This window comes from Cryobacterium sp. PH31-L1 (genome assembly GCF_030063145.1).
Classification (GTDB): Bacteria; Actinomycetota; Actinomycetes; order Actinomycetales; family Microbacteriaceae; genus Cryobacterium.
The window spans coordinates 1-46,067 of sequence record NZ_JASISM010000012.1 but is presented as its reverse complement, the minus strand read 5'-3'; the positions used below and the strand labels follow the sequence as shown (position 1 = coordinate 46,067).

General features: G+C 61.6%; 48 protein-coding genes. 27 read left to right on the top strand and 21 right to left on the bottom strand.

Features of this window, described 5'->3' with window-relative positions:
* Nucleotides 1-553 precede the first annotated feature (553 nt).
* From QMF22_RS16545 to QMF22_RS16470, 16 genes are all read left to right on the top strand, one after another.
* Nucleotides 554-1,741 carry a hypothetical protein gene (locus QMF22_RS16545; protein ID WP_283455659.1) on the top strand — a complete coding sequence of 396 codons (1,188 nt, stop codon included), beginning with the start codon at nucleotides 554-556 and terminating at the stop codon, nucleotides 1,739-1,741.
* 19 nt (nucleotides 1,742-1,760) lie between these two features.
* Nucleotides 1,761-2,090 (top strand): pilin, encoded by a 330-nt coding sequence (locus QMF22_RS16540; protein WP_233198210.1) that lies wholly within the window; start codon nucleotides 1,761-1,763, stop codon nucleotides 2,088-2,090.
* An 8-nt stretch (nucleotides 2,091-2,098) separates the two neighbouring features.
* On the top strand, nucleotides 2,099-2,794 hold the full coding sequence (locus QMF22_RS16535) for a hypothetical protein (RefSeq protein ID WP_283455656.1): 696 nt from the start codon (nucleotides 2,099-2,101) through the stop codon (nucleotides 2,792-2,794).
* Nucleotides 2,788-4,251: a hypothetical protein gene (locus QMF22_RS16530; RefSeq protein WP_283455654.1), complete on the top strand. Its 1,464-nt coding sequence runs from the start codon at nucleotides 2,788-2,790 to the stop codon at nucleotides 4,249-4,251. Before QMF22_RS16535 ends, QMF22_RS16530 begins: the two co-directional genes overlap by 7 nt.
* On the top strand, nucleotides 4,248-5,918 hold the full coding sequence (locus tag QMF22_RS16525; protein ID WP_283455653.1) for a hypothetical protein: 1,671 nt from the start codon (nucleotides 4,248-4,250) through the stop codon (nucleotides 5,916-5,918). Before QMF22_RS16530 ends, QMF22_RS16525 begins: the two co-directional genes overlap by 4 nt.
* On the top strand, nucleotides 5,915-7,390 hold the full coding sequence (locus QMF22_RS16520; RefSeq protein ID WP_283455651.1) for a putative type IV secretion/conjugal transfer ATPase: 1,476 nt from the start codon (nucleotides 5,915-5,917) through the stop codon (nucleotides 7,388-7,390). The genes QMF22_RS16525 and QMF22_RS16520 overlap by 4 nt, the downstream gene beginning before the upstream one ends.
* Before the next feature lie 4 nt (nucleotides 7,391-7,394).
* Nucleotides 7,395-8,456 carry a hypothetical protein gene (locus tag QMF22_RS16515; RefSeq protein ID WP_283455650.1) on the top strand — a complete coding sequence of 354 codons (1,062 nt, stop codon included), beginning with the start codon at nucleotides 7,395-7,397 and terminating at the stop codon, nucleotides 8,454-8,456.
* A gap of 256 nt (nucleotides 8,457-8,712) precedes the next feature.
* Complete coding sequence (locus tag QMF22_RS16510) at nucleotides 8,713-8,955, top strand: glutaredoxin family protein (RefSeq protein ID WP_283455648.1); 243 nt, start codon at nucleotides 8,713-8,715, stop codon at nucleotides 8,953-8,955.
* A gap of 426 nt (nucleotides 8,956-9,381) precedes the next feature.
* Entirely contained in the window at nucleotides 9,382-10,041 is a 660-nt protein-coding gene (locus QMF22_RS16505; protein WP_283455645.1) for a hypothetical protein, read from the top strand.
* A gap of 164 nt (nucleotides 10,042-10,205) precedes the next feature.
* Nucleotides 10,206-10,568 carry a hypothetical protein gene (locus tag QMF22_RS16500; protein WP_283455643.1) on the top strand — a complete coding sequence of 121 codons (363 nt, stop codon included), beginning with the start codon at nucleotides 10,206-10,208 and terminating at the stop codon, nucleotides 10,566-10,568.
* 685 nt (nucleotides 10,569-11,253) lie between these two features.
* Nucleotides 11,254-11,691 (top strand): DUF3846 domain-containing protein, encoded by a 438-nt coding sequence (locus QMF22_RS16495; RefSeq protein ID WP_283455642.1) that lies wholly within the window; start codon nucleotides 11,254-11,256, stop codon nucleotides 11,689-11,691.
* Between the two features lie 476 nt (nucleotides 11,692-12,167).
* Nucleotides 12,168-13,001: a hypothetical protein gene (locus tag QMF22_RS16490; RefSeq protein ID WP_283455640.1), complete on the top strand. Its 834-nt coding sequence runs from the start codon at nucleotides 12,168-12,170 to the stop codon at nucleotides 12,999-13,001.
* 317 nt (nucleotides 13,002-13,318) lie between these two features.
* A complete protein-coding gene (locus tag QMF22_RS16485) occupies nucleotides 13,319-14,836 on the top strand; it encodes a type I restriction-modification system subunit M (RefSeq protein ID WP_283455638.1) in 1,518 nt (505 codons plus the stop codon).
* On the top strand, nucleotides 14,829-16,034 hold the full coding sequence (locus tag QMF22_RS16480; RefSeq protein WP_283455636.1) for a restriction endonuclease subunit S: 1,206 nt from the start codon (nucleotides 14,829-14,831) through the stop codon (nucleotides 16,032-16,034). The genes QMF22_RS16485 and QMF22_RS16480 overlap by 8 nt, the downstream gene beginning before the upstream one ends.
* Entirely contained in the window at nucleotides 16,031-19,027 is a 2,997-nt protein-coding gene (locus tag QMF22_RS16475; RefSeq protein ID WP_283455634.1) for a type I restriction endonuclease subunit R, read from the top strand. Before QMF22_RS16480 ends, QMF22_RS16475 begins: the two co-directional genes overlap by 4 nt.
* Nucleotides 19,028-19,158: 131 nt before the next feature.
* Entirely contained in the window at nucleotides 19,159-20,289 is a 1,131-nt protein-coding gene (locus QMF22_RS16470; protein WP_283455632.1) for an ImmA/IrrE family metallo-endopeptidase, read from the top strand.
* Nucleotides 20,290-20,766: 477 nt separating this feature from the next.
* Here QMF22_RS16470 and QMF22_RS16465 read toward each other — a convergent pair whose 3' ends face one another.
* Together QMF22_RS16465 and QMF22_RS16460 are read right to left on the bottom strand one after the other, a co-directional pair.
* Nucleotides 20,767-21,609, bottom strand: coding sequence for a DUF6602 domain-containing protein (locus QMF22_RS16465; RefSeq protein ID WP_283455631.1), 843 nt, complete (start codon nucleotides 21,607-21,609; stop codon nucleotides 20,767-20,769).
* 1,116 nt (nucleotides 21,610-22,725) lie between these two features.
* Nucleotides 22,726-22,863 carry a hypothetical protein gene (locus tag QMF22_RS16460; protein WP_283455629.1) on the bottom strand — a complete coding sequence of 46 codons (138 nt, stop codon included), beginning with the start codon at nucleotides 22,861-22,863 and terminating at the stop codon, nucleotides 22,726-22,728.
* A 636-nt stretch (nucleotides 22,864-23,499) separates the two neighbouring features.
* Between QMF22_RS16460 and QMF22_RS16455 the strand changes: the two genes are divergently transcribed.
* Nucleotides 23,500-24,081, top strand: coding sequence for a recombinase family protein (locus tag QMF22_RS16455; protein WP_283455627.1), 582 nt, complete (start codon nucleotides 23,500-23,502; stop codon nucleotides 24,079-24,081).
* 283 nt (nucleotides 24,082-24,364) lie between these two features.
* Here the strand turns inward: QMF22_RS16455 and QMF22_RS16450 are convergent, their stop codons facing one another.
* The 3 genes from QMF22_RS16450 to QMF22_RS16440 all read right to left on the bottom strand — a co-directional run bounded on the left by QMF22_RS16450 (nucleotide 24,365) and on the right by QMF22_RS16440 (nucleotide 25,600).
* Nucleotides 24,365-24,487, bottom strand: coding sequence for a hypothetical protein (locus QMF22_RS16450; protein ID WP_283455625.1), 123 nt, complete (start codon nucleotides 24,485-24,487; stop codon nucleotides 24,365-24,367).
* A gap of 67 nt (nucleotides 24,488-24,554) precedes the next feature.
* Nucleotides 24,555-25,274 carry a response regulator transcription factor gene (locus tag QMF22_RS16445; RefSeq protein ID WP_283455623.1) on the bottom strand — a complete coding sequence of 240 codons (720 nt, stop codon included), beginning with the start codon at nucleotides 25,272-25,274 and terminating at the stop codon, nucleotides 24,555-24,557.
* Entirely contained in the window at nucleotides 25,271-25,600 is a 330-nt protein-coding gene (locus QMF22_RS16440) for a hypothetical protein (RefSeq protein ID WP_283455622.1), read from the bottom strand. The genes QMF22_RS16445 and QMF22_RS16440 overlap by 4 nt, the downstream gene beginning before the upstream one ends.
* A 648-nt stretch (nucleotides 25,601-26,248) precedes the next feature.
* On the opposite strand from QMF22_RS16440, the gene QMF22_RS16435 reads away from it, so the two are divergent.
* Nucleotides 26,249-26,710 carry a BLUF domain-containing protein gene (locus tag QMF22_RS16435; protein WP_283455620.1) on the top strand — a complete coding sequence of 154 codons (462 nt, stop codon included), beginning with the start codon at nucleotides 26,249-26,251 and terminating at the stop codon, nucleotides 26,708-26,710.
* Nucleotides 26,711-27,154: 444 nt separating this feature from the next.
* Here QMF22_RS16435 and QMF22_RS16430 read toward each other — a convergent pair whose 3' ends face one another.
* From QMF22_RS16430 to QMF22_RS16420, 3 genes are all read right to left on the bottom strand, one after another.
* Nucleotides 27,155-27,523 carry a hypothetical protein gene (locus QMF22_RS16430; RefSeq protein ID WP_283455619.1) on the bottom strand — a complete coding sequence of 123 codons (369 nt, stop codon included), beginning with the start codon at nucleotides 27,521-27,523 and terminating at the stop codon, nucleotides 27,155-27,157.
* A gap of 133 nt (nucleotides 27,524-27,656) precedes the next feature.
* Entirely contained in the window at nucleotides 27,657-28,415 is a 759-nt protein-coding gene (locus QMF22_RS16425; RefSeq protein WP_283455618.1) for an alpha/beta fold hydrolase, read from the bottom strand.
* Between the two features lies 1 nt (nucleotide 28,416).
* Nucleotides 28,417-29,367 carry a diacylglycerol/lipid kinase family protein gene (locus tag QMF22_RS16420; RefSeq protein ID WP_283455616.1) on the bottom strand — a complete coding sequence of 317 codons (951 nt, stop codon included), beginning with the start codon at nucleotides 29,365-29,367 and terminating at the stop codon, nucleotides 28,417-28,419.
* 190 nt (nucleotides 29,368-29,557) lie between these two features.
* On the opposite strand from QMF22_RS16420, the gene QMF22_RS16415 reads away from it, so the two are divergent.
* The 3 genes from QMF22_RS16415 to QMF22_RS16405 all read left to right on the top strand — a co-directional run bounded on the left by QMF22_RS16415 (nucleotide 29,558) and on the right by QMF22_RS16405 (nucleotide 33,623).
* Complete coding sequence (locus tag QMF22_RS16415; protein WP_349357110.1) at nucleotides 29,558-30,229, top strand: esterase/lipase family protein; 672 nt, start codon at nucleotides 29,558-29,560, stop codon at nucleotides 30,227-30,229.
* 211 nt (nucleotides 30,230-30,440) lie between these two features.
* Nucleotides 30,441-32,480 carry a glycogen debranching protein GlgX gene (gene glgX, locus QMF22_RS16410; RefSeq protein WP_283455614.1) on the top strand — a complete coding sequence of 680 codons (2,040 nt, stop codon included), beginning with the start codon at nucleotides 30,441-30,443 and terminating at the stop codon, nucleotides 32,478-32,480.
* A gap of 51 nt (nucleotides 32,481-32,531) precedes the next feature.
* Nucleotides 32,532-33,623, top strand: a complete 1,092-nt coding sequence (locus QMF22_RS16405; protein ID WP_283455612.1) for a carboxylate-amine ligase — start codon at nucleotides 32,532-32,534, stop codon at nucleotides 33,621-33,623.
* A gap of 289 nt (nucleotides 33,624-33,912) precedes the next feature.
* Here the strand turns inward: QMF22_RS16405 and QMF22_RS16400 are convergent, their stop codons facing one another.
* The 13 genes from QMF22_RS16400 to QMF22_RS16340 form a co-directional block, all read right to left on the bottom strand.
* Nucleotides 33,913-34,323, bottom strand: coding sequence for a YsnF/AvaK domain-containing protein (locus QMF22_RS16400; RefSeq protein ID WP_283455610.1), 411 nt, complete (start codon nucleotides 34,321-34,323; stop codon nucleotides 33,913-33,915).
* A complete protein-coding gene (locus QMF22_RS16395) occupies nucleotides 34,320-34,583 on the bottom strand; it encodes a GlsB/YeaQ/YmgE family stress response membrane protein (RefSeq protein ID WP_283455609.1) in 264 nt (87 codons plus the stop codon). Before QMF22_RS16395 ends, QMF22_RS16400 begins: the two co-directional genes overlap by 4 nt.
* A 262-nt stretch (nucleotides 34,584-34,845) precedes the next feature.
* Nucleotides 34,846-35,613, bottom strand: coding sequence for a mechanosensitive ion channel family protein (locus QMF22_RS16390; RefSeq protein WP_283455607.1), 768 nt, complete (start codon nucleotides 35,611-35,613; stop codon nucleotides 34,846-34,848).
* A 128-nt stretch (nucleotides 35,614-35,741) separates the two neighbouring features.
* The gene (locus QMF22_RS16385) at nucleotides 35,742-36,536 is read right to left on the bottom strand and encodes a DUF2382 domain-containing protein (RefSeq protein WP_283455605.1); all 795 of its coding nucleotides are present in this window, start codon (nucleotides 36,534-36,536) and stop codon (nucleotides 35,742-35,744) included.
* Between the two features lie 89 nt (nucleotides 36,537-36,625).
* A complete protein-coding gene (locus tag QMF22_RS16380; RefSeq protein WP_283455603.1) occupies nucleotides 36,626-37,270 on the bottom strand; it encodes a hypothetical protein in 645 nt (214 codons plus the stop codon).
* A gap of 129 nt (nucleotides 37,271-37,399) precedes the next feature.
* On the bottom strand, nucleotides 37,400-37,954 hold the full coding sequence (locus QMF22_RS16375) for a hypothetical protein (protein ID WP_283455601.1): 555 nt from the start codon (nucleotides 37,952-37,954) through the stop codon (nucleotides 37,400-37,402).
* A 380-nt stretch (nucleotides 37,955-38,334) separates the two neighbouring features.
* A complete protein-coding gene (locus QMF22_RS16370) occupies nucleotides 38,335-38,598 on the bottom strand; it encodes a GlsB/YeaQ/YmgE family stress response membrane protein (protein WP_283455598.1) in 264 nt (87 codons plus the stop codon).
* Nucleotides 38,599-38,670: 72 nt separating this feature from the next.
* Nucleotides 38,671-39,078 carry a hypothetical protein gene (locus tag QMF22_RS16365; protein WP_283455596.1) on the bottom strand — a complete coding sequence of 136 codons (408 nt, stop codon included), beginning with the start codon at nucleotides 39,076-39,078 and terminating at the stop codon, nucleotides 38,671-38,673.
* An 89-nt stretch (nucleotides 39,079-39,167) separates the two neighbouring features.
* On the bottom strand, nucleotides 39,168-39,773 hold the full coding sequence (locus QMF22_RS16360; protein ID WP_283455594.1) for a hypothetical protein: 606 nt from the start codon (nucleotides 39,771-39,773) through the stop codon (nucleotides 39,168-39,170).
* Nucleotides 39,770-40,351, bottom strand: a complete 582-nt coding sequence (locus QMF22_RS16355) for an Asp23/Gls24 family envelope stress response protein (RefSeq protein ID WP_283455592.1) — start codon at nucleotides 40,349-40,351, stop codon at nucleotides 39,770-39,772. Before QMF22_RS16355 ends, QMF22_RS16360 begins: the two co-directional genes overlap by 4 nt.
* The gene (locus QMF22_RS16350) at nucleotides 40,348-40,731 is read right to left on the bottom strand and encodes a hypothetical protein (RefSeq protein WP_283455591.1); all 384 of its coding nucleotides are present in this window, start codon (nucleotides 40,729-40,731) and stop codon (nucleotides 40,348-40,350) included. The genes QMF22_RS16355 and QMF22_RS16350 overlap by 4 nt, the downstream gene beginning before the upstream one ends.
* On the bottom strand, nucleotides 40,728-40,919 hold the full coding sequence (locus QMF22_RS16345; RefSeq protein WP_283455589.1) for a DUF2273 domain-containing protein: 192 nt from the start codon (nucleotides 40,917-40,919) through the stop codon (nucleotides 40,728-40,730). Before QMF22_RS16345 ends, QMF22_RS16350 begins: the two co-directional genes overlap by 4 nt.
* The gene (locus tag QMF22_RS16340; RefSeq protein ID WP_283455587.1) at nucleotides 40,916-41,404 is read right to left on the bottom strand and encodes an Asp23/Gls24 family envelope stress response protein; all 489 of its coding nucleotides are present in this window, start codon (nucleotides 41,402-41,404) and stop codon (nucleotides 40,916-40,918) included. The genes QMF22_RS16345 and QMF22_RS16340 overlap by 4 nt, the downstream gene beginning before the upstream one ends.
* 137 nt (nucleotides 41,405-41,541) lie before the next feature.
* Between QMF22_RS16340 and QMF22_RS16335 the strand changes: the two genes are divergently transcribed.
* The 6 genes from QMF22_RS16335 to QMF22_RS16310 form a co-directional block, all read left to right on the top strand.
* Nucleotides 41,542-42,117, top strand: a complete 576-nt coding sequence (locus QMF22_RS16335) for an RNA polymerase sigma factor (RefSeq protein ID WP_283455585.1) — start codon at nucleotides 41,542-41,544, stop codon at nucleotides 42,115-42,117.
* Nucleotides 42,108-42,707 carry an Asp23/Gls24 family envelope stress response protein gene (locus QMF22_RS16330; protein WP_283455582.1) on the top strand — a complete coding sequence of 200 codons (600 nt, stop codon included), beginning with the start codon at nucleotides 42,108-42,110 and terminating at the stop codon, nucleotides 42,705-42,707. The genes QMF22_RS16335 and QMF22_RS16330 overlap by 10 nt, the downstream gene beginning before the upstream one ends.
* Entirely contained in the window at nucleotides 42,707-43,045 is a 339-nt protein-coding gene (locus QMF22_RS16325; protein ID WP_283455580.1) for a hypothetical protein, read from the top strand. Before QMF22_RS16330 ends, QMF22_RS16325 begins: the two co-directional genes overlap by 1 nt.
* Before the next feature lie 289 nt (nucleotides 43,046-43,334).
* The gene (locus QMF22_RS16320; protein WP_283455578.1) at nucleotides 43,335-44,474 is read left to right on the top strand and encodes an iron-containing redox enzyme family protein; all 1,140 of its coding nucleotides are present in this window, start codon (nucleotides 43,335-43,337) and stop codon (nucleotides 44,472-44,474) included.
* Complete coding sequence (locus QMF22_RS16315) at nucleotides 44,467-44,730, top strand: CDGSH iron-sulfur domain-containing protein (protein WP_283455576.1); 264 nt, start codon at nucleotides 44,467-44,469, stop codon at nucleotides 44,728-44,730. Before QMF22_RS16320 ends, QMF22_RS16315 begins: the two co-directional genes overlap by 8 nt.
* 240 nt (nucleotides 44,731-44,970) lie before the next feature.
* Nucleotides 44,971-46,067: transposase (locus tag QMF22_RS16310; RefSeq protein ID WP_283455574.1), on the top strand; the 1,097-nt coding region annotated here is incomplete at its 3' end.

The window sequence follows — 46,067 nt, the reverse complement described above, 5'->3', positions numbered from 1 at the left end:
GGGAGAGCCGAAAGTGCCCAGAATCTCAGGCGAAATAAGGGAGCCTGCGACCGCGTCTGAGAATCTGGGAACGCAGGCGCGAAGCGAGCTACGATGACCGGCCGGAAAGGTCAAACAAGCCCTTCAAAAACAGGCCGCGAACGCGGCTCAAAATTTGGGGGTTGCAGCGGCGCCAGCCGCTTCCATTCAGGTCCTTGCATCGTCCTGCCGCCACTACCCGCCAACCCAGCCTGAGGCCTACCCAGGTCCCGAACTGGTTGTTGCCGCCGGGACTTTTCGAGGGCATTTTGTGTCTTCTTGGCGGTGTGTCGCCTCCAATGTCAGAGGTGAGCATTACTCTCGACGTAGACGGCAACGACGCCGCACAGAAAGGAAAAAGTGACGGTGCGCACCCGGTCCGCTCGAACGGATACGACAGCCCCGCTGGCAGCAATAGGCCCGGCTGTTGCCACAATCCGTCGGCGCTCGGCCAACCCCGTCACTGATGCCAATCGCTGTGTTGTTGTGGTGATTGACGAGCACCGTATCGAGTCCTAGAGAGGGAGATTTTCTTGTGTCCACTCAGAATCAGGCAACAACGACACAGACCACGAACCAGCACACCGACCCACCCGTCAGCACCGCCTTTCGCGGCGCCTCACGCGCCCAGGGCTACATCGAAGCAGATGCCCCCACCCACGAACGCCCTGCAGTCACGGCCCCAGAGCTCCGGGCCGTCGACGAGACTGGTGCGCCGGCCGCCGCGACGCCGCAGCAGCCGGCGGGACGCCCCTCGGAACCGGCTCTGGCCGACCTGTTCGGCGGCGCCGACCACAACCTCGGACTACTCTCCACCGCCCCACCAGCGCAGGGCGCGCAGCGCGGCCTGCGCGGCATCCTCTCCCGCCTCGGGCTGTCGATCACGCCAGGGCCCGCGGAGCTGGCGGAGCGCGAGCAGGCCGAGGCGCTGCGCCGGGATGAGGAAACGATCCGGCAGGCAACCTGGACCCGCGCGGTGAGCGTGTTGGTTGCCAACCAGAAAGGCGGCGTCGGGAAGACACCGTCGGCGATCATCGCCGGCGGAGTCCTCGCCGCCGCCCGCGGCGGATCAGTGTGCATCCTCGAGGTCTCCGACGACCCCGGCGCCCTCTCGTTCCGGGCTGAAGGGAACCCGGCCCGCGGCATGGGCGAACTCGTCCGCGACGTCGACACCATCAGCAGCGCCGGCCAGCTCGCCGGCTACACCGCGCCTCAAACCTCGTTCGCCTCCGTGATCGGCACCGTCCGTCGCAGGCCGCGCCTCACCCGCGACGACGTGACGGCTGTCGCGGCAGTCGTCGACCAGTACTACGGCATCCGAGTCATGGACAGCGGCAACCAACCTTCCTCGTCCGCGTTCCAGGGCGCCGTCGACACGGCGGACGCGTTGGTGATTCCGGTGTTCAACGCCGGAGACGCGGTGCTGGAGGCGGTCGCGCTGCTGGACGTGATGCGTTCGGCCGGCGGCAAGGCCGCAAGCCTGGCCGACCACGCGACAATCCTGCGGTTGACCGATGGGCGGCCGGAGAACCGGCAGGTCGTCGACCGGGTCGATCAGATCATCGCCGACGCCGGCGTCGAGCAGGTGTTCACCATCCCGTATGACCCGCACATTGCTGAGCGCGGGCAGATCACCCTCGGGCATCTCGCCCCGCCGACGCGACGCGCGTTCGCCGCCGCGGCGGCAGGCGTCGTTCGTACTTTGCAAGCCACCGTCCGATAGCCGCGAAAGGCGAAGCGCCATGCTCACAGAATCCCTGCAGACCCTCGTGGGCACCATCGTGCGCACGATTGACAACCCACTCGATGGCATCCTGCCGGACTTCACCATCTTCGGGACGGAATTTACCCTGCTTTGGCAGAAGCTCCTCGCCGGGGTGTGGGGGATCGGCATCATCCTGGCGATCGTGTTCCTGATCATCGGCATCATCAAGATGGCCAGCGCCTCCAGCGGCGGCAACCCGAACGAGTACAAGACAGCTCGCAATCAGGCTATGTGGGCTGGTATCTCCCTTGGCGTGCTGGCCGCCCTCGCCGTGATCGTCGGCGCTATCCTTGCCGTCTTCGGATAGGAGCTCTCGTGCATGCGACCGCACCACCCACCCGCCGCACCTGGCCCTGGATCGTCGGCGCCGCCATCCTCGTTGGCGCCCTCATCATCGCCGGCGCCGTCTACTACGGCAGCCAGGCCGGCACCGCCACACCCACGGCTGAACCGACAATCCCGGTGACAAGCAGCACACCGTCGCCGAGTACGCCACCGGTCGAAGCGGAGCCGACCGGATGCCTCGGCGGCGAGGCACGCGACGCCGCCATGGTGCTCGCTGCACAGAAGGCGGCGCCGCAAACGACCAACGGCGCAGTCGACTTCGCAGCGTCTTTTGTGCGGTGGATTCAACGCTTTCCCTATCCATCCGCCGACGACGCTGCCGCTGTCGGTGGCAGCGCGATGGCGCGCGACTCTGTAATGAGCGATCTGCCCGGGTATCTGTCTGGTCAGCCCGATCTGTCGGGCGGCGTCGTTGGACCTGGTGTCGCGTATTACATGAGCACCATTCCCGGTGTTTGGAACGTGGAATCGGCGGCCGGTGATCGAGTTGAAGTGTCGATTGGCACTGCTTTTGTCATCGATGGAGCGCTCAGTCCCACACTGAACTCGGCCATCACGGTTGTGACGGTGTGGGAAGACGGGAATTGGAAAATCTTCGATGCGGACGGTAACCGTTCGCCGGAGAGTTTGTACTCGGTGGGGCAGCCATTCACGGAGGGATGCTGATGCTCGCGCAGGCACTCATGCTCGCGACCGATGACGGTTGGTGGAACCCTGTTCAACCTATCGCCGATGCCTTCAACACTGCAGTGGGTGTCGCGTCGTATTGGTCCGACCCGTGGGGCAACTCCTTCAAGATGCTTCGCGACACGGCGACGGGCATGAGCCGCGACATCATGCCGGCGCTGACCAGTGCGACGCTGCCGGATTTGACGTCGGATTGGTTCATTAGCGCCTACAAGATCAGCTTCGCCACGGCGATCTTCGTGGCCGTGTTGTTGTTGATCCCGCAGTCGGTGCGCACGGCGCGCGGCGCCCAGGCGGGCCGCGACCTGGTTGAGTCCGTGGGTCTCTATTTTGGGACGTTCCTGCTCGGGGCCATGTTTGGGCCGATGTTCGGGATCATGCTGATCAATTTCTTCCACTCCCTGACGGACGTTTTTGTCGCAGCGGGCCTGACCGGCACGGCGACGACTGTCACCGGGCAGTTCAGCTCCATGATTGAGCAGGCTGACCCGGTCGGTATCACCGGCGGGATCGTCATGGGCGTCATCTTGATGATCTGCATGATCTTCGCCCTTTTCTTGGTGCTGCTGATGTTGTTGGTGCAGCTGGTGACGCTGTACTTCACCGGGGTGCTGCTGCCGCTCGGGCTGGTGTGGATCATCGACAAGAACAAACGCTCCTTCGGCTTGAAGATCGCCGCGCTGTGGATTGGCATTCTTGCCGCACACCCGTTGCTGTTCCTGCTGCTGGGTCTGGCGTTTTCCATGACGGCGAACCAGCTCAGCGCGTTCGGCAACAACTTCGGTCTGCAATCGATGGTGTCGCTCCTAGTAGCCATCATCGGTCTGCTGATGGCCGCGCTCTCGCCGCTTCTGCTGATGAAGTTCGCGCCGATTATTCCGATGGCCTTCGGTGGCACGACCGGTCCGTCCGTGGACGTTGGGAAGCACATCGGGGCGCAGACCATGACTGAAGCTACCGAACGCTACGGCCAACCCTCCAGCCAGGATCGGTCCAGCTCAACAACCACCAAAGAGTCCACGGACTCGACGACCGAGCGCGTTTCGGAGTCCTCGACAGCTCCGGGGAGCCTGTCGGAGGTCATCGGTAATCGCGCTGCTGCTGCCGCAGCCGGCACTGGCGCGGCCGGTGAAGGGGCGACGATCGGCGCCGGCCGCGCAGCGACCGCGACGGCGGGAGCTGCCGGGGCCAGTGTGGCCGCTGGCGGAGGCGCGGCCGCGGCTGAGACCGGGCTTGCCGCCGTTGGGACGGCGGAGTCGGCGACCGGCGCGGGCGCGGTTGTCGGCGTTCCGACGTTGATCGCGGCGGCGGGGATCGCCGCTGCGCACAAGGGTGTCGAGGTCGTCGGGAAGGGCGTGGATTTGGCGCAGACGGCGGGGGAGCAGGTGACGGAGTCGATGGATGACACCCCGACTCTGGGAGGAGATCGCCCATGATGACGGACCTGCGTAACCGGACGGTCATCCGTTATCTGGGTGGGGAGAGTGGACACCGCTCTTTTTTCGGCGGGACGCACTCTCGCGCCCGGATCATCTTCCTGGCCTGCTCGCTCGTGTTCGGGATGGTGTTCACCCCGCTGATCGGCTGGCCCGCCCTCGCCGCGGCCGCAGTCAGTTGCGGGGTGACGTTCCTGGTCACCGCGAAAACGCACCGCGGATCGATCGTCGACCGGCGGCGCAAGCGCGCCCGGTGGAAGAAGCGCAGTCACGATGGCACGACCCGGTTCGTGCCCTACGAGGTCGGGGCGTGGGACCAGCTCCAGCAGGCTCTTGCCGAGGCCCGCGCCGCCACGGGCGCGGCGGCCCGGGCGGCTGCTGCGGAGGCGGGCCGGGCGGTAGTGGCGATGCGGGCGAACCCGGACGGGTCGGACGGGCTCGGCTGGCTGCAATACGGCCGGGGCGAGCCCGGCATTGCCTGGCATGCCCCCGTTGGGGAGCAGAGCTACCTGTCGGTGACGTTCACCGTCAGCGGGCAGCTGCGCGGGATCGAATCGGCCAGCGTGATGGCGCGCGCGGCCCACGGCTGGGGTGCGTTCCTCGCCGCCCGCGCCGTGCCCTCCGTTCTCGTGCAAGACGTGCAGATCACCACTCGGGTGCTGCCGGCCGATACGGCGTTGCAGGAATTCTGGGTGCTGAACAACCTCGACCCGGCTGCGCCGGTCGACGCGGTCGCCTCCTACGAAGAAGTACTACGCCTAACCGGGAACGATGCGATGGTGCAACGCCACTTCGTTACCGTGAACTGGCCGCTCACCCCCGCCTTCATCGACGCCGCTCGCAAATACGGCGATGGGCGGGACGGGTGGCGGGCGTTGATGCGGCAGGAGATCGCCTCGACTCAGCGTGGTTTGGCGGAGTCGAAGATTGGCCGGGTGGAGGTGCTGACGGCGCGGCAGGTGGCGGCGGTGGTGCGGCATCAGCAGAACCCGTCGCGGCCGATCGACTTCGTCGCCGACGTGCACCCGAACCGGGTCGGCGAACCCGCCGAGGAGGAATTCTCCGCGCACATCGTCGACAGCATCGACCCGCTCACCGGGCTGCCGGTGCGGTGGTGGCACCGCACCGCCGCGATCCGCGCCGAAGCGCTCGCCACCGCCGCCCGCACCCAACTGTGGGTGCTGGACCTGCTGATCGGGAAGGACATCCAGTTCATCCGCTCGGTCAGCTTCCATCTACACCTGGTGCCGGCGTCGGAGGCGAAAGTCGCTGCCCGGCAAGATCTGGTCCGCGACACGGCCGAAGCCCTCTCCCGGAGGGAGGCCGGGCAGCTCGACACGGACGATACCGACGTGCACATGACGGCCGCCAGGCGCCGCCGGCAAGACCTCATCTCCGGCTCGCAGCACCACGGCGCCGTCTGGATCGGGTTCGTGACCATCTCCGTCCGCTCCCGCGAAGAACTGGCGCGGGCATCCAGGCAGCTCGAGGAAACCTGCTCGACCGGCCTGGGCATTGAAAGCCTGGACTGGCTCGACTCGTACCAGGCCGCCGCATCTGGCACGACGTGGCCCATGGGCCGCGGCCTGGCCGCATCCACGCCATCGTTCTCCGCCCGCGTCTACAGCCGCCTGGCCGGCAAATCCGACAAGGAGGCCCTCACATGACCACACCCAACGACACCAATTCATCCCGCGCGAAGCTGTGGGCACTGCCCGTGCTGCGCCGCTTCGCACCGCCCGTCGAAGTCCCCGGCGACAAGGCTGGCGGGACCGACGCGGCCGGTAGCCGTGGTGCGGTGGAGATTGTGCCGTGGGCACTGCCCGGCACGCCGCTGCGCACCCAGGCGGCGGCGGCTCGGCGCGGCTTTTACGCGCCGGCGCTGGCTGGCGCGCCAACGACGACGCGGCAGGCCGAGATCCTCAACACTGCGCTGATCGGCCCGCCGACCGGCACCCGCGGTGTCGTCAACGGGCGGGACGTGCTCTCCCGTACGACGATCTCCCACGACCCCGTGACGGCGTATAACTCGGAGCCGCGGGAGGTGTCGAGTCCGAACGTGATCGTGATGGGCGACGTCGGCGCCGGCAAAAGCTCCCACACCAAATGCAACTACGTCGTCCGGCCCCTGCTGCTGCAGGGCCGGCGTGGGGTGGTGTTTGACAAGAAGGATCAGAACGGGGAGGGCGAGTACTCCAACGTGGTGCGGCATTACGGGTTTGAACCGATCCGGTTCACCACCGATGGCACCGGCACTACCCTGAACCTGCTCGATCCGATGATCGCCCGCGGCACCGGCGTCGACGGTCAAATTCGGTTGCTGAACATCGTCACCCGCATAGCTCGCGGAGACCAGCCCCTCAACGGCTGGGAAGAAGAAGCCCTCCGCGCAGCCCTCCGCCGCACCGTCGGCCAAACACACGGGCGGGCCCCGGTGCTCGCCGACGTGCTGCCGAACCTCGGCCTCGTCGTCGACGATGACGACTACCGCACCCTGTCGGCCACCGCCCGCGACGACCTGCATAAGGCCGGCCTGTCCGTGAAGTGGACGTTGAACGGGCTGCTCGACGAATACGCCGGCCTCCTCGACGGCGAAACCTCAGCAGCCGTGGACCTCAGCGGCAAGCTGACATCGTTTGATATTTCGCAGCTGCCCGATGACGGCCCGGCGGTGCCGGTGGTCATGGCGATCGGGAACATGTGGATGCTCGGCCGGCTGCGAAGCGAACGCACCTCCGCGACGACCGTTGTTTATGAGGAGGGCTGGCACATGATCGGTGGACCGTCGGCGCAGCTGATCAAAGCCAACCAAAAACTCTCCCGGGGCCTGGGCATCTCGAACGTGTTCGTCATGCACAAAGGCACCGACATTCCCAAAGACTCACCCGGCATGGCCATCATCCAGGAAGCACAAACCGTCATCGTCTACCGGCAGTCCCGCCCCGAAGACGCCCTCTGGTGCCAGCAAACCTTCGGGTTCGCCCCGGAGACGGCACGCACCATCGAGAACCTCGCCGATGGACATTACATCTTCAAATATGGGTCGCACCCGGAAGCGCACGTGGAGCACATCCGCTCCGAGTGGGAGCGGCAACTGACCAACACCGACGAGGGCCTGTCCGTCGGCACCATCTTCTAACACCATGGGCCTGGTCAAACTGCTCGCCACCAGCCTCACCGGCCTGCTCCTGACCGTCGGCGGCACCGTCGCCCTCTCCTCCGGCACCGGCACCACCTGCGGCATGACCGCGGTCAACCGAGCGGATGCCGCCCAGCACGACGCCGTCTCCGGGTATAGCGGAGACCAGCTCGCCAACGCCGCCGACATCATCAACGCCGGCGTCCAGCTCGGCCTCACCGCGCAGGCGCAAACTCTCGGCGTGATGACGGCGATGGGGGAGTCCAGCCTGATCAACCTCGACCACGGCGACACCGCCGGCCCGGACAGCCGCAGCCTGTTCCAACAACGCGCCACCTGGGGATCCCTTGCGGAGCGGATGGACCCCACCATCTCAGCCCGGCTGTTCTTCCAACGCCTCATCGCGCTCACGGGGTGGGAGACGATGACGCCATCGGCGGCAGCATCCGCTGTGCAGATCAACGCCGACCCGGAACACTACGCACCGTTCTTCGCGCCGGCGACCGACGTCGTCACCGCACTGACCGCCAGTTCCGCCGGCGCGTGCGGGGTCGGCGGGGATGCAGTCGCTCTGGCGCAACAGCTCGTCACCGCCGCCGACAACGGGCAGCTGCGCGGCCTCGTCCCCGACCATCTGAAGGAGATCCGGTGGATCGCCAGCGGGCAGACCGTCCCGGACTGCGGCATCGACACCCGCATCCTGCAGGTGATGGTCCTGACCGTCAACCAGTTTCACCAGGTCGGCGTCAGCGACATCAACCGCAAATGCACCGGGCAACTCCTCGGCGCCGGCACCCAGTCCTCGCACTGGATCAACGGCGGCGGCGGAGCCGTCGACTTCTACTCCCTCGGCGGACGCAGCCTCACCGGCGCCGACGGCCAGTCCCTGCGCCTGATCGGACTGCTCGACCCGGTCATGCCCACCGGGGCACGGATCGGACAGGCAGACTGCCGGCGTGAGGCCGGCATCCGCTTGGCGGTGGTGCACTTCACCCAGTTCGACGACACCTGCAACCACCTGCACCTCGACGTCGCGTTCACCGCTGATCCGATGACCGTTGGATAACCGCAAAGCTCCACCCACCGTAGGGGTGGTGTCTGTTCGTTCGAGGAGACTGCTGGCCCGGGCGGGCGCTGACCAACGTGCGCACGGTGTGCCGACCGGTGGGACAACTGGGCTCGGCGTTCCCTCCGGTCGCTTATTTCCTCACCCACTGGCCCCACCACTCGGTCCCGCACTAATGGTCGCTCCCTCCCGGGCACAGCGAACCTCCGCTACCGAACAGCACCACCCCCAAGACGTGAGTGAAAGGAGCCCCGCGATGAACGAAACAGTCGGCGTCATCGTCTACACGAAACCAAACTGCCAACCCTGCCGGATGACCAAACTCGCCCTCGACAAGCAGGGCATCAACTACACCGTCGTCGACCTCACCGAAACACCCGCCGCACTCACCTACGTGCAAGACGAACTCGGCTACAGCAGGGCACCCATCGTCGTCATCGACGACCACAACCACTGGGCCGGCTTCCGACCCGACCTCATCGCCAAAATAGGCCACTAACCGCCCCGCCGATCAACGAGGCCCGCGGCAGCAGGGCCACGCATCTCGCAAAGAAGCGACCAAGAGCGCGCCGCGAGGAGTGACCAGCGTGGCGATCACCACACGGGGCGGGAGGCCGGCAACCTCGGCGTGCTCAGCCCCACGAAGCGGTGGCCGCACTTCGGAGCTACCGCCTCGGACCAGACGCAACCCCGTGGGGCCCCCGGGGGAGACCCTGCGGGTCCTCGGACCGCTACGCGGACGCCTTGTCGTTTTTTTGTCTGTCTGGCCGGTCATCGTAGTTCGCTTCCGTGCCTACGTGCCCACCTGCTCGGGCGCGGTCGCAAGCTCCCTTATTTCCCCCGACCAGCCGTGCACTCCGGCACTCCCGCTCTCTATCGATTCTCTTGCCAGCCAGGCAAAAAAATCAGTTGAGCGGAGAGAATCATGCCCCAGTTCCCCGTCACCACCCGTCCCGAACGCACCAGCGACGACATAGCAGCCGACCGCAAAGCAGCCAACGCATTCTTTGCCCGATACGCGGCATCCGGCACTTACAGACAGCGCGACCGGGACGCCCTCCTCCGGTTCTACAGCTACGACTGGAATCTCATCTGCTGCGTCATCGAAGCCACCGAATGGTCCCGAAGCCACGCAGACGATAGCGCAGCGCACCGCGCCGCACGACGAGCTGAACGCGCCGCCCAAGCAGCCCTGAACGACATTCCCGCGCGCGACGATTCCCGCCTACGTCCCTATGTGCACGCCGCGACCATGAAGCGCCTGACGACCCCCGGTGTGACGCCCCGCCCGGTGAGTGAACGCCTCACTGCCCGAGGCCAAGCCGACCTCTTCTGGGCCCGGTGCCAGAATCCCAGCGACAAGTTTCGTGCCGCCGTCCTCCACGACGCCGACCAGCCCTTCAACCAGTGGTTGCTCCTGCACCCCGGCTATGGGCCCCTGCAGGATGCGCCCGAAGGATACGCAGGGACACTTCGACTGCCCAAGTCGCAACGATTCGTGCCCGGCTCGATCCGGCCGGCAGGAATCAGCTACGACCGTGCACTGGATATCGCCCTCGCCGCCCTCGACAACACCAGCCACTAATCCCGGGTGAGACCGCCGCCAGGCGGAGGTCTCACCCGGTGAGGGGGAACATCCCCCTCACACTCCCCCAACCGCGCGACGTTATCCACAGACCGGCCTGATCGGCGGCGTCCGCCAGCGTCCGCGCTTTAGCGTCAAGGCCTATCAGTTGCGAAAGGACCCTCATGCGTTTTCTCAAACTTGCCGTCACCACCTACGGACATGACCGCTCCCGGCCGATCATCGGCGCCGACGACATTTGGATCAACCTCGACCAGGTCGTCTTGATCGAGGAACAGCTCGACAGCAACACCTTCGCCGACGCTGTGCGCGAGGGAATCGCGCCGGAGGAGCACTATCCCTGCGTGGAGCTGACCACGTCGAACGGAAGCACACACCTCGTGTCGCTCGGCGTGTGCGCAGATCAGTCCAGCGGTTTCGTCGCCCTGACCCGATTCATACCCCTGCTCCTGGGCGGCAGCGATGAAGGCACGCAGCTCGCAGAGCTCCTGGCAGACACACCGTCGATCAGGGCGTTCCGACAGTAGGAGCCGGTGATGGTGTCCTCATCGAATTTCCGACGTTAGGGGCTATCGTCACGGACGAACGCGGAGACTTGGTGCGACAAGCTCATCTGGTGAAGTCCGTTGAATCCATGACCGAGGCCGGCGCGGAAATCCGCGAACGTTCCTCGATCGCCGTCGTTCATAGACGTCTGTGACCCGAGCATGGCGCACCAGCGCTCGACGGCACGAGTGCTCTCGTCGACTGACAGGCCGGGGATGATGCGGGCGACCTCTTCGGACCGGCGCTTTCGCCGTTCGTCGTCCTGAAAGTCGCTGTCGCTCTTGTCGCGGAGCTCATCCGGCCAGAATAACGGCACTCGCCGCACCGCCCTCCAGCCCGGCCGCAGCCCATACGAGTGCCCTTCGACGGCGGTGGAGCCGCTCCGCGGTGCTGTTCTGTGCTGACGAACATTTTTAGTCCATTCCGGCCGGTCATCGTAGCTCGCGTCGCGCCTCCGTTCCCAGATTCTCAGACGTGGTCGCAGGCTCCCTTATTTCGCCTGAGATTCTGGGCACTACGGCTCTCCCGCTCGCTATCGATTTCTCTCGCCGGAAGGCACAAAAAACAGTTGTTCAAGGGAGAAACCAAGTGACACACACCGGCAAGCACAAGCCAACTCGGGCCGGCAACTCGCCATCCGCAACCCCAAAAGCGAAGGAGATAACCATGACCAGCACGGCGAACACGACCGAGGGCCTCCACGGCTTGCGCATCACTCTCGACGAAATGGAAAGCATCTGCGTCGACCGCATGCACACCGTCACCTCACTGCAGCAAAGCATCGCCTGCGACACCTTCGACGTCGTTCGGCTCGACCACGATATCGACCTGTTCGTCGACGATGAAGGAGCCATCAATGGCTCCCCGCTAAATCTGGCCCTGACGATCATTGCCCACGCCCTCGGCACCCCGGCTGTGCTGTTCGGGAATGCGATTGCGCTTGGGTGTGACCCCAACACCGGCGACAGCCTCAGCCTCACCGCTGAGCAGGTGGTCCGTCTCACTGCCGCAATCGCCAGCAAGCCCTCACCTGAACTCATCGACCGCCTCGCGGAAAGCCTCGCCCCTCTACCTGAAATCGTGGAACTCCTCCGCAGCCTGTAACGCGGGACGGCTGGCCTGACACCAATCAGGCCAGCTGTCAGAGAACCACAGGGGCGAGTGGTAAGGGGGCTGGCGTCCTACTAACGGAAACTGCACTTTGCAGCTCCCTATTTTTGGACGGATGCCGGATCCGGAGCCGGCAATGTCCCCGTGCGGGCCTGAAAGGTGGCCGCGCCGTATATTCGATAGGACCGGTCGAGTCGTGCTTTGCTCGACTCCGTTTTCCGAATGATTGGGATCGAATGGTGCTTCAACGGCTTCCGCGGACGGCTGCCCTCGATGGAGTTGACTTGTTTCGTCGTCTCGATATAACCGCCGGGGACACTCAGCTGAGTGACCCTCGTCGGCTTGACGCTGTCGTCGAGCGGTTGCGCTCAGATATTGCAGCCACGCTCAGCGCACCGACCTCAGTTAGAGGTTGGCGAGCTCAGGCTATGTTTGCTTCCTTAGTAGCAGCTCTCGACGGATGCGAACTGATGACATTCGTCGATACCGGCGAAATTTACTATGACGGTGAACACCTAAAGCCGGCCGACTACTTCCTTGCCCTTCGCAACGGGAGACGGATTGTTGTCGATGTCAAGGATCCGGGAATCGATACGGCGGCAAAGACGACAAAGCCGCTCAAGATTAGCGACGCGGAACGTAGTCGACTCCAGCGGTTTGCCGATCTCTACGGCGCGGAACTTTTTATCGCCGCGTACGTATCAGTAGCTTCGATGTGGCTACTCCTACCGATTGACTCCTTCACCCATCAATCGACGAACTCACACACGATTACATTGGGCGATGCGGTCGCGGCCAACGAAATGAGTATTCTCGGCGACCTCTCAATGGGTGTAATGGCGCCTCTTCGAATCGACGTCTGGGCCGAACTTGATCAGCCGAGAACCATTGGCAAAGATGGACACGCAGAGTTCACGCCCGGCAAGATCATTCTTTCCAGCGGCGCAGGGCCTGTTGTGACGACGGAGGATAAGAACATCATCATGTTCTTTATCCAGTACGGGCACTGGAATCTGCGGCAAGACGTAGAAACAATTGGGGATCAACTAGTTCGACTATCTATGCTCGTTGAGCCGCTTCAGGACGACGTCGACCAAGATTTCCACATCATTGGTTGGCTGTCGCAGATGTATTCGCGCCTCTTTGAAGGGCGCACACAGAACGACTTAGGTGTGACTGCGCTCGACATAGCTGTTGAGCCAGGTGCGCTCGTATCTTTAATTCCGCATGACTTCCATTCCGATGATCTCCCGCTTTGGAAGTTTGAAGTCCGGCCACCGCAAATTGGCGAGGGGCGTTCATAAGCCCGGGCTTTCGTCTTGTGCAAGGAATCGAACCTGAGCGTGTCGAGGGCCACGCGACGCCTAACCCTCAACCCATCCAACCTCGCTGGAAGCTGCGGCCTCACCGCCGGCGGGCGGCACATTCCGCCGTCGAGGTCAGGCTGAGTGCGCGAAATCGGGCACGCCTCAGAGTTCTAATTGCCCCACACTCGAAACGATGGCGAGGAGCCTCGCCCCGATAGTGGCGGTATTGCGTGTTCGACGCCATCAACGCATGCCAGAGTAGAGATTCACGGGGTGATTCGACTGAGTGATTCCGCCTGCAAGGAGAACTACAGATGACATTGGTCTCGACCCAGCCTGCTCACCTCACCCAGCGCCAACTTGAGGGAGCCCTCTGGGATGCGGCGAATGCCCTACGCGGCCCCGTCGATCCGGCCGACTTTAAAAGCTACGTCTTTCCCGTCCTCTTCTTCAAATGGATCAGCGACACCTGGGACTATAACCACGCCCGTGCGCTCGTCGAGTTCGGCTCCGACCTCGACGACGAGATCGAATCCGACTTCCACATCTTTCAGATTCCAACTGGATGCCATTGGCACGACGTGTACAACACCGTCGAAAACGTCGGCGACATGCTGGCCGGCACTTTACTATCCGTCCAGGAAGCCAACCCTGGGTCTCTTGATGGAGTATTCGGTGATGTGAACTGGGCAAACACTGAACGGCTCCCCGAGACTGCGCTCGTGGCACTTCTTCGAGCGTTTGACCAACTGCAACTCGACGCCGCTACAGTCACCGGCGATATGCTCGGCAGCGCCTACGAATACTTGCTCCGGGAGTTCGCTGAAGCCTCCGGCAAGAAGGCCGGAGAATTCTTCACACCTCGCCATGTCGTGCACCTCATCGTGAAGTTGCTTTCTCCGAAGCCGGGGGAGTCCATCGCCGACCCCGCCTGCGGCTCGGGAGGCATGCTCGTCGAGACGGTCGCAGCCGTGGATGCGGCCGGGGGCGACTCCCGCACTCTCCGCCTCTACGGTCAAGAAATCAACCTCACCACCTCCGCTATCGCCAAGATGAATCTCTATCTGCACGGTGTCGAGGACTTCACGATCGTTCGTGGCGATACCTTTCGGGAGCCCAAGCTGCTCGACGGTGACGAGCTGCGCCATTTCGACCTTGTCATCGCCAACCCGCCGTTCTCACTCAAGAACTGGGGAGCGGATGTCTGGGCCGGCGACCGCTTCGGCCGCGCGATCGGCGAGGTGCCTCCAGCCACTAACGCCGACTTCGCTTGGATCCAGCACATGGTCAAGACGATGAAGCCCGACACCGGACGCGTCGGCGTCGTGATGCCGCACGGCGTGCTGTTCCGTGGTGGTAAGGAGGCGCGCATTCGGGAGGAGCTGCTGCGCTCCGATCAGCTCGAGGCCGTGATTGGTCTGCCGAGCAACCTGTTCTACTCGACCTCGATCCCGGTGTGCATTCTCGTGTTCCGCGCGCACAAGCCGGCCGAGCGCGTCGGTCGCGTGTTGTTTGTGGATGCCTCCGCTCGCTTCACGCCGAGCAAGAACCAGAACGTGATGTCGGATTCCGACATCGAGACCATCGCCGCCGCGTACCAGGCGGGCGACGACATTGACGGGGTAGGCGGCCTCCACTTGCGCCTCGTCGACCACGATGAGATCAAGCACAACGGTTACGACCTCAACATCGGCCGCTACATCAAGTCCGAAACCGTCGCAGAGGCCAACGTTGAGGAGGCGATCATCCTGATGCGCGAGGCCCAGCAGCGGCTGGCGGATGCGCAGGCCGCGCTCGACGAGCGCTTGCGGGCGGCAGGCTTCGATGCGTGAGGGGTGGGAGCGGCGAGCGATCGGGGAGGTTACGTCGGTCCTTCGACGCGGCATAACACCAAGGTACGTCAAGCCCGATGATTCCGATGCACTTGTTGTCGTGAACCAGAAGTGCATCAACTCGAATTACGTCGACTTGAAGCACGCGAAGCTCACGGAGCGAGTACGCGCCTTGAGCGACGATCGATACCTCAAGCGTGGCGACACCCTTGTCTGTTCCACGGGACGTGGGACGCTCGGGCGATCTGCACTCTGGCTGGGTGAGTTGGAATCAACGGCCGACAGCCACGTCACGATAGTTCGTCCTGGCGACGACATTCTGCCGGAGTACCTTGCCTACGTTCTCAGTACCGCCGAGGACGAATTGGTTTCTCGTGGGACTGGTTCGACGAATATGACTGAGCTGAGTGCTGGGGCGATAGCGGATATACCCCTCTGGGTGCCACCAATCGCCGAACAGCGCCGCATCGTCGACCTCATCGGCGCGGTTGATGAGATCATCGGAGCTGCCCGCGAGCACGAAGTAATTTCGGCGCGGGTGCTTACCCAACTCAGAGAGACCATGCTGACGCCTTCAGCGGGGTGGAAGCAGACGAAGATCGGCAACGAGCTCCTGCGGGTTCGTCGGCCCGTCGAAGTGGAGACCACTGCCGAGTATGCAGAGATTGGTACGCGTTCGTATGGGCGCGGTGTCTTTCTAAAAGAACCTGTAAAAGGTGCGGCTTTGGGGAGCAAGAAAGTCTTCTACGTTGCGCCTGGTGATCTCGTTTTCAACATCGTATTCGCGTGGGAGGGTTCCGTGGCATTGCTCGGAGAGGAGTCGCAAGGGCGGATCGCGTCACATCGATTTCCAACGTTTCAAGGGTCACAAGTCTGGTCCGTGGAGTACTTCAATCACTTCTTTGGAACTGCGCATGGCCGCGATCTCCTCGTTCAGCACTCTCCCGGCGGCGCGGGAAGAAACAAGACGCTCAGCGTGCCAAGGCTGTTGGAGGCTGCCGTCCAAGTACCAGCCGACGCGGAGTCGGCCGATTCAATTCTTGCAACTCTCCGAGCGGCAGCGGCTTGTGCCCAGACGTCGGCTCGGCATACGGTTTCAGCCGGTAACCTCCGGTCGCACCTCCTCTCGGCACTCCTTGCCGGCACTCACGAAATCCCCGCCTCCTACGATCGACTCCTCAAGGGCGTCTCCGCATGAGCGGTTTCAACGAAGCATCCGTCGTCCAAATGCCAATCGTCGACCTACTCGTCGCGGGTGGCTGGAAGTACATGCCGGCCGATCAGCTCAGGCGAGCGAACGCATCTGTCATCATTGAAGCCCGTGCTCGGGCGGCGATCGAACGCCTGAACCCGTCGCTCGCTGGCAGGCCCGACCGCGTCGACGAGGTGCTTCGGCACCTGCGCATGACCGTGATCGACGGCGCCGACCTCGGGTTGGTGCGGGCTAATCAGGCACTGCTGGCCTGGCTGCGCGGGCGCAACACCGTGCAACTGACCGATCCGGTGCGGGATGTTCCCGTGGCGTTGCTCGATTTTGCGCATCCGGGCAACAACGAGTTTCTGGTAACTGACGAGGTCGTCTATGGCAAGATCGGGGACAGCGCCCGGTTCGACATCGTGCTGTGGGTGAACGGGCTTCCGCTCGTGGTGGGCGAGACCAAGACCCGGTTCGATGCGAAGAAGACCTGGGTGCTCGGCGCACACGACATCCGCGAGCACTACGAGGTGGAGCGGCGGCCGTTCTTCGTGCCGAACCTGCTGTCCTTTGCGACCGAGGGCAAGGAATTTCGCTATGGGGCCGTGCGGGCGCCGCTAAACCGGTGGGAGCGCTGGGGGGCAACCGAATCTGCCGCGACCCTCGACGGTTGGAAGCGGGTAAAGCTCAGCGTCGAGTCGCTACTTGCCCCGAAGACGGTGTTGCAGCTCATTCGCGACTTTGTGCTCTACGAGACCATCGTCACGAATGGGGTGCCGCAGCTGGTGAAGATTTTACCGCGTTACTTTCAATTCGAGGCCGTCGAGTCCATCGCGCGCCGCGCGAATGAGCCAGGGCCGCAGAAGGGGCTGGTGTATCAGACCCAGGGCTCGGGCAAGACGCTGGCGATGAGCTACGCGGCGGCCAAGCTCATTCGCGACTCGCGTTTGAAGAACCCGACGATCATCGCGATTGCCGACCGGGTGCAGTTGGTGCGCCAGACCTTTGACCAGTTCCATGCTGCCGGCATGCCTCGCCTCACCGAGGCGACGAGCGCCGCGCACCTACGCAAGCTGCTGATGTCGGATGAGCGTGGCATCATCTTCACGACCGTTCACAAGTTCGCCGGAGCCGGGCACCTGAACGACCGCGAGAACATCATCGTGCTCGTTGATGAGGCGCACCGTACCCAGGAAGGCACGTTCGGCCAGCAGATGCGCGCGTCGCTGCCAAACGCCTCCTTTTTCGCGTTCACGGGCACGCCGATCGCCGACCTCACCCGCAATACCTTTGCGCTGTTCGGCGACGACCGTGACCCGGGCAAGGCGCTGAACACATACGATTCGGACCGGTCGATTGCCGATGGAACCACGGTGCCGATGCGTGTGTCGGCCCGGATGGTGAACTTTCATATCGACCAGAAACGACTCGATGAGGCGTTCGAGGAGCTGGCCGCCGACGAAGAACTCGATGAGACCGAGAAGGAATTCATCGCGGCGCGGCTCAGCCGGGTATCAACACTCATCGCGAACCCCGAGCGCATCCGCGCTGTCTGCAAGGACATCGTTGAACACTTCTATTCAACGGTCGACCCGCTCGGCATGAAAGCCCAGATCGTGGTCTACAACCGCGCAATGTGCGCCGCTTATCACGAGGTCTTGTCGGAAATGCTCGCTGAACGGGGCGAGGATCGGGCATCCGTCGTTATGTCGGTGGCGGCGAAAGACGAGCCTGCCTTTGCCGCGCACGAGCTGACCGATGTGCAAGAGGAAGCGCTGCTGAACCGTTTTCGCAACACGTCCGACCCACTGAAGTTTCTCATCGTCACCTCAAAGCTCGGAACGGGATTCAACGCGCCCATCGAGGGGGTGCTCTACCTGGACAGGCCGCTGAAGCTCCACACGCTGTTTCAGACGATCACGCGCACCAACCGGCCGTGGTCGCATCCAGAGACGGCGCAGCCAAAGGCGTACGGGCTGATCGTTGACTACATCGGGCTCGGCGACGGATTCGCTCGCGCGATGAAGCCGAACGACCCCGACGTTCCGCAGGCCGAAATTGATGACACGGGCTTGGTCGATCAGTTCGAGTGGGAGCTGGACGCGCTACTCGACCGGTTCGCTGGCATCGATCGCTTGACGATGAACTTTGCCACTCTGGAAGCCGCTATCGAACGCGTGCCGCACGGGCCTGTCCGCGACCGGTTCGCCGACCAGTTCGCACTCGTTGCGGGCATCTGGGAGGCTCTGGCGCCGGATACCCGGCTCGAGCCACGCCGGCACGACTATCTCTGGGTCGCCAAGGTCTATGCGGCCATCACCCCGAGTGACGGTGACAGCGCCCTGCTCTGGGCGCGGCTCGGCGCCAAGACCCTCGCGCTGGTGCACGAGCACATCTCGAACGTGCAGGTGCGCAACCCGCTGTTCGACGTGGTCATCGCCGATGAACGGACGGTGCAGCGACTCATCAACGAGGGACTGCTCGATGGTGCCGAGGCGCCGGAGGTCATTTCCAAGTCGGCAGAGCAAATCATGGACTCGATCGCGGTACGGATCGCGAAACGACGCGCGGGCCATGACCATCCGGTTTATAAAGCCTTGGCGGAGAGGTTGGAGCGGCTAAGGCTGGCTGAACTCGCCCGGAGTGAAGATTCGCTGGAGTTCTTGCGTGAGATCTTCACCGTTGCCCGAGACTTTAAGATCGCCGAGAAAGCGGATGATGACGGTTCGCTGGCACTGCTACCAGATCCGCGAAAAGGGGCGCTCACTCAGATCTTTGAAGAGTTCAAACCGCGTGATGCAACCGTCATCATCGCGGATGTCGTGCGTTCTGTCGACCAAATTGTGATCGATGTTGGGTTCGACGGTTGGGTGCGCACTCTCGAAGGGGAGAGGGATGTGCGCGTGGAGTTGCGAAAGAAGCTGCGCAGATTCAAGCTGCCCGTTAAGGGCGAGCTCTTTGACCGAGCCTATGAATACATTGCCGAAAATTACTAGTGACAACTTCGTGTGAAGTGCTGAGCCGAGACTATTTCTGACCTGGTGACCAGTGCTCGAGCAACCGAGACAGCGAGGGACCCCTCCCCAGCGATACCGCCGTGATGGCGATTGGCCATACACTGATATTCATGGTGATGATCCCAATCAATGCGAATGTGTTGCGTTGGGCGATTAATGAGGCGCGCATAAGCCCGGAAGTCCTAACCGAACGTTGCCACTTTGCTCCCGGCACTATTGACAATTGGATGGCCGGGGTATCGGCGCCAAACACCGGACAGCTCCGCACGATATCCAGCAGGCTGGGTAGGTCGTTTCAGTTCTTCCTGCTCCCGGAACCACCAACAACAGTTGCCGTCGACGCACGTTTTCGCGGCTCCAGGCACGAAAACACTCCGGAGCCTGAAAAGGAATCCGCAGCGCTCAGAGCTGCTAGGCGAGCTCAAACGCTAGTTCGGTGGGTAGAAGATGGGAGTCTAACGTCACCGAGAATTCTCCCACGTGATGCTAATGAGGCCGCTGCGGCCTACGCCGGGCGGCTCGGAGCGCATCTGCAATGGGCGCTGCCTGAACAGAAGCGAGCTTCATCGAAATCTGCGGTTTTCAAACTCCTACGAAAGCGAGCCGAAGACTTAGGCATCGTAGTCATGATGCAGAGTGCAGGTAAGAAGAGCTTTCGAGGTTTCTCGTTGGACAAGTTGCCTGCGGTGATATTTATTAACAAAGACTATGGCGGAGGGGCACTTAGGTCATTCACGCTCCTTCACGAGCTTGCCCATCTAGGTGCCGGCACCGCAGGCCGAACTTGTTACTACGACGACACGGACGAAGAACGATGGTGCAATAAGGTCGCGACGGAGTTCCTCTTGCCGCAAGAAGCCTTTGCAAAATACGTGGGAGATAGACACGATGGCCTCGTAACGGCCAACGATACCGATATTATTCGACTTGCCTCCAACTATTTTAAGGCGAGTTGGCTTGCGATTGCTATTCGGCTCACCGAGGTCGGTCGTGCCGATCAGAATCTCATCGACCATATCCGAGATAACGCGATTCTGGAGAAAGACCCATCAACGCCAGTCCCTGGTATTGATCGCACTACACCGGTCTTGCGCAGCGAAGAGTTTGGTTCCGCATATATTCGCACTGTCCAGAGGGCTGTGCGCGAATCGCGCTTGAGTGAGTTGGAGGCTAGCAAGCTTCTTCGGGTGAACGCGAAACAGCTGAACAGCCTCTGGCAAGCATCAACAGAGGCTAGGTGAGTGCGGCCTGTATATAGTGGACGCGTCTAGCCTCCTCGTACTCGAGGACGCCTGCGCAGGCCAAGAAGGCCGCGCACTGACGGTATTGGACGACATGTACAGGCTTTCGCGCGCCGGGGAACTGGGTTTTCCTCCCTGCGTGCCGAAAACCTGCAGGGATTTCAACGACCGAAACATTGCGGCCACTTGGGCGGTGCCAACTCATGACACTCTCGTAGTCAGATCGGTCCCACACAGCTTGCAATCTGATGTGCTTCAACTTTGCCCCAAAATACTCGACGCGGACAGCGACGATGAGGAACAGCCTCAGGTCGAGCTCCTTGCGTACGCTCTGCACTTCCAGCCATTGAGTGGGCCCGTGACCATTGTGACCGAGGACGTGAACCCGCATCCATTTCGTGAATCAATAGCCTTCGGAGCTTCACACCTTGGCATGGCAGTATTGACCATCGCACAATTTATGGCGGTGCGACGCCTCTAAGCCACGTGTTTTATCTGCTCAGTCTCGCGGGTTAGAGCGTCCAAATAGCTCTCCCACCACGCGGTACCGAGGCTGCCACGTTCCCCTAGAGCCGCCAAAACTCTCACGCTAAATAGCAGGAGGGCGCGGCCCGGCTCGAATACGCTGCGTGAACTACCGATGCTCGATCGCACCATGGCTACAGGGTATGAAACCCCATCGACCAGCGTTGCACTTTGGTGGTCCTCGACCGTTTGCCATGTCATTGAGATTCGGTTGCGATCAACGTCCTTCCGGTGGAGGAGGACACATTCACCGACCATCTCAACCGCTGCAATTGCGTACAAAATGCCTGGATTCACAACGCAGACCAAATCTGGCCGCTGACCAGGCAGAAGCGTCTTGAACCACGACAAGGTCGTGTGCGGCGAAGCGGAGGTTGAGAACGCGAACACGGCAACGAGCGGGGGTTTCGTGTCGGCCTGTGCCCTGTGCGCCGCCCGCACTGATTCAGTATTCTTGCCGATCTTCTCAACTTCGGAAGCGTCGAGAGTGGTCTTCACCTCTACGGTCATGACCACTGTATCCGCGGGAAAAACGAATTGTGACGTTTGCGAAAAGAGCTGGGGGTGCTTGTGAACCTCGTGGACTATTAGGTCACATTGGCGTGATTGCTTGCCTTCCCGGTCGAGAATAATGCCGCTCCCAATGCCGAGGTTGGGAGGAAGTAGTCGAGCGAGAAAATCGGCCACTGTCAGTTCGTTCGCTCGACCTTTCTCACCGTTGTGTTCGATCAGACGATTGAACGATTCCGCCTGAATTTGTAGCCAATGTCCTATGCCAGCCCAATACTGCTCCAACGCACCCAATGCTGTAACTCCCTCTCGTAACGCCGAATCGTAGAGACCACCAACCGTTTGTGGCTACGGATTGATCTTGGGCTCCGTTGCGTAGAGCCCGCACAAGACGTCGGTCAATGTCATCGATGGCACGGTGCATGCGGTCGTGATGCCAGAGCTGAATTCATCAATGAGCGCATCCCTTGGCAGACCGGTCGCTCCGCCAATCTTGTTTCTTGCTGAGGCCAAGATGTCGGCGGAGACAGCGAACCGTTGCGCGGCGGTAAGTTGATCGTTCCACTCCGCGCAGCTCGTTTCAGAGTAGGACTGCCCCCAGGTCTGTGTGTACTTACTGACCGACTTGGGGAGCGGCGCGGACGACGCGTCATCGCCGCGATTGTTGCTGCCGCACGAGGAGAATCCTGCGAACAGGGCGACGACAGCACTGATGATGAAAAGCCAGGCCAGCAGCTTGCGATGCGACTTTTCTGGGGAGTCGAAAGGTCCCCCGGGTGAATACCGGGCGGGCGTCTCGGGTCTGGTGACGGGGTCGTCATGATGCGTCCTTCGGGCGTCGACGGAGGAACCCGATAGAACTGATGACGGTTGATCTAGTAACGCTAATGGGCTCCCAGCCGCGCCCGACGAGTTCATTGAGTTCGCGGTTCGCGTGCGCCTCGGTGCTCTCGCCCTTTAATCGCACGCTCTTCGTGGGCAGGTCGCTGTACCAGAAATCAAACGCCATGAAACCCCCCAAGGAATGAAACTTGTTCTTCACCTTATCGTGAACCCCGAGAGCCCTGGCAAGTGTATGAATCAGACAACTATCGATGCAGAACCGCGAACTTTGACACACCTCATTCACGTAATCAATCAACTCACAAGCGACGCCGCAATTGGCAGAACGGGGAAAATTCTGCGCTATCTCTGCGATCGTGGACTTTCAATTCGTCCCATTTCATGACGGCTCAAAGCAGCCGCCCTCCCTCCAAATGCTATCGATTCGCACCAATGCTAGCCTTTAGGAGCATGGCGCCGTCGGGTCAATCTCAACGGGTATCCACGTGCCAATCGTGCAATACGAAAAACAATGGATCCGCACGCGCCGGGTGTGGGTGTGGCGGACTTCTGTCTGCACTACGCGAGCCACGTTCCCCAGATGATCGCGGCCAGGCCACAGAAAAGGCCGAGAGCAACAAGGGCGACGTCGGCCTTCGTGGCGGCGTTGAGCTCACGCACAATCCGCTCGGCCAGAAATTCGCGACCGTCGTTCACAAATTGGTACGACCACAGTTCAAGTCCCTCTCGTGGTCAGACAACCAGCGCGCGTTGGCAACTCCTCGCAGCATGCTGGCAGCATCGTGGTCCTGTTCTTCTGCAGCCATCTCTTGCGCGGTCCGATGTCTTTTCCGAATAGCGTCGCGGTCGGCGCGCTCACGATCCGTTCGGTCGACGCCATGAGATGCGTGCCAGCGCGCACCGAGCACGCCTATCGCGGACAGTGCAAACGGCGGCCACCATCAGTACGGTGATGAAAACCTGCTGGAGAACCATCTACTGAGTATTCCGCAACCACATCTGGTTGCCCGCCCTGTGTTCGACGATGCGGCTGGCGGCGATCGGCTGAGTACGATGCGGGATGCAGCGCTCGGTCCCGGCGCGGGAGTCGATGCCGAATTGGACCGGTATGTCCGGGTGTCTTACAACCCGTGGGCTGCGAGACGCTTTGACGAGACAGAAGCACCGTGGACACATGTTCTGAAGATCGCAGACCACGCCCCAGACGTTGACAGGGATCTCGCCAGCGTCGTGAGAGGCAACGGAGGAGTCGGCGTGTCTCGCAACGTGTGTTTTTACCTCCCCATAGTATTTGGGTAGGCAAAGACGGTTGCGAGACACCTGGAGGCATCAGTGGCGAAGTTGATTGGTTACGCGAGGGTCTCGACCAAGAGTCAGACGACGGATAGGCAAGTCAGCGATCTGATCGCTGCCGGCGTTCGTCGCGACGATGTCTATGTTGATCACGGTGTCAGTGGCGGACGGGCACGGCGACCGGAGTTTGACACGGCCCTAGACGCCCTTGAGGGTGGCGACACTCTCGTTGTCACCACGCTTGACCGTTTGGGCCGGTCGACAGCGAACATGCTGGACCTCGCGGGAGCGCTGCGCACCCGCGGAGTCGCGCTTCGTGTGTTGAACCTGGGCGGGGGAGACGTGGACACGAGCACACCGATGGGCGGCATGGTATTCACGGTCATGGCCGCGTTGGCCGAGATGGAACTGGCGATCAAACGCGAACGCATCGTCGACAGCGTCACCAAGCGTCGCGCGGCCGGCAAAGATCTCGGCGGCCGCCGCCCGCAGTTCACCGAAAGCCAAATTCTCAATGCCCGGCGACTGGTCAACGCCGGCGAATCCGCCACTCAGGTCGCTCGCGATCTGAACATGTCGCGCGCAACTCTGTATCGAAGAATCTCCGAACTCGGCGCGTGAGTCATAAGTAAATTCGCGGGTGAAGCAAACGGAATTTGTTAGATGACTTCCTCGTCGTGACGACGCACTGAAAGTCGTCTCCGGGACGGTGGTTTTCTGCCCCCGCTCACCGGGCATTTTCTCAGGCGGGTCATACGGGAATGGGGCGCTTAGGGAACGATTCGGAGCGTTTTCGATGCTCCGTGACGCTTTGGGTGTCTCGGTTATCGTCCGTCTTACGGGCGATGTGTGGACAACAATTCTGAGGTAGATAGTCTGCTGATGGTGATCGCTCGCGTGCCCGTCATGGGAACTCCAGGGTAGCCGAGGGATATGGCGTGGCTGTGGTCTGAGCGCGTACCCAGAGCCCCACCGGCACGGCGACGAGCACCATCGCGAGCAGTCCCACCAGCAGAAAACGTTGCACCGCAGCGCGTACCTCGGAGCGTTCGGCAGCCTGATTTTCTTCCGGCCGTGAGGGCCTCAGGGGGCGATTAGGCGTGCTGGGCCGGGACCAAACCGAGTCTGGACGCAATCACGACGGCTTCGAGCTGCGAGTGCGCGCCCAGTTTGCCCAGGATCGCCTTGACATGGCCGCGACAGGTGTTCTCGGAGATGCCCAGCACCTTGGCGTTGGCTCGCACATCGGAGCCCTCGCCCATCAGCCGCAGTACCTCGAGCTCACGCTTGGTCAAATTGGGAAAGGAGATCTCTTCGACGCGTTGGCGGCGCCTTGCGCTGAGCCGCCCGACCAGCGAAGGATGCACGGTGAAGCCGCCGAGGCGCGCATGCCGGACTGTGTCGAGCACCGTGGCGAGCGTGCCGTCCTTGGGCAGGAAAGCGCAAACGCCGATCGCTGCGGCGTGTTCGAGGGCTTCCAGCGCCGGGTCGCCGGTGAGGATTATTATGCGGATGTGGGGCGCGCGGGCCAGGATGGCGATGGCCGCGACGAATCCGCTGCCGTCGGGCAGGTGGTAGTCCATGATGACGACGTCGGGGGACAGCGCCAGGCAGGCTTGGATGCCGCTGGCCACGCTGTTGGCGAACCCGACGCTGCAAAGGTCGGGTTCGCGATCAAGAGAACCGGTGAGTAGCTCAGCGAAGGTCGTGTGGTCGTCGACGACGAGGATGCGAATTTGTTCCATCGTGTTAGGCAGCTCCGTCCGTGCTGCCCCCTGGAAGCTGGGCTCGATCGAGGAAAGTTGTCCGGTCATGTCCGGCAACCTTTTCGTGCGACGGCGGTGGCCAGGAGGTCCGGGTTCGCGATCCGCTGCTCGGTGAAGGCGGGGTCGACGCCGGCGCCGATGTGGCCGGTAACGGTCAACGTGCTTCCGGTGATCACCGACTTCTCGGTCACGTACGCGTCCTGGACGGTCGTATCGCCGGCGACCGCGGCCGCGAAGCTGATCGAGACGACGTCCCCCGGCAGGATGTCCGGCGTCACCTTCAGGCTGGTCCCGTTGCCCCAGCACACCCCACCGGGGTGGTTCACCTCGAAGGCGACGTCGCCGCCTGAGACGATGCCTGTTGCAGATCCCACGGTCCCGACGCCAGGCCGGTTGACTGCCCCGTCGCCGTCTCCCCTGCGTGCCCCGCGTACCCCTGAATCGAGACGAAGTCCCGGTTCGGGAATACCAGGAGGTTGTCCGGGAAGGTGGGAATCGCTGCGGAGGCGGAGCCTGCACTCACCACACCGATGGCCGCCACCAGGCCGCACGCGAGCACCGCGCTCAAAGCGCGGCCGCACCGGTTCATGGTCGTGGACGTCCCTCGGGACGCGTGCGCGGGAATGCCTCGCGCGCCGGGGACCACCGCCGCCCCAGAACTCTGCTGTCGAATCATGATCTTCCTCCAACATCCCGGAAGCGTTCAGATGAACGCTCCACCACTAGCTCAGCGCGGAATCGCGTCGACCTACTCAGGTTCCCGCTTGGCGGGGTGTGCGTCTACGCGATCTTTGCTGTGGGACAGCGACCCTGGTCGTACGACCACGTGACCTGTGACCGGTCACGTCCCGCTTAGTGGTGGAGTTCGTCGACATCGTGCGGGGCAGTTGTTTGATTATGCCGTGGCGAGTTCGGGAATGGGAACTACCTTCTCGATCTGGGGCGTGACCGTCTTTTCAGGAGGTTCGAGCCTGATTTGCCCCTCGCTTGGGGTCTGTCCGGTCGCCTCGCCGAGGAGGAGTATGGGGATCATTACACGTCCGGAGGACTACGTGCTTTCTATTGCTTATGTCAGCGCTGCGGCGTTCCCCTTGTCGGACGAGGACATCGCCGCGATTCTTACGCAAGCGCGAGCGAACAACGTTGAGGCGCATCTCACCGGAGCGCTCATCTACCACGAGGGTAAATTCGTTCAAATTCTGGAGGGACCTGCTAACGAGGTTCGCGCTCGGTTCGCCAGCATTAGCGCAGACCCCCGACACCGCAGCATTCACACGGTGAGTGAAGAGCGGATAATCTCCCGCCAATTTCCCGAGTGGACGATGGGCTTTCGGCCCCTCTCAACTACTGCGGTGAGGCAATTGGCCGGATACGACGATATTTTCGACGGAAGTACCGGCAAGGTCCGATTGGGTCATGCCAACCACCAGGCAGAAAGCTTTCTTGAATGGCTCGGAGAGTACTGGTTCACGCCTGCCGCGTAAACATTCACTTGCTTAGTGATCTTGTCAGGAGTGTCTCTTTTATCGGTGTTTTCGGCGTTTTTTATTGTTGGAGATTCGATTGTCGGGATTTGTCGTCGAGCCGTGCGGTGAAGGTGGTTTCTGGGTCGGTGTCAGCGCGTTGTCTTATCTCGAATCGGCGTAAGCGTTGGTAGGGGGCGTTGAGCTGTTTGCCCGCGTGGGTGCGGACGATGCCGAGGGTGTGGCGGCGTTGCCGAAGCTGCGGTCCACTGGGCAGAGGGACAGTAGGTCTTCTGGGTGGGTAATTCGAATATTTTGTTGGCGACGTGGCGTTTGAGGCAGCGGGCGATGTCGCGGTCGGCAAGGCCTTCACCGGTGCGTCGGGCGATAAAGGTCATAGTCCGAAGTTCCTTGTTGCGTTTGCGTAGCAGCACGATATGGTGCCGGGCAGCGTTAGCGTGCTCTTCACCGCCGCGCGAGGGACTGAAATGCTGCCGGATGCCGGTCTGAATGCGACGTCGCGGAGGGCGGCGAACTCGGCCTTGGTAGAGATGCGTGCTGGTTGTCGCTGGCATTGGCGAGCAGGTGCTCGGCAACAGACGGTCCGATACCGGTTCCGGCCATGAGAGCCGGGTTCTGACGGCTGGCGAGTTGGTCAAGTTGTCGGTCGATACGGGCGACATTCGCAGTCAGTGCCTGATGGCGTAGCGCACGGCGTTTCGCTGATGCCCGTACGATCAGCTCCGGGGTGGTGTCCGGGGGTCGTGTGCGCAGGGAGTCGGTCACCAGGCCGAACACGTCGGCGAGTTCGAAATCGTGTTCGGAGGAAACCATGAGCAGATGTTAGGACTCATCCTGATTCCTTATCAGGGGTTGAGAAAGATGGTGTAAACCGCTATCGCCCAGCCGAACCTAGGTGATACTCCGATAGTTCTAACGCACCTCTCGCTTCTGACGGCCTCCCTGGCTAGCGCACGCTTGTCTCGAAGGTCAAGATCGCGGCGGCTGTGGCTGCTGCGTTCGAGTGGGCGACGTTGTGCCGATGCTTGGGTACAGTGATGAGGCGTCCGCCGGGCACTTGCCGGCTTAGCCAACTGCACCACTTTGGTTTCGCTATTGGGTCCCGTTCGCCGCGGATGACGAGAAGTGGGTGCGTCAGGTCTTTGATTCTGACGTGGGTTGGGTAGTTTCGCATTGCTTGGGCGGCTGTGAGGAACCAGGGGACGCCACAGCGAAGATAGTTGCGCATAACCATCAGTTGAGTCGCGGGGCGCTCTCGCGGACCGTCTCGAAGGAGCCCCCATCCTTGTGCGGTCAGCGTGCGTCGGTTGGCATCGACGACGGGGCCGATGAGTACGACGTGCGAGACAAGGTTGGGATGTTGGCGGGCGAGCTCGACGGCGAACTGTGCCCCCATGGAATGTCCAACCGTTATCACCGGCCCCACCGCCCGTGAGAGTAGTTTTTCGGCGATGACTGTGGCGTAATCCTCGACGGTCAGCGGGCGATCTGGTTTCTGCGTCGAACCGAAGCCGGGCAGATCGAACGATAGAACCTGACCGGTCTGCGAGAGTATGCCGGCCAGTCCCGTGAATTCCCGATGGGAGAGGCCGATTCCGTGGAGGAGGAGATAGGTATGAGCGGATCCCGTGCCGACGTAGGGGATCCGAAAAGTATGGGTGTCGAGCTGAGAGGTGGTTCGTTCTAGAAACGCGTTATCGATCACTTTAGTGTGCGGGTGTGGGGGTCATGATGCGGAGCGCTTGGGGTTCCATCCAGGCTTTAAATGCTGCGGCCTTTCCGAAGCCGTCGCCGTCGAGTTCGATTTCATCGGGTCGAGTCAAACGGGCCCGGAGGGTTGACCCTGTTTCGTAGTGCAGATCGTGATCGTTTCTATGCTCTCCCGCGATAGCTCGTCCAGCCTTGGTGCGACGAACGACACCGTTGGTCCAGGCGACCTTGAACCAGACCCGTACCCAGCCCACCACTCCCGTGGGCCGCGTCATCATGAGATCGAATAGTCCGTCGTCGACAATTGCATCGGGCATCAGCAGGATGTTTGCGGGCAGCGACCCGCAATTTCCGATGATGAGCGTGTGGACTGTTCGACGGGTGAGTGGCCCGTTGTCGAGTTGGAACCGGAGGTGAAGTTCCGCGGGGTCTCGTAGCGATGCGACGATGGCCTTCACGTATGCCGCCCAGCCGGCTTTGGCTTTAAGGTCCTCGTCGGTGTTTGCGATCATCTTGGCGTCGAGGCCAAGGCCGGCCATGACAACAAAGGCGTGCTCGTCTCGGGTGTGATCCTCTCGCTCGATGCTGATCATTCCCAGATCGACCTTGCGCTCGACTCCGGTAAAGGCCGTGCGAATGCTTTCAGGTGAGGCGTCCAACGTCAGTTTCAGGTTACGCGCGAGCAAGTTTCCCGTACCGGACGGCAGCAAGGCCAGAGGCACATCGTGGCCTCGAAGCGCCTCGGCAACCGCCCGAACAGTTCCGTCCCCACCCGCCGCAATAATGAGGTCCACGTTCTGCAATAAGGCTTTCTTGGTCGCACCTTGACCGGCGTCATCTGCAGTCGTCTCAAACCAGCGTGTTTCTGCCCATCCCGCGGCAGTGGCCTCCTGCGTAACCGCGTCACGAAGTTCGGCGAGATCCACCTTGACCGGGTTGTAGATCACAGCAGCAGCGCGCGGAGGATGATCGGTCATGGCGACATACTACGGGGATATACGACGACGAAGTTTATCAATTCGTGTCGATCAGGGCGTCGCCGTCAGCTGAGCGAACTTACGCTAATGTCACGCACATGGGGGCGGCCGCATGGGCTGCCGTCGGACTTCCTGTGCTTGCCTGATAGAAGGAGTGGTCGTGACGCTGCAGTGGCTTCGCAACATGTCGTGGTGGGTGGCGGACTATGCGTATGCACTTAACTGGCAGGCCCGCGCGTTCGTCAACACGACAAGCCCGAGAACATTTTACTCGGGCGATCGGACGCCCATCGTCGTTATCCCAGGCATTTATGAGTCGTGGAAATTCCTGCAACCCCTCATCACGAGCATGCACGATCGCGGTCATCCCGTGCACGTCGTTCAGCCTCTTCACCTCAACCGTCGACCCATCGTCGAGGCCGCAAAACATGTGACTGCGTATCTAGTAGAGAACAACCTCACCGGAGCAATCGTTGTCGCCCACAGCAAGGGCGGCCTTATCGGAAAGTACGTGATGGTGCAGCCTGCCGCGGAGCACCGGGTGCGGGGGATGCTTGCCATTGCCGTCCCCTTTGGAGGTTCGCTCTACGCCCGATATATGCTTCCACCGAGCCTTCGGATTTTCTCGCCAAGAAATACCACAATTCTTGCGCTCGATCGCGAAGTAACGGTTAACGCTCGAATTGTTTCGGTGTTTGGACAATTCGATCCGCACATCCCTGGGGGGAGCTGGTTGCCCGGCGCCAAGAACGTGCGCTTAGACACCGGCGGTCACTTTCGAATACTTGCTCATCCGCGGGTTATCGCCGAGCTCACCCTGTTGGCCCAGTAGTCTCCGGTGAGACACGGTCGGAGAATTCAGCGAAGGGTCAAACCGCAGTTCGCTGGTGTCCCACAGTCAGTTTTGGTGATCGGATCTCTGCGGATGAAGATTGCACCTGACTCCGTCCGGAATCTTTTCTGACTATCAGCAGGAATCAGGGTAGGTTCTCGTCGCGGTCGCGTCTTCGTTGATTGCATCGTCTTCGAGCGCAAGGACCCTCATGGCACACTCCGCAACCAGCCGCCCTTATCCGTTGGGAGTCACACTCGTGGAGGGGGTAGCGAACGTGGCGATCTACTCTGAGACGGCATCCGCTATTGAGCTGTGCGTTTTTCGTGACGGTACGGAGATGCGCACGGCCCTGTCCGAGCGCACCGGACATGTCTTCCACGGCCATGTGCCGGATCTCGGTGTCGGTTCTCGCTATGCGCTGCGCGTGCAGGGCGAGTGGGCTCCAGAGCGTGGACTGCGCCACAACTCCTATAAGCTCCTCCTCGATCCGCACGCAACTGCGATCGAGGGCGAATACACCTGGGGCCAGGCGGTGTTCGGCCACGATATGAATGAACCAGAAAAGATGGACGAAACGGATGCCGCCGGGTCCACGCCGCTGTGCGTCGTGACCGATACGACTTTCGACTGGGAGGGGGAAGAAGCACCGCGCACCCCACTGAGCTCTATGGTGATTTACGAGACCCATGTGAAGGGCTTCACTCAGACCCACCCCGAGATACCCGAGGACATTCGTGGAACCTACGCCGGACTCGCGCATCCTTCGGCGATCAAGCACCTCACTGATCTCGGTGTCACGGCCGTGGAACTCATCCCCATACAGCAGTTCGTGCAGGACAGCCACCTTGAGGAAAAGGGCTTGCGCAACTATTGGGGCTATAACACCATCGGCTTCTTCGCCCCGCATGGTGCGTACAGCTCGACCGGTGACGGGGGAGGGCAAGTCGTTGAGTTCAAGAACATGGTGAAAGCACTACACGCGGCCGGGCTTGAGGTGATCCTCGATGTGGTCTACAACCACACGGCGGAGGGCAACCACCTGGGACCGACCCTGTCGTTCAAAGGTATCGATAACGCGGCCTACTACCGGCTGGTGGAAGGGGACGAAGGTTCCTACTTCGACACCACCGGCACCGGTAACAGTGTGAATGTGGGGCACCCTGCGGCACTGGGCCTGATCATGGACTCGCTGCGATATTGGGTCACTGAGATGCACGTGGATGGTTTTCGTTTCGACCTGGCCACGACCCTCACGCGTCAGGACGGGGCCGCAGAGATCCACAGTGCTTTTCTCACCCTGATCGCGCAGGATCCGGTGCTCGCGCCGGTGAAAATGATTGCCGAGCCGTGGGACACTGCCGGTTATCAGGTCGGTGGTTTCCCTGCCGGCTGGTCTGAATGGAATGGCAAGTTCCGAGACGACGTGCGTGACTATTGGAACGGAACAGATTCTGTGCTTGGCACTCTCGCCCAGCGCATTCTTGGTAGTCCTGACGTGTACGAGGCCTCCCGCCGGTCACCGCTGTCGAGCGTGAACTTCGTCACTGCCCACGACGGCTTCACCCTTCATGACCTCACCTCGTACAACTCCAAGCACAATGCCGCCAACGGTGAAGACAACAACGACGGCGAGAGCGACAATAAGTCCTCCAATAATGGGGCAGAAGGGCCGACCGACGACGAGGCGGTCAACGAGCGCCGGGATCGGCAGCGCCGCAATCTGCTTGCATCATTGTTGCTTTCAGCCGGGGTGCCGATGCTTCTCGGCGGGGACGAACTCGGACGCACACAAGGCGGTAACAACAACGCCTACGCCCAGGACAACAACATTTCGTGGTACGACTGGGAGAGCACCGACCAGAAACTACTCGATTTCACAACACGGCTGATCGCCCTGAGGGCATCCAACCCGGCGCTGCGACCCGAATGGTTTCGCCAGGCGCCGGAATCCGGTGAAAAAGATACCGTCGAGATCACCCGGTCAGACGCTGCCCGGTTCAGCGACGGGGATTGGGACAACCCCGACGCCCGTTCCGTCGTGTTCGTCCTCGCCTACACGGGAGCCGACACTTTCGCCCTGCTGTTGAACGCTGCGGAGAATGGAGTGGAGTTTACAATTCCGACGGCTCCGGGAACTGTCTGGGAACTGGCCTGTTCCAGCGACCCCGAGCAGCACGTCGCGCCGCCGGTGACCACCCTCATCGTGCGCGACTGCTCATTCACTCTGCTGCGCTCTCGCGCAACCTGACCAGCGGATTAATCGAACGCTTCAGATAAGAACCTAGAACGAGGAGGCAAGATGTCGACCTTCGGACTTGAAGAAGAATTCTTTCTCCTAGACCCGAAAACATTGCAGCCCGCCAACATAGGCAGCCAAGTGCTCAACGACCTTTCCACTCAGGCGTTCGGTGGTGGAGGTCGGGCAACGGCAGAATTTCTGGAATCTCAGGTGGAGTTCACTACGGGAATTTTCACCTCCTTGGCCGAGGCGGAGGGTGATCTGCGCGCGTTTCGTATCAGGCTCGCGACCCTCGCGCGGAGTCAGAACTCGATCGCAGCCGGTACTGGCACGCCGTTTGATACCTCTACGTTGCCGGTTCTGACAGACAAAGCGCGTTACCGCGTCATTGAGTCTGAACTGCGCGGGGCCGTGGGCGACCACCAGATCAGCGGTACCCATGTTCACATCGGTGTTCCCGACCGGGACGCGGGCGTGGAGGCGCTCAATCGTATGCGAGTTTGGCTGCCGACTCTGCTGGCATTGACCGGAAACTCCCCTTTTTGGCGCGGCTCGGACACGGGCTTCGATTCATGGCGGGCGGTTCTCCTGCGGCGCTGGCCAACAAACGGATGCCCTCCGGTGTTCAACGATGCGACCGACTATGGTCGACGCATCCGTGAGCTCGTCGGTGTCGGTGCAACTCCCGACACCGCAGCGATTGGGTGGAGTGCGCGTCTGTCCGAATCCCACCCCACGCTTGAAGTGCGCGTCGCCGATGCTCAGCTTGATTCGGGAGCGACAGCGCTCTTCGTTGCTTTGACTCGAGGCCTCGTTGAGACAGCTTTGGCGGAGGCCGAAGCCGGTACAGCGCCGCTGAACGTTTCGCCGGAACTATTGGATGCCGCGTTATGGCACGCTGCACGCGACGGTATCCGAGGCGAACTCCTCGACCCAATCACCCGCGAGAGGCAGAGCGCCCGGGCGGTTGTGCAAACTATGCTTCGCCACATTGAGGCTGCTTTGGCCGAGACGGGTGACGGGCCACGAGTGGCAGACTTGTTGGAGGGGTTGTGGCAACGGGGCTCCGGGGCTGACCGGCAGCGCCGGGCGTACCGACACGGCGGACCATCCGCGCTCGGGGTGTTGCTGAATTCCTCAGTCACGACCTGAACTAGCACCGGACGCCAGCACGTCGCTGCCAGCAACGATGCCCATGTCCGTTCCGGCGTTATGGGTGTGCCGCGTCCTGCGCGGCGTCCCAGCGGACGTTTGGAAAGAACGTGCGGCAGTCCAGCTCGCGGCCTCTTCCTCCTGTGCGACGTCAGACTTGACGGCGTGTAAATTTCGTTCATTACGTTGTAGATCACGGCAGCGGTCATTGAGAGCGGAGTGTTTTCGTGCTCCGTTTCGGTCATTGGTCTAACCAGAAGTTCTTCAGAAGGTGCGCGTGATGCGGATGTCACATATCCGTGGCGTACGTAACGTCGATGCGCTCGCGGCCGAGTCCTTCTGCGACTTCCTGCAATTCGGTAAGGATGTGCGTGTGCAGGCGTACCCGTTCAACCGGAACGATTTTCTTTGTAATGACGGCCTGTTCTTCGCTGAGGATCATGATGATGTCGTCACGAGGGGGCTCCTGCAAGATTGTCGGCGCGGCGAGCCCCAGATCTGCTTCCGAGATCTGTTGTCGAACGATGCGGAGTTCTTCGCGCCTGATATCGACGGTGAACGTTCGCTGCTCGGTAACTATGAACCGCTCGATCCTGACGCGTTCGAACGGAACGACCCGGGTGGAGAAGCGGAGTCGTTGTTCGTGGAGGGTGATCTCCTCAGCAGTCGAGTGATCTCTCATGGGCACCTGGTCATTCATGAGTGACGCCGTTTGACGAGTGCACCGTAGATCAGCAGGACGATGATCGATCCGGCGATAGCCAGAAGCCACGTCTGAAGAGAGAAAAAGTCTTGGAGGGGAATGTTGAAGAGCGCGCTACCGAGGAACCCGCCAAGCAGGGCGCCGACGACGCCCAGGAGGAGAGTGATGAACCAGCCGCCGGCCTGCTTGCCGGGGAGGATGAGTTTGGCGATGGCGCCGGCGAGGAATCCGAGGAGGAGGAATCCGAAAAAGCCCATGACTATCTTCTTTCATTCGCTAAAGGTGTTGACGTGCAGATCGTGTGCAGGGCTGAGGTGCTCGTCCTGAGGGTTAGTGACGTCGTTTCGGGCTGGCTGGGGTGCCTGGTCCGGCTTTGCGGTTGCGAAGTAGTCGTTTCAAGACTGGCAGGATGACGGGAAGGTAGCGGAGGTAGCGAAACACGGTGTCCTCTTGCTTGGGAGTGGCGGCTGGTGGGGTGGGGTTGACCCCGCCCATGATGGGCGGGGTCAACTGGTGGTGTTATCGGGCTCGTCGTGCGGCAGGTGAGGTGGTGGTGGCGTTCTCGGCGCGCTGCTTCGCTTGTTTGGCTTGGTCGGCGATACTGGGTGCGTTTTTTGCCTGCTCTTGAATTTTGGGGGCCTCTTCCTCGGCCTTGCTGAGGTAGGACTCCCATCGTGCCTGCATGGGCTTGATCAGTCCTCCGCCGGCTCCGACGATGATAACGCCGGCGATGATAGCTAGGACGGCGATGAGGATTGGTGTGGTGACGGTGGTAGCAACTTCGATTTGGTTCAGTGCTGCTGTGATACCAATGAACAAGATGAACACGGCGGCGATATTGGCCAGTGCCTTCCCGTAAGAGAGCCCGCCGAGGGTGTTTTGGATCAGGCCCTTCGCGCCCGCGGCGACCGCTGCGGCGATGACGATGATGATGATTGCCACGATGATCTTTGGCAGGAAGGCGATGATGCCCGCGAGTAGGTCGCTGACTGGGTTCGGACCGAATACACCAAATGCGAACTGAAGGACGAACAGCACGAGCGTGTAATAGAGAATCTTGGCGATGATGTCGGAGGGATCCAGCTTCGAATTAGCGAGAGCTTTCTTGATCCCGCCGCGCTCGACGACCCGGTCGAAGCCTACTTTCTCCAGTAGCTTTTCCAACGCTTTGGAGAGCACTTTGGCGACGATGAGGCCGACGATGAGGATAAGCAGAAACAGCAACGCTAAGGGGACAAAGGCGATCACGGCCGCCAGTCCGTTTTGGAATACGGCAGGAAAATTCATGGGAAGAACCTTTCAATAAGTTGAGATCTAAGTTCGGGGTAAGGCGGCGTCGGTCGTGTTTGGCCGACGCCGCCGGAAGTCATGCCAGCCAGCCGGGTAGGGCTGGCCGGCTGGCATGACAGTATGGGTTACCTCGTTGAGGCGGAATTGGGATCGGTGTCCGGGTCGACGAGTTCAATTTCCTCGCGGGAAACTTCGGCGTTGACCTGCTGTTGCTCGGTGATGGTTTCTGTGCCGAGCGCGACTCGTTCCACGGGAACGGTTTCCTTGCTGGTGATCACGCGCTCACCGGAGAGGACGATCTCGTGCTCTTCTTCGCTGAGTTCGGGTCCGGCGGTTGCATCGCCCCGATTCGAGTCGGTGATGGGTTCGCGCTGCAGGGTGACTTCTTCATGGCTGACCGGGACGGTGGTCGTGACGTTTTCGGTGACGATGTGCTTGCGAAGCCGTGCACGACCAGTTTCAACTGTCTCGGTTCCGACCTGCAGGCGCTCCTCCGAGCGAGTCATCGCCGTATCGGTGGTCGGACCGGAGGTGTCGTAGCCTGTGGTCGCGTCCGTGTTGGCGTCGGCGTCTTGGTCGTAGACGCCAGGGTCCGTGACATCGGGACGCTTTTCGTTGCCGTAGTAGCGGTAGAGGGAGGATTCTTCCTCTTCGCTCAGAGCGCCGTCATCGTCGATGCGGGGGGCGTCTTTCACCATCGACTTCTCGTACGCGACGCGCACGATTCCCTCGTCGAAGGTCGCGTCGTCCAGCGGTGCGAAGGTCTCCGATCCACCAAACAGACCCGTTTTGACGGTGACCCAGGTCGGAGCTTGAGTATCGGAGTCGACATACACCTGCCCGACGGTTCCGATCTTGTCGTCGCCGATGCCATACACGTCGGCGCCGATGAGGTCGTTGACATTGTTCGTGTTGATCATTCGTTTCTCATTTCTGGGAGGGGTGGGGTGAGTGCGGATGTGTAGTGCGGGTTTGTGGTGCGGTGGTGAAGTTGCGGTGGGCAGCGTTGTCAGCGTGCGACGCCAGCGCTGTCCACTCGGCGGTGGTAGCGCATGCCAGCGAGGCCGCCGAGGATGGCGCCGAGGAGACTGATGGCCAAGGCGATTATGGTCGTGGTGATGCTGGCGGCGGTGACGTCATTGCCGTTGAGGGGGATGCGGGGCACGCTGGTGAGGCCGGAGAGGACATCGGCCTGGTTGCCCGCGATGAAGCCGACGATGGTGAGGACGATGGCGATGATGATCGTCCATAACCACACTGCGACGCCTTGCTTGAGTCCGTCGAAGCGTGCCATCCTCCCGGCGACGTAACCGCCGCAGTAGTAAGCCACGAGCACTATGGCCGCGAAGACGATTGCGGCGACCACTCCGATGGTGCCAGCGTTGTCCGCCGCGTCGTTCGTGACTTGGCCGGGGTCGAGATTGGTACTAAACCCGATGACTGTGCCAATCGCAGCCAGCAGGGCGGTGAGGAGTACCGCAGTTCCGGTGGCGGTGAGCCAGCCGAAGAATGCCGATCCGAACTTCATCCCCCCGAATTGTGCTTTTTCTCGTTCGAGTACGCGGTCCCAGGCCGGGGTGTTGTTGCCGGCGGCACGGGCGACGACGGGGTTCGGCGCGTGGCGGTCGTGGGCGGGGTCGTTAGTGTTTGACATGGGCAGCTCCAATGGTGGGCGTCCACGATGGCGGTGTGTTGTCGCGGCGTGGACGGGGTCTGGGTTCACGAGGTGATGGTTGTGAGATGGTGCAGAGTTCAGCCACCGGGAAGTGGTTGAGCGGGTGTGCTATTTGCGAAAGTTTCTGATGGTCGTCTGCAGCAGCCCTTTCACGGGGCGTTGTTGTTCGCCTTGCTGCGCGGCGAGGACGATCACCACGAGGGTGAGGGCGGGTGTCACCCACTGCAAGACGCGTTGCTGACGCTGCGCAGACGCGAGCTGGTCGGAGGCACCGTCTGCAGGATCGGTAACGCCTTCGGTGGGTTCGTCTTGGTGGTTTTTCATCGTCCGGCCGAGGATCCCGGAGTATGCGGTTGTTGCACCGGCGAGCACGGTGATGATCGTTTTCCAGGTCGTGTTCGTGCGGCTTTCCTGTTGCGCAGCCAGGCGGGTCTTGTTGGCGCTGATCAGTCCGATACCGCCGATGCCGTGGGCAAGAAGCGCGGCCAGCTGCACGGGCGCCCATTTGGCCCAGCCAAGAGATGACAGCCGGAGCCGATCTTGCGGGGAGGCGGCACGAGCGGTGGCACCGTTCAATCCGACGGCGCCCATTAACGATCCGCCGAACCAGGCGGCAAGGCCGATGTCGTGCAGGCTTCTAACAACTGTATTGCGACCACTCATGGGTCCTCCTTGGTAGTGATTTTGTGTGGTGTGTGAATGAGATATCTGACTATGCGATTCGCGCCCGCATTTCGCGGGGGACGAGATCACCGGTTGGGCTTGAACGAGTGAGGGATCTTTCATCGTCGAGTCCGATACTCGCGATTACGGTGATGGAGTTGCGGGTGGTACGCGAGGCGGCTGAGCGTGAGTCCGGGGTCAGCGTGCCGGGGTAGGACGTATCCATTTCGTCTATTGAAGACGTGTTCTTGGTCCTGAAGCTCAACGCCGACGGAGCTATGTGATCCTTCGCAGTTGGCTAAAGTCCGCCCGGGCAGGACGGCATTTACTGCAGGGTGGGCCGTGCTCGTGGGGCGGTGCGTTCTGATGCTGGCTGGCGTTTAGGCGCGACGTCGGCCTGCGATGAAGCCGTAGATGACCAGGACGATGAGAGATCCGATGATGGCGAGGACCCAGGTTTGAAGGCTGAAAAAGTCTTCGAGGGGGGCGTTGAAGAGGAGGCCGCCGAGCCATCCGCCGAGGAACGCTCCCACGACTCCGAGGATGAGGGTGATGAACCATCCGCCGGCCTGTTTGCCGGGGAGGATGAGTTTGGCAATGGCGCCGGCGAGGAGGCCGAGGAGAAGAAAACCGAAGAAGCCCATGATGAAGTTCCTTTGTATAGAAGGGGTGGTGTAAGGACAGGGGGTGGTGCGGATGTGGGTACAGGTGGTTCTTTAATGGATTCCGTCGCGGGTGCGAGTGATCCAGTCGACAATCCAGGGGATAGCGTCGCCGGCGTTGTCGACTGCCGCGAAGGCGACGGCGAAGAGGGGGTAGATGGACGTGGTGAGGCAGGAGATTGTTGCGACGATGGTGAGGATCCAAGACCAGGCCCCGTTTCGGCTCAGGCCGGTGAGGGCCAAAAGTCCGAGGACGAGGGCGTACCCGCCGATGGTTGCAAATGCGATCTGCGCTACCGGCAGTTGGATAAAGGGAATGAATGCGAGTCCGGTTCCGATGAGTGAGAGGACGGGGGCGAGGACGAAGATTGTTATTGCTAGGCAGCAGATGATTCCTGTGCCGAGCGCGAACCAGACTGCGCGTGGTCGTCGCTGAGATACGGTTCTGAGCCAGAACGTCACCTGATCACCGTTCGTCTACGTAGGGAGGGTGCTGCGGCGTGGACCCGCCCGGGCATGGGTCGTTCCAGGCGGGTGCAGGGCGGCGCTCGTTATCGGAGCCGAATGGGTTTGCTGGTAGCGGCTCGGAATCCTCCGCCGATCTGGACTGCTGCGGGGACGTCTCGGCCAAGTAAGACGTTGAGGGAGGCGAGAGTATCCTCGACGTCCTCGACGATCTGTTTGGGGGACACCCCGCGGCGGGCGGTGGTCGAGATCTTCAGCACGGGAGTGCCGTTGACCTCGTAGATACTGACGCGCGAGGAGACGAGTTCGGTGTGCTCATTGAGGGCTGACTGCATCAGTTGTTCGGCGACTTTGGAATCGACGGTGATGTGTCCTTGCCCTGTTGGCGTATTGGTGAACAGAGTTCCGGTGTGGCCGTGGCCCTGCCGGAATATAAACACCAGCAGCAGGATGATCAGAAGCACCAGAGCCGCGATCAGGGCGATGAACCACCAGCTGTGTGGAAGTCCAGGGATGGGAGCGGCGACAAACCAGCTGGTGACGTTGTCGAGTACCGTCGGGGCGGTGTTTTTGTAGGCGTCTCTGACCTGCGGGATTGTGGCCACGAGGATCACGCCCACACCCACGGCGGCAAGTATGAGGCCGACGATGAAGGACAAGGTGCGGTTCAGGAACCTGTTGGTGTTGTTCATGATCCGCCGTTTCGTTGCTCGTCGATGACGACGCGCGGCCGTACTTTCGGGATGAGGGCGTACGAGTCCAGCTGTTCCTGCACCGCTGCGGTCACGGAGTTTATGTCCATAGCCGCGCCGATCGCGGGAGTCAGCGTCACCACCGCTGAGCGGTGCGAGACGCTGACCCGGACGTTGTCCGGGCTGATATTCCCCGCGAAGGCGGCGTGGCGGGCCAGCCCGGAGGCGATCACCGCGTTGTCCACCACCGCAGAGGTCTTCTGCGTCTCGACGAGGTGCCGTGCCCGGCGTCCCGCGGTGAGGGAGACGATCATGATGATGACCCCGATCAGAGCGGTGACGATGCCGACAGCGACGACGATCCCGGCGGTGTACTCCGCCAGACCCGCTGTTGCCTGGGCAACCCCAAACATGTCGCTGACCAGCGCAGGTTGACCGGCCAGGTGCAGGACCATTTCCGTGATCGCGTAGGCAGAGCCCAGGATCACGATCACCGCGATGGTTATCGCCAGAACACTCCGAGATGAGTGAGTCTCTCGACGTTTGATTCGACGGTAGAGAGCAGTGGTCTCGCTCATTTCACTCTCTTCTCTTGGATCACATCGGCTCCGGTGAGGCGGATACTGACTCGCCCGATGTGGTACCCAGTTAGACGTGATACCTGCGACGTGATGACCGCTTGCGCGGCTGTTGCCCGGTCAAGGACTGTCCCCCCGGTCCGGCCAATCACGTTGTGGTCGTCGTTCACCCGAAGTAGCGACGGGACCTTCACCGGGGTGGTGATCACCAGGGTGAGCGTTCCGCCGTCGTCGGTCACGGTGACGGACGTTCTCTTCGGGTCGGAGCCGAAGGCTTCGGCTGTAACGGTGGAGACGATCCGGTCGAGCGCGCGCGGACTGATTCGTGTGCGCCCGCCGGTGGTTCCGTTTTCACCGACAGCAGGGTCGGTGGTCGTCACGACGAGCTTTTCTTGCCCTGGACTGCGGAGACGAGACTCGACACATCGAGCTTTCCCTCAACAATTCGACCGATGAGCGCCCCGATAGCCATCGCAACGGCGACAAATAGGGAGGCCCAGGAGCCGAACACGATCCAGGTCAGCGCCAGGACAGCGCCGATCATGATGCCCGTTCTGGTGGCTGTCACTGGACGCGGGATTCGGAGTTGTCGTCCTTGTCGTCGGAGGGCAGGTGCACATCGTTAACGTCGACGTTCACCTCGACGACCTCCAGTCCAACAAGATCGGTGATGGCACGCTTGACAGCCGCACGGACCGCCGATGCGACCTCATGGACGGGAGTGGGGTATTCGACGACGATGGTGATGTCGGCGGCCGCCTGGGTCTCGCCGACCTCAACTTTGACTCCCTGCGTGAGATCCTCGGCGTTTACGACATTGCGCAGCGCCCCGAACGCACGAGCACCGCCACCACCGAGGGCGAACACACCGCGTACCTCACGGGCAGCGATTCCCGCGACCTTAGCCACGACGCCATCGGCGATGGTGGTGTGCCCACCCGCTGAATCATCAACAGGGGAGGGCGAGGCAGCAGCGCGGTCCACGCGGGACGCACCAGCGCCGGCCGGCTTGGGTGGTGTGGGAACGGTGGGGTGCTGGGTGTCGTTAGCCATGATCATCCTCAATACGTGTTGGGAAGCGTGAACGCAAGCACTATGTCGTGATGCGTGTGAGCGGTAGTGTCGCTCAACAGGTAAGACGCACGGAACTGACAATTCGTCATAAAGTCTCTAGAAAAGATTCGGGGAGCATGAGCGCACTTGTGCAACAGCCCGATAAGGATCGGTTGGAAGGCGTTGCTGACGCGATCCTCGTGGGGCGGGCCGTCAGCGGTGACACTGGCGCGTTCGAAACGTTGATCCGGAGGCATGGCCCGTTAATGCGCGCGTACACCGCGCGGATTGTCGGGTCTATGGCCGATGCGGACGACATCGTTCAAGACGCATTCCACACGGCATGGCGGCGCCTGCCGGAGCTGCGTGACCCCGCAGCGGTGAGGCCCTGGCTGATGCGTATCGCCAGTCGCCTCGCGTTCACCTCCCTGCGACGAAAACCCGCTGAGGTAGAACTTGCTCATCTGGAATCGGCGCTACCCGCCGATATGCAACCGGAAAATGTTGCCGTGAGAAACGCGCAACTGAAGGCGCTCTCAGCGGCGCTTGACACACTGCCAGAAGATCAACGTCGGTGCTGGCTGCTTCGCGAGGTCGGAGAACTCAGCTACGGCGATATCGCGCAAGAAATGGAACTACCCGCAGCGACCGTGCGCGGCAAATTGGCCCGAGCCCGAGCCAGCATCTACGCACAGATGGAGGGATGGCGGTGAACGACAGCGAACCCAGAACACTCGATTGCGGGAAGACGGTGGAGGAACTCAGCGACTACCTCGCAGCCGGCCGCACGCCCTTCGACCCTCGCATCGAGACTTGCCCGGAGTGCCTCAATGCGCTTCAAGGCCTCACCCGCGTATCACAGCTCTTTCACAGCCTAATCCAACAAGACGTTGCTGACTTGCCTGCGCCGCGGGAAAACTGGTTTCAGGACATCATGACAAACATTCACCGCGAGGTACGCGCGGGACGTTCTCTGCCTCTACCGCACCCCGACAACCGCGTGAATCTGAGCCTCACCGAAGGCGCCGTCCTCGCTCTGATCCGAACCGTAGGCGATACCGTCCCCGGAATGCTGATCGGCACCTCCCACCTTGAAGGCAACGTTGAAGAACTCGGCGCACCCATTGACGTTTCCGTCGCGGCCAGCATTCTTTGGAACCAGCCCATCCCCGATGCCGCGCACACGCTGCGTGCGCTCATTTCCAACGCGCTCACCAAGCACACCGCACTAAACATCACCTCGATCAACATCACCATCGAAGACTTGCATGAAGATATGGCCAATAAAGATATGGAGAACTGATGAGTGCCAACGTCAACGAGGATGCGCAACCCCTTGATGAGGATGTTCTGACAGCACTCGTTGTCGCCGTGCACGGTGTTAGCGATGTCTTTCCACCTGCCCTATCGCTCGCCCAAGTTTCCTACATGCTCACTGCCGTCGTGACCGGGGACCCGGAGCGCCTCGATCGCGTCCACGTCAGTTCCGCCGGAGGAACGACGACAGTGGCCGTCCGTCTCGGAACGAGCATCGATGCGGCCACGCCAAACACCGCCAAACAGGTCGCCGACGTCCTGCTCGCGCAAATCCCGGACGGCCTCGACGCTACCGTGACGGTGCAGGTATCCCGTATCGCCTGACTGGGCGAGAAGGGCAGAGCAATACTGCATCCCAAAGCAGCTCAGTGACTTTGTCGGCCCGGGCGTGGATCTCGGAGCCTCGTTGTTCCCGGCGGGTTTCTTTGATCTGCTTCCGCGCAAGGGAACGCCTTCCCCGCCTTTACGACACTATTCGGGATGATCCCGGTGCCTCAAACACTGTTGATAGAGAGGGCGCCGCCCTTGTCGCGCGGGCGCTGTGTTTATGTCAGCGAATTTTAATCAACATTTTTTCTGAGATGGTGCCGGGGAGGGGTTGACGGCTCGTAACATGCTGCTGAAACTGGGCGGCATGACAACTTTGGAAGCTCTCGCCGTTTCGTCCGGTCCTGCTTTTACTTCCCGCGGTCCTCTCAGCACGCGCCTTCTCCATGCTTTTGAGTACGAGCTCGCAACCGAGGAAACCGCGGGTCTGTCCGAGACCGTTGAGGAAACGGTAGCGACATGTGACGACGTACTTCAGGACGACGACGTGCAGTTCTCGCTTTTCCTGCTCTACGGATTGTCGTACGGTGACGTTATCCCTGGTGGTGATGCGTGGGAATGGCACTCAGGCATGATCGCCGCCCGGCGGGTTCTTGAGAACGCATTCGAAGGCGGGCTGCGTAACACTGTCTCTCTTCCACAGTCGCGCAGCGCCCATGCCGACGATGTCGCCGCGACGCTCTTCGCGCTGACGAAGCCCGATTCCGGCCCGAGCTTATCGCGCCACTTCGCCACGAAGGTCACGCAACTGCAAGCTACCGAGTTCGTCGTGCAGCGTTCCATTTACACGCTGAAAGAGGCAGACCCGCATTCGTGGGCGATCCCGCGCTTGACCGGACGGGCGAAGGCAGCACTGGTGGAAATTCAGGCCGACGAATACGGTGGTGGGCGTCCGGAGCGAATGCATTCGGCCATCTTTGCTGGGACCATGCGGGGGCTCGGACTCAATACCCGCTATGGAGCCTATGTAGACCATGTGCCGGCCATCACGTTGGCATCCCTCAATACGATGTCGCTATTCGGACTGCAACGCCGACTCCGAGGCGCGTTAGTAGGCCACCTCGCCGCGTTCGAAATGACCTCATCTATTCCAAACCGTAAGTATGGCGATGGCTTCCGTCGACTGGGTTATGGAGCCGACGTCACCAGGTATTTTGACGAGCACGTTGAGGCGGATGCTGTTCATGAGCAGATTGCAGCGAGGGATTTAGCGGGAGCTCTGGCAGCAGAGGAACCAGCGCTCTTAGACGACATTCTCTTCGGCGCGTCAGCGTGCCTTCTAGTTGACGGGCTCATGGGACAGCACATGTTGGACGCGTGGGCTGCCGGACGCTCGTCACTGCGAATCCCTCTGCCTGTTCCCCGCGCGGCCGAACGACCGGCCGAGGAGGACGTTCTTGCCAAAGGACAGTCTCAGAATGTCTAAAGCGGCTGAACCCGGTAGCGCCTCCGGTAGCGCTGACTGGCCTATCCCGGGTGCGTCCGTTGGTCACTCTCTGGATCCGATTATTATTGCTTGCCAGAACGGTCCCCTCCTTGTTCGCGGAAGTGTGGAGCTGCGCACGGCCGAAGGAGAAGTGATTCCACAATTACGCGCAACAATCGCCCTGTGTCGATGCGGAGTGTCGTCAATCAAACCGTTCTGCGACGGCACGCACAAGCTCATCAACTTTCAGACGTAGGCGCCTGCTTGGGGCGATCCCACCTCGGTATCGACGACATGGGCTACACGTCGAACACGACAGAAAGTTGGTCGCGCGGCTACGATTTCCCGCGGTATACACAAATCTCTAGTTTTGCGCGATGTGCATTGTGGGCACTCGTATCACTGACGAGTTGGCCGCCGACGGGAATGAGGGACTGTCTCTTAAACGGTGTTTCCGGCCTGACGCGTCGGACTTAGGTCTGGCGGGAAAGGTGCCGTGATGACGACACTTGATGCTGTGACGAAGAAGACTAAATCTGAGCCCACGCGTGAGGCGGTGGCGGCGAAGGAATGGGTGCGCCTGGCTAAGGAGCAGGGCCTGACCTTGGATGGCCCGAATGGGCTGCTGGGCCAGTTCACCAAAACCTTCCTCGCGACCGCGCTGAACGAGGAAATGACCGAGCATCTCGGCCATGAGAAGAACCGTGCCCCGGACGAGCGCGACGATACGAACGTGCCCAATGGAACTCGCACGAAGATAGTGATCAGTCCCACGACGGGGCCGGTGACGATCCAGGTGCCTCGTGACCGGGAGGGGACGTTCACTCCGGTGATCGTGCCGAAACGACATCGGCGCTTGACTGGGGTCGATGAGATCGTGCTGTCGTTGTATGGCCGCGGCCTCACGACCTGGGAGACCAGCGCGCACTTCAACCAGATCTATGGCGCGCAGGTATCGAAAGAGACCACCTCCCGCATCACGGACAAGGTGGGTTGGGCTATCAGGCGGTCAATGCGACCCCGGCGTCAGATCGCATGTAACCCATTTCGTCGAAGCGGCGGTCGAATCACACAGGCGCCGGGCACGAGTGTTGTCCTCCGCCGTTCCACACCGCCGAGTTGCGGAGCCCGTCGACCAACCGGCCTTGTAGGCGATCTTGCGCCGCCAGGGTGTCTCGGTTATACAAGAACCATGAAGAGTCTTCGATTCAGCGTCGATGTGGACGCTCCGGCGCAGCACGTCTGGAACGTCATGCTCGACCTCGACACCTACCGCGAATGGACGGGCGCCTTCCACGAGGGATCGACCTACGAGGGCAGCTGGAACGAGGGTGACGAGATCCGGTTCCTCGGCCCGAACGACGACGGCACGGTGAGCGGGCTCTTCGGGACCATCGTCGAGAATCGGCCCCACGAGTTCGTGTCTATCCGCTATCTCGGCGATATCGAGAACGACGTCGAGAACTGCGCGGGGCCCGCCGTCGGGCTGCACGAGAGCTACTCGTTCAGCGAGACCGACGGGGTGACGACTCTCGTCGTTGAGCTCGAGGTGCCCGACGAGTGGGCCGACGACATGCGCGGCATGTGGGCGGA

Bases quoted from the DNA above. Each gene is read 5' to 3' on its own strand.
- QMF22_RS16320 (WP_283455578.1), top strand. From the start codon at position 43,335: ATGCTGCTGAAACTGGGCGGCATGACAACTTTGGAAGCTCTCGCCGTT.
- QMF22_RS16390 (WP_283455607.1), bottom strand. From the start codon at position 35,613: ATGAATTTTCCTGCCGTATTCCAAAACGGACTGGCGGCCGTGATCGCC.
- QMF22_RS16435 (WP_283455620.1), top strand. From the start codon at position 26,249: ATGGGGATCATTACACGTCCGGAGGACTACGTGCTTTCTATTGCTTAT.
- QMF22_RS16405 (WP_283455612.1), top strand. From the start codon at position 32,532: ATGTCGACCTTCGGACTTGAAGAAGAATTCTTTCTCCTAGACCCGAAA.
- QMF22_RS16360 (WP_283455594.1), bottom strand. From the start codon at position 39,773: ATGAACAACACCAACAGGTTCCTGAACCGCACCTTGTCCTTCATCGTC.
- QMF22_RS16380 (WP_283455603.1), bottom strand. From the start codon at position 37,270: ATGTCAAACACTAACGACCCCGCCCACGACCGCCACGCGCCGAACCCC.
- QMF22_RS16325 (WP_283455580.1), top strand. From the start codon at position 42,707: ATGAGTGCCAACGTCAACGAGGATGCGCAACCCCTTGATGAGGATGTT.
- QMF22_RS16445 (WP_283455623.1), bottom strand. From the start codon at position 25,274: ATGACCGGACAACTTTCCTCGATCGAGCCCAGCTTCCAGGGGGCAGCA.
- QMF22_RS16480 (WP_283455636.1), top strand. From the start codon at position 14,829: ATGCGTGAGGGGTGGGAGCGGCGAGCGATCGGGGAGGTTACGTCGGTC.
- QMF22_RS16370 (WP_283455598.1), bottom strand. From the start codon at position 38,598: ATGGGCTTCTTCGGTTTTCTTCTCCTCGGCCTCCTCGCCGGCGCCATT.
- QMF22_RS16315 (WP_283455576.1), top strand. From the start codon at position 44,467: ATGTCTAAAGCGGCTGAACCCGGTAGCGCCTCCGGTAGCGCTGACTGG.
- QMF22_RS16470 (WP_283455632.1), top strand. From the start codon at position 19,159: ATGGTGATGATCCCAATCAATGCGAATGTGTTGCGTTGGGCGATTAAT.
- QMF22_RS16490 (WP_283455640.1), top strand. From the start codon at position 12,168: ATGACATTCGTCGATACCGGCGAAATTTACTATGACGGTGAACACCTA.
- QMF22_RS16530 (WP_283455654.1), top strand. From the start codon at position 2,788: ATGCTGATGCTCGCGCAGGCACTCATGCTCGCGACCGATGACGGTTGG.
- QMF22_RS16540 (WP_233198210.1), top strand. From the start codon at position 1,761: ATGCTCACAGAATCCCTGCAGACCCTCGTGGGCACCATCGTGCGCACG.
- QMF22_RS16375 (WP_283455601.1), bottom strand. From the start codon at position 37,954: ATGAGTGGTCGCAATACAGTTGTTAGAAGCCTGCACGACATCGGCCTT.
- QMF22_RS16400 (WP_283455610.1), bottom strand. From the start codon at position 34,323: ATGAATGACCAGGTGCCCATGAGAGATCACTCGACTGCTGAGGAGATC.
- QMF22_RS16505 (WP_283455645.1), top strand. From the start codon at position 9,382: ATGCCCCAGTTCCCCGTCACCACCCGTCCCGAACGCACCAGCGACGAC.
- QMF22_RS16495 (WP_283455642.1), top strand. From the start codon at position 11,254: ATGACCAGCACGGCGAACACGACCGAGGGCCTCCACGGCTTGCGCATC.
- QMF22_RS16525 (WP_283455653.1), top strand. From the start codon at position 4,248: ATGATGACGGACCTGCGTAACCGGACGGTCATCCGTTATCTGGGTGGG.
- QMF22_RS16520 (WP_283455651.1), top strand. From the start codon at position 5,915: ATGACCACACCCAACGACACCAATTCATCCCGCGCGAAGCTGTGGGCA.
- QMF22_RS16430 (WP_283455619.1), bottom strand. From the start codon at position 27,523: ATGGTTTCCTCCGAACACGATTTCGAACTCGCCGACGTGTTCGGCCTG.
- QMF22_RS16500 (WP_283455643.1), top strand. From the start codon at position 10,206: ATGCGTTTTCTCAAACTTGCCGTCACCACCTACGGACATGACCGCTCC.
- QMF22_RS16485 (WP_283455638.1), top strand. From the start codon at position 13,319: ATGACATTGGTCTCGACCCAGCCTGCTCACCTCACCCAGCGCCAACTT.
- QMF22_RS16515 (WP_283455650.1), top strand. From the start codon at position 7,395: ATGGGCCTGGTCAAACTGCTCGCCACCAGCCTCACCGGCCTGCTCCTG.
- QMF22_RS16510 (WP_283455648.1), top strand. From the start codon at position 8,713: ATGAACGAAACAGTCGGCGTCATCGTCTACACGAAACCAAACTGCCAA.
- QMF22_RS16395 (WP_283455609.1), bottom strand. From the start codon at position 34,583: ATGGGCTTTTTCGGATTCCTCCTCCTCGGATTCCTCGCCGGCGCCATC.
- QMF22_RS16330 (WP_283455582.1), top strand. From the start codon at position 42,108: ATGGCGGTGAACGACAGCGAACCCAGAACACTCGATTGCGGGAAGACG.
- glgX (WP_283455614.1), top strand. From the start codon at position 30,441: ATGGCACACTCCGCAACCAGCCGCCCTTATCCGTTGGGAGTCACACTC.
- QMF22_RS16385 (WP_283455605.1), bottom strand. From the start codon at position 36,536: ATGATCAACACGAACAATGTCAACGACCTCATCGGCGCCGACGTGTAT.
- QMF22_RS16340 (WP_283455587.1), bottom strand. From the start codon at position 41,404: ATGGCTAACGACACCCAGCACCCCACCGTTCCCACACCACCCAAGCCG.
- QMF22_RS16475 (WP_283455634.1), top strand. From the start codon at position 16,031: ATGAGCGGTTTCAACGAAGCATCCGTCGTCCAAATGCCAATCGTCGAC.
- QMF22_RS16355 (WP_283455592.1), bottom strand. From the start codon at position 40,351: ATGAGCGAGACCACTGCTCTCTACCGTCGAATCAAACGTCGAGAGACT.
- QMF22_RS16335 (WP_283455585.1), top strand. From the start codon at position 41,542: ATGAGCGCACTTGTGCAACAGCCCGATAAGGATCGGTTGGAAGGCGTT.